Genomic DNA, 56112 nt, shown 5'->3' on the forward strand with positions numbered 1-56112 from the left:
GCCGGCTCCGGCCGGGGTGTGCTGGAGGCGTGCCGGCGCGGACTGGACGTGCTCGACGACCACCGGATGACGCTGGGCGCCTCGGAGCTGCGGGCCCGCGCCACCGCGCAGGGCGCGGAGCTGGCCGCCATGGCCCAGCAGGCGAGCCTCGACTCGGGCAGCCCGCGCCGGCTGCTGACCTGGAGCGAGCGGTGGCGGGCCACCGTCCTGACCGCGCCGCCGACGCGGCCGCCCGCCGACCCGGCGCTGCTCGGCGATCTGACCGCGTTCCGGGAGATCGCCGCCCGCGCGGAGGAAGGGCGCCAGGAGGGCCGCCCGATCCCGGCCCTGGAGCGTGAACAGCGGCGCCTGGAACGGGAGATCCGCTCACGGACCCTGCATCTGCGCGGGGACGCGCCCGGGGACGAGGACCGCTTCGATCCGCGCAGGCTGCTGGAGCGCCTCGGCGAGGTGCGGCTGGTGGAGCTCGCCGTGCTCGACGGGCGGGTGCAGGTGCTGCTGTGCGGGCAGGGGCGGGTGCGGCGGTTCGAGGCGGGGCTGCTCGCCGATGCCGAGGTCGAGGCCGAGCATGTGCAGGCCGGGCTGCGCCGGCTCGCGCACCCGGGGGCGGAGGCCCGGCTCGCGGTGGTCGAGGCCATGGGCCGCCGCCTGGAGGAGCTGCTGCTCGGCCCGGCCGCCGCGCACCTGGGCTCAGGGCCGGTCGTGGTCGTACCGCCGGGCCGCCTGCACAGCGTGCCGTGGGCGCTGCTGCCGTCGCTGCGCGAGCGGGTGCTGAGTGTGTCGCCGTCGGCGAGCAGCTGGCTGCGGGCCCGCGAGACCGAGCCGCCGCCGAGTGGCCGCCACGTCCTGGTCCGCGGCCCTGGGCTGGCCACCGGCGGAGCGGAGGTGCCCGAACTCGCCGACCGTTACGGCGCTCCGGTCGTGCTGGAGGACGATCACGCGCGCGTGCCGCGGGTCCTGCAGGAACTCGACGGTGCCGCGCTGGCGCATATCGCCGCGCACGGCACGTTCCGGGCCGACAGCCCGCTGTTCTCCTCGCTGCGGATGGCCGACGGTCCGCTCATCGTGCACGACTTCGAGCGCCTGGACCGCAGCCCGTACCGGATCATCCTGTCCTGCTGCGACACCGCACGGCTCGCCTCCGTCGGTGCGGACGAACTCCTCGGCCTGGTCACCGCGTTGCTGCCGCTCGGCACGGCCGGAGTGCTGGCGAGCAGCGCGCCGGTCAACGACGAGGCGGTGGTGTCCTTGATGCTCGCGCTGCACAAGGGGCTGAGCGCGGGCCTGTCGCTGGCGGAGGCGCTGCGGGACGCGCGGGCCGCGCAGCCGGGGGACGCGCTGCACCAGGCAACGGGATGGGCGTTCACAGCGTTCGGTGCGGCCTGAACTGGCGGGAACACAGGCGGCTCTCCCCAAGTTCCGGTGCGTGCGAGCTTTTTGAGGGGCGCGGGGAACTGCGCGACCAGCCACAGACAACCCGCACCCGCCGCCGAACCCGAACCCACCTCTGCAAACGGCCGGGACGACGCGGTGCGGCGGCCTGACCCCTCCCCCGAATACTGGGGGTCAGACCGCCGGCTCATGGGGTGCGGCTCAGGCCGGTTGCACCTCCGGCAGCTCGACCAGCCACGGCAGCGCTCCCCGGTCGCTCGCGCCGAGCCGGGCGTAGGCGCTGTAGAGGTGGTTGCCCACCGTGCGGATGGACAGGGTGAGCTGTTCCGCGATCTGGCGGTTGCTCAGGCCCGCGGCCGCGAGGGTGACGATCTGCCGCTGGCGGGCGGTCAGTTCGCCCAGGACCAGGCCGGACAGGGCCGGGGTGCGGGCGCCCTGGCAGCGGCGGGCCAGCGCGACGGCACGCGTGCGTGACGTACGCGCGGCGCGCGGGTCGCGGTGCGCCCGCGCGGCCTGTGCGTGCGCCTCGGCGGCGAACAGCAGGAACCCGCGCTCCTCCAGAGCCTCGGCCGCCCGGTCCAACGCCGCCCCGTCCTCGCGGGCCAGTGCGTCCGCGTGCCGCGCGAACACACCGTCGGCCGGGAGGAGTTCGGCGGCCTTCTCCGGAACACCGAGCCGTACGAGGTCGTAGAGCGCAAACGCGGGGTCGGCGCAGGGGGGTTCGGCCGCCGCAGCGGCACCCGTGCCGTCGGCCGGGAGCAGTTCGGCCGTCCTCTCCGCCGAGACGGTGAGTGTGCCCTCGACCGCTCCGTCGTCGCCTGTCGCCGCCACTTCCTGCCCGTACCGCTGCACCATCCCGTCGATGGCGGCGCCGATCGCCGCCAGGGCGCCGTCGGCGTCTCCGCGGGACGCGGCCAGCCAGGCGGACGGCTCGGGCAGGTCCGGGTAGCCGGCGAGGGCCTCCTGTGCGGTCGTCGCGTCGCCCGACTGCGCGGCGGCCAGGGCGAGTTCGCGGCGGCAGCGCGCGTCGTGCGGAGCGCCGCGCAGCCCCTCCCTCGCCCAGGCCGCCGCCTCTCGCAGCTCCCCTCTCAGCCGCGAGAACCGTGCGCGAACGGCGGCGTACCCGGCCGGTACCGCTGCGCCCTCCTGCGCGAGCCACTCCCCCACGGGCGTCGGCAGCGGCCGTACGTCCGCCCGCTCGATCCGCCCGGTCAGCGCGGCCGACTCGGCGGCGAGAGCCGTCTCGCACCGGTCCGGCGTACGGGCCAGTCGCGCCGCCCGCAGCCGGCCGGCCGCGGCGCGCAGCACCGGGCCGTGCAGGGGGTGGGCGAGGCGGACGGTGCCGTGGTCGTCGATGCGGATCAGGCCGTCGGACTCCAGGTCTTCCAGGAGCCGCAGGTCGAGGTCGTCCATGGGCAGGGGCAGGGGTTCCGCGAACGCGAGCCGTTCGAGCGTCTCCCGTGCCTCGCGGGGGGCTTCGAGGACTGGCGCTGCGTGCTCGCGGACGGTCGGCGTCACCGGGACCGGTCCGCGCCAGGCCCAGGTGTCCGTCTCGGCGAGGCAGGTGAGCAGGCCGTGCTCGCGCGCCGCGTCCACCAGGTCGCGCAGCAGCCTGAGATCGCCCCGGCACAGGTGCTGGAGGCGGTTCAGGGTGAGCGGCTCCAGGGTGCCGCCGACGCCTGCCGTGAGCAGTTGTTCGGTCTCCTCGCGGGGCAGCGGTTCCAGGACCAGGCGTGGGAGCAGTTCTCCGGTCCACAGCCGGGAGATCGCGCCGGGGCACGGGTCGCCGTCCGCGGCGACGACGATCAGGCGGGTGCGGCCGTGCACGGCGAGCTGGTGCACGAGGGCGGCCGAGGCGTCGTCGAGCAGATGGGCGTCGTCGACCACCAGCAGCCGTACCCCGGAGAGCAGCTGGACCGCCCGGTGCAGGGAGACCTGCTCGGGCAGCAGGTGGGCGAACGCGGCGAAGGAGAGGTGCCGGGTCTCGGGCGTCCCGGCGGCCCGGGCGCGGTCGCTGCCCCGCACGGCCTCAGTGACCAGCCGGGTCTTGCCGCTGCCCGTCGGGCCGGTCACCACGATGCCGTGGTGGCCCGCGGTCAGGGACCGGCGGATCAGTTCGAGCTCGTCCTCACGTCCGGTGAACCGCCAGGGCAGCTCAAGGGTCTTCACCTCGCGTCGCAATGTCGTCACGGGAGTATGAGTGCGAGTACTCAGCCCTGATACAGGGTGACTTGAGTAGCCCCCGACTCAGGCGTCCTGACCCCTGTCCACGGCAACCTGTGCGCATGACCGGACGCTACTGCTCGCTCGCGCAGCAGTCGGCCCCCGCTTTCGCACCGGGGCTGACCGCCGAGCGGCTCAGTGCGCTCATCGGTCAGCGCTCGATGTGGGTCAACGGCACCGTGCTGCACTACTACTTCTTCGACGGCGAGGACGACTCGGTCATCGCCGTGCCGGGCACGGGACAGTCGCGCCGGGTGTCCTGGGTCGGCGCCGAGGAGCAGCGGGACGTGGTGCGTGCCTGCTTCGGCGAGTGGCAGGAACTGGGCATCGGGGTGTCCTTCGTCGAGGTGGGCGACCGTACGGAGGCCGAGCTGCGCATAGGGTTCCAGCTCGGCGACGGCTCCTGGTCGACCGTGGGCAAGGACTGCCTGCAGGTCGGGCAGAACGATCGGACCATGAACTTCGGCTGGGACCTGACCGCGCCCGGGGAGCGCGGGACTGCGCTGCACGAGATCGGGCACGCGCTCGGCCTGCTGCACGAGCACCAGAGCCCGTTCGCCGGCATCCACTGGGACGACGAGGCCGTCTACGCCGAGTTGGCGGGCCCGCCGAACTTCTGGAGCCGGGACAAGACGTTCTTCAACATCCTGCGCAAGCTCGACCCGTCCGAGGTCAACGGCTCCGTCTGGGACCCGCAGTCGATCATGGAGTTTCCCTTCACGGGCGGACTGATCCTGGAGCCGGAGCAGTTCCGCGCGGGTCTGAACCCGCCCGGTACGCTCTCGTCGGCCGACAAGGAGTTCGTGCTGCGCTGGTATCCGCCGGCCGCGGACGTGCAGCCTCCCGCCCTTGAGCCCTTCCGGTCGGTGCCGCTGCGGCTGGCGCCCGGGGAGCAGGCCGACTTCGTGATCGACCCGCCGGAGACCCGCGAGTACACCGTGGGGACCTTCGGCGCCAACGACTCCGTCCTCGTCCTCTTCGAGGAGCGGGACGGCGAGCCCCGCTACGTCGCGGGCCGCGACGACGGAGGCGAGCCGCACAACGCCACGATGAAGGCCCGGCTGGTCAAGGGCCGCCGCTACTTCGTCCGTATACGTCTGTACTCCGCGTGGGGTCCGGGGGAGACAGCGGTCATGTGCTGGTGACAGCACACACCGCCTCCCACGCGGTCGGCCGGCCAACAGTCCGGCGCCGGGGGAGCGGTCGGGGGACGGTTACCTTCGGGGGAGGGAAACCGTCCCCCGACCCATGTCCGCCCCCCTGCATGCGAGGTGGTAGTGCACATGCCCCACACACCGTCACGGCGTACCGTCCTGCGCGGAGTCACGCTCACCGGTGCGGCGGTGATCGGCTTCGATCCCGGCGCCCGCAGCTGGGCCACGCCCGAAGCCGGGTCCGGGTCCGGATCCGAGCCCGGGTCCGCGTCCACGTCCGCGTCCGGCCGGAACCTGGTGGGGATCCCGCCGCTGGACGGCACGCTCGTCATGGACGACGCCTCGCTCTCGGCGGCTTCCGAGGACTACGGCCACATCGTGCACCGCCGCCCCGCCGCCGTCCTGCGCCCGGGTTCGGTCCGTGACGTCGTCGCCATGGTCCGGTTCTGCAACAGACACCGGCTGCCGGTCGCGCCGCGCGGCCAGGGGCATGCCACCAACGGCCAGGCACAGGTGGAGGGCGGACTGGTCGTCGAGACGGCGACCCTCGCGGACATCGGCCCCGTGCGGCCGCACAGCGCCACCGTCACGGTCGGCGCCGGTGCCCGCTGGAGCGAGGTGGCCAAGGCGGCGATCGCCCACGGTCTCACCCCGCCCGTCTTCACCGACTACCTCGAACTCTCCGTCGGCGGCACCCTGTCCGTGGGCGGCCTCGGCGGCCAGAGCCACCGGCACGGCGCCCAGGTCGACAACGTCGCCGAACTCCAGGTCGTCACCGGAGCGGGCGAGTTCGTACGCTGCTCCCCCACCCGGCACCCGGACCTCTTCCACGCCGTCCTGGCCGGCCTCGGCCAGTGCGCGATCGTCGTAGGCGCCACCCTGCGCCTGGTCACGGCCCCTCGGACCGTACGGCACTACCTGCTGCCGTACGACGACCTGCAGACCTTCCTGGACGACCAGCGGATCCTGGTCCAGGAGGGCCGGTTCGACTACGTCGAGGGCCAGGTCGCGCCGGACGCCGACGGCGCCTTCCGCGTCCTCACCCTGGAGGCCGCCGCCTACGGCCCGCCGGCCGGCGCCGCGCCGGACGACGCGGTCCTGCTGCGCGGCCTGCGCCACAACCCGTCCGGGGTCGAGCGCACCGACCGCCCCTACTACGACTTCATCGACCGGCTCGCCCCCGCCGTCGAGGCCCTCAAAGAGGCCGGCCTGTGGACGTACGCCCACCCCTGGCTCAACCTGCTCCTCCCGGGACGGTCCGCGGCCGCCGTCACGGGCGAGTTGCTGGACGGCCTCACCCCCGACGACGTCGGCCCCGGCGGCGTCGTCCTCGTCTACCCGCTCCTGCGCGAGCACCTCACCACGCCCCTGTTGCGCGCGCCCCACGACCCGGTGCCGTATCTCTTCGCCGTCCTGCGCACCACGCCACCGCAGGACACGGCCACCGTCGACCGCCTGCTGACCGCCAACCGCGCGGCCTACGAGGCGGCCGCGGCGGTCGGCGGGACGCAGTACCCGGTCGGCAGCATCCCCTTCACGCACGCGGACTGGCGCACCCACTTCGGTCCGGCCTGGCCGCAACTGGAGTCGGCGAGACGCACCTTCGACCCGCGCGGGATCATGGTGCCCGGTCAGGGCATCTTCTGAGGGCGCCGACGACGCGCTGAAGGGCCCGGTCAGTGGGCGGCGTGCCGGGCCCAGTCGAGTATCTGTACGGCGGATCCGGCGGCCTCCAGACCGCGGCAGCGGGCGTGGTGGCGGTGGGCGATGCCGGTGAGGTCGAGGTGGCGGCCGAAGGCCGGGTGGGCGGTCAGGCGGCGGGCGTAGGACCACAGGGCCCGATGGTCGGCGATCCGCTGCACCGCCGAGGCGTCGAGGTGGTGCCGGTGCACGGTGTCGAGCTGCACCAGCGCGACCCACAACTCGACGTCAGCGGCGGTGACTTCGTCGCGGATCATGTACGTTCGCCCGTCGAGCCACCGGTCCAGCGCGCCCAGGGTCTCCAGCAGCCTCGCCAGGGCCGCGTCGCGTTCTTCCTGCTCCCCGCCGGGAGTTCCGGCGCGCTGTGCCGAGTCCTCGATTCCGTCGGCGCACATCCGCTCGACGGCCTCGATCTCCGACTCCGCGCCGCACGGGTAGAGCGAGGGGCCGTCGGCGCCGAAGCGGTGGGCGAGGTCGCGCATGATGTCCGGGGCGTGCGTGCTGACGATCCGTCCGGACCAGTCGTCGCTGAGCACCGGGGCGGTGGTCGGGCCGGTGTAGCGGTGGGCGCTCGCCTCGTAGAGCGGGCGCAGGACCGAGTGGCCGCCGTCGGCAGTGTCGGGGAGCGCGGGCAGCAGGGAGGCGGGACAGACGGCGCCGAGGCCGAGCAGGCTGTGGGTGACGGCGATGCGCAGACCGTCGGGACAGGCGGTCGACAGGTGGAGGCGGTAGCGGCCCGGTACGGCGTAGTGGCCGCTGCGTGCGTCGCTGCCGATCCGGCCCCGGAAGACGGGCGTGGGCCGGGTCGGCGTGTGGGTGGTCAGCGGTATGACGGACATGGTTCTCCCCTGGAGTGGGCGCGGACGTACACGCGGCGGAAGCGACGTCGGGCGGCTCAGCCCTGGGGGCTGATCGCGCTGCAGGTGCGCTGCAGATCGATGTGACGGCGGGAGGTGAGAAGAGGCGAACGGCTCACTCGGACGGTGACCGGCTCCAGGCGCCTCATGCTTCCCTACCTGTTCACTAGGGTTCCTGTCCGGAGTGTCGGTCCGGCTCGGGTGCGCGTCAAGAGGACCGTCCCGCATCGCGGACAGGTCCGTGGAACGCGCCCCTTCCGTCACGGCCGCATTTTCCTTTCCCACTGCAACCATCCGGCCCGCACGCGTGTCTCCCGTGGTGGAACTCGCGTTCCCGCACAGTTAGTTCGTCCGCAACCGATGCTTCACCAGAGGACCCCCCACATGCTCCAGAGCTCTTCCGGACTCCGTCCGCTCCGCAAGACCGCCGGTGCGGTCGGTGCCATCGCCCTGATCGCATTGGGTGCCGCGCCGGCCGTCGCCGCCGACGACGACCCGTCGGCGGCCGTGACGCTGGGGAAGATCGCGCCCATCGACGGCGTGAAGCCCGGCAGCAGCGTCGACGTACCGGTCACGTTCACCAACACGGGCACCGCGGCGGCCGACAAGGTCTGGCTCACGTACACCGTCACCCGCGGCCTGAGCCACACCGAACTGCCCTCCAACTGCCTTCGCTACGAGATACCCGCCTACGACGAGGCGCCGAGCCGGTCCCAGGCGGTCTGCGAGTTCGACCAGACGGTCAAGGCCGGTGCCGTGTACGCGCCCGAGAAGGCCCTGACCCTGAAGGTCCTCGACCACGCGCTGTACGACCGGCTGCGGGTCACGGTGGAGACCACTGAGCCCGGCCCCGACGACAACGCGAGCGACCCCGTGCGCGGCACCGGCCCCGCGGTCAAGCTCGTCGAGCAGCCCGACGCCACCCCGGGCGGACCGCGCGACGACCACCCCGACTGGGACGCCGCCGATGTGAAGGTGACCGCCGACAACACGGCCGACTTCAAGGTGACGGGCGCCCGGCTGAAGGGTGCCGTCGGGGACACGGTCGCCCTGACGGCGAACTTCACCAACGCGGGCCCGGCCTGGGTGCTGCGGGACGGCGATGTCTCGGTGACGAAGGTCAGGATCAAGATGCCGGCCGGTACGACGGTGACCAAGGGTGACGGCTTCTGCGACAAGGTGGCGGCCGGCACCTACGAGTGCGGCACCAGCGAGTCCTGGGAGGACGAGGGCAAGGGCGAGATCTACACCTTCAAGCTGCGGATCGACAAGGCGGTGCAGGGGGCGAAGGGTTCCGTGGCGCTGACCGGCGAGCCCCGGCCGTTCGACACGAACAAGGCCGACGACACGGCCGCCATCACGCTCGACGTCGCCGGCAGCGGCGGTTCGACGGGCGGCTCGGGCTCGACCGGCGGCTCGGGCTCGACCGGCGGCTCGGGCTCGACGGGGGGCTCGACCTCGGGCACCGGGTCGACGCACGGTTCCACCGGCGGCGGCTCCTCCACCGGGGGCGACTCCACGACGGGCGGCGGCACCTCCGGCTCCACCACCACGGGCGGTGACCTGGCGAGCACCGGGTCCGGCGCGACCCTGCCCATCGCGGGAGCGTCCGCCGCGGCGCTCGCCGCCGGCGCGGCCGCCGTCCTGGTGGCGCGGCGCCGCCGGACCGCCGGGCGGTAGACGCACTGCCGCCTCTGAACTACGCGGGCCGGTCGGGGACTTGAGGGTTCTCGGCCGGCTTTTGCGGTACCGCGACCTTTTGCGGTACCGCGACCCGCACATGGCGGCGTCAGGCCGTCACCCCGTCCACTGCTCGGCGGGGGGCTCGTCACTGCCGTGGGCGTCCCGCCAGGAGACAACTGGGTTGCGCAGTACGCCGATCCGCTCGATCTCGGCCTCGACGACGTCGCCGGGCTTGAGGTAGTTGGCGAAGGGGTCCTCGGTGCTGGCGGCGACCCCGGCGATGGTGCCGGTGGTGATGATGTCGCCCGCGCTGTAGGTCTGCGGGGAGTGGTAGGCGATCAGTTGAGGGATCGACACCGACATGCGGGCGGTGTTGGACTTCTGGCGGATGTCGCCGTTGACGCGCAGTTCCATGTCCAGGTCGTGCGGGTCGCCGATCTCGTCGGCGGTGACGATGTACGGGCCGATCGGGCAGAACGTCTCGATGGCCTTCGAGAAGGAGAACACCCCGGACTCCATCTCGCGGCGCTGGATGTCGCGGGCGGTGATGTCGTTGAAGACGAGATAGCCCGCGATGTGCTCGGCCGCCTGCTCCGCGGAGAAGAAGCGGCCCGGTGTGCCGATGACGACGGCGAGTTCGAGTTCGTAGTCGAGTTCCCGGGTGAGGTTCGCGGGGTACACGATCGGCTCGTCGGGGCCGATGATCGCGTCGACGTTCTGGAAGAAGACGATGCCCTTGTTGACGGGGTGGGACCAGTCGACGCGGGCCAGGTCCTCGTGGTGTTCGCGGAAGTTCCCGGCCGTGTGGAAGAACTTCCTGGGCACGATGGGCGCGCGCAGCCGGACGTCGGCGAGCGCGAACGTCCGTCCCGTTTCGGCGACTTGACCCGCCCGCTCGAAGTACTCCCGCATCGAGGGCACGTCGAACTCCACGACCGTCCCGGAGTCGAGTCGCCCCACCAGTCCCCGTCCGGGCCCCGCGTCGAACGTCACCAGTTTCATCGGACCTCCCTGGCTGTCGGCACTCAGCCTGCCCGACATGGCCGCACTCGACGTCAGCAGGGGCAAACTGGCGAGCGTCATCCTCTGTACACCCGAACACCCCTGCACACCAAGAGACTTCACGAACGGAGCTGGTATGACCCCCATCCCCCGGCGTTTGACCGGCAAGACCGTCCTCGTCACCGGAGCGGGCACCGGATTCGGTGCCGAGATAGCCGTGCGGGCCGCGCAGGAGGGTGCGCGGGTCGCCGTCCACTACCGCAACTCGGCCGCCGGCGCCGAGAAGACCGTCGCCCGCGTCGAGGGCGTCGGCGGCGAGGCGTTCACCGTGCAGGGCGACATCTCCGTCCACGCCGATGTGATCCGTATGGCCGAGGAGGTCTTCGGCCGGTTCGGCGGCCTCGACGTGCTGGTCAACAACGTCGGGGACATGGCGGGCGACCAGATGTCCTGGCGGGAGCTGACCGAGGAGTCCATCGACCATGTGCTCGCCGTGGACGTCAAGGGAACCATGCTGTGCGTGCACGAGTTCGGGTCCCGGATGCTGGAGCAGGGACACGGCGCCATCGTCAACATCGGCTCCACCGTGATCGTGCGCGGGAGCGCGCGGGCCCCTCAGTACGCCGCCGCCAAGTACGGCATCCTCGGCATCACCAAGTCCTACGCCCAGGCGTTCGCACCGCACGTACGGGTCAACACGTTCGCCCCCGGTTTCATCGAGACCGAGACGCTGCTGCAGCGGGCGGACTGGAGGTCCGGGCGGCGGGAGGACATGATTGCCAAGACTCCGATGGGGCGGATTCCGGGACCGGCCGAAGTCGCGGGCACCGCCCTGTTCCTGGCGACGGATGATGCGGCGCACATGACCGGCGTGTATCTCAATGCCGATGGGGGCTTCAACATGCTCGGGGCGTAGGGCCGCGCGGAGTTCAGCGCACCGGCACCGCCAGGTACTGGTACTCCAGGAACTCCTCGATGCCGACCCGGCCGCCCTCGCGGCCCAGCCCGGACTGCTTGACGCCGCCGAACGGGGCGGCCGGGTTGGAGACGAGGCCCGTGTTGAGGCCGACCATGCCGACCTCCAGGCGCTCGCTGATGCGAAGGGCGCGGTCCAGGCCCTCGGTGAAGAGGTAGCCGACCAGGCCCCAGGGCGTGTCATTGGCGCGGCTCACCACCTCGTCCTCCTCGTCGAAGGTCAGGATCGCCGCCACGGGGCCGAAGATCTCCGTCTCCATCAGCCGGCTGCCGGGGTCCACGTCCGTGAGCACGGTCGGCGGGTAGAAGCAGCCCGGTCCCTCGGGGGTACGGCCGCCGACGAGCAGCCGGGCGCCGCGCTCCAGCGCGTCGGACACCAGCTCCTCGACCTTGGCCCGTCCGGCGGCGTCGATCAGGGGGCCGACGTCGACGCCGTCACGGGTGCCGGGGCCGACCACGAGGGCGCCCATCCGGTCGGCGAGGCGCCGGGCGAACTCCTCGACCACGGACCGGTGGACGAAGAAGCGGTTCGCCGCCGTGCAGGCCTCGCCCATGTTGCGCATCTTGGCGACCATCGCGCCGTCGAGGGCCGCATCGAGGTCGGCGTCGTCGAAGACGATGAACGGCGCGTTGCCGCCGAGCTCCATCGAGGTCCGTACGACGGTGTCGGCGCACTGCGCGAGCAGCAACCGGCCGACCGCCGTGGAACCGGTGAAGGAGAGCTTGCGGATCCTGCCGCCGCGCAGCAGGGGTTCGCACACCTCCCCGGCCCGGGAGGTGGTGACGACGTTCAGCACCCCGTCCGGCAGGCCCGCCTCCTTGAGGATCGCGGCGAGCGCCAGGCTGGAGAGGGGGGTCTGAGGGGCCGGCTTGAGCACCATGGTGCAGCCCGCCGCGATCGCCGGGCCGATCTTGCGTGTGCCCATGGCGAGGGGGAAGTTCCACGGGGTGATCAGCAAGCAGGGGCCCACCGGGCGGCGGGTGAGCACCATGCGGTTGCGGCCGTCCGGGAGGGTGCCGTAGCCGCCCTCGATACGGACCGCCTCCTCCGAGAACCAGCGGAAGAACTCGGCGGCGTAGGCGACTTCGCCGCGTGCCTCCGCCAGCGGCTTGCCCATCTCGGACGTCATCAGACGGGCGAGTTCGTCGGTGCGGTCGAGGATGATCTCGTGGGCGCGGCGCAGGATCTCGCTGCGCGCCCTCGGCGCCGTGCGCGCCCAATCCTGCTGAGCGTCGACGGCCGCGTCCTCCGCGAGCCGCGCGTCCTTGGGCCCCGCATCGGCGACCCGCGCGAGGATCTCGCCGGTCGCGGGGTCGTCTACGGCCATGGTGGCGCCGTCCCCGGCGTCCACCCAGGCTCCGCCGATGAACAGCTGCGTAGGGGTGGTGATCATGTGTTGCCTCCTGCTCGGTACGCGACGGGAACTGTCAGTTGAGCGGGCCGGTGCCTGCCACCGGAGGCAGTCCGACCACCTCTCCTCGGCCGGAGGCCCCAGCCGCCGCTCATCGGTCGACTCCCCCGGCCATCCCCGCTTCGGCAGGCCGCCCCGGCCGTTCCCCCCATCGGCCGGATCCTCCGACCCTCCCCCATCGGCCGGATCCCCCGACCGTCCCCCATCGGTCCCATGCCCCGACCTTCCCCAACCGACCGGACCCTCCGACCATCCCCCCGCCCCGACGTCCCCGACCGTCCGCCATCGGCCCGATACCCCGACCCTCCCCAACCAGCCGCACCCTCCGACCATCCCCCACCCCGACGTCCCCGACCGTCCCCCACCGGCCCGATACCCCGACCCTCCCCAACCAGCCAGACCCTCCGACCATCCCCCACCCCGACGTCCCCGACCGTCCCCCACCGGCCCGATACCCCGACCCTCCCCAACCAGCCAGACCCTCCGACCATCCCCCACCCCGACGTCCCCGACCGTCCCCCACCGGCCCGATACCCCGACCCTCCCCAACCAGCCAGACCCTCCGACCATCCCCCACCCCGACGTCCCCGACCACCCCTCACCGGCCCAAACGCCCGGCCAACCCCAATCGACCGGACCGCCCACCCATCCCCCACCAGTCGGCTTCCCCGACCTCCCTCCCCCATCGGACCGCCGCCCCACCCCCCACCGACCGGATCCCTCGATTCTCCCCACCGACCGCCCCCGGCCACCCCTCACCCATCGGATCCCCCGGGCAGTCACCACCGGTCGAATCCCCCAACACCCCTCATTGGCCGGGCCCCCCGGCCACCCCTCACCCATCGAATCCCCCGGACAGCCCCCACCGGTCGAATCCCCCAACACCCCTCATTGACCGGGCCCCCCGGCCACCCCGACCTCCACCGCCCTCCCCCAAGCCTCCAACCCCTCGTCCACCGCCGTCTCGTCGATCACCAGGGCCGGGATCATCCGTACGACCTGGTTCCAGGCGCCGCACAGCAGCAGGAGGAGGCCCTCGTTGACGGCGGCGCGCTGTACGCGGGCGGCGGTCTCCGGGTCGGGGCTGCCGTCCTCGGTGACGAACTCGCTGGCGAGCATGAGGCCGAGGCCGCGTACGTCGCCGATGGCGGGGGTGCGGTCGGCGACCTCGTGCAGGCCGGCGCGCAGGCGTGCGCCCATGGCCTCGGCGTTCTCGACGAGCTTCTCGTCGCGTACGACGTCCAGGGTGGCGCACGCGGCCGCGCAGGCCACGGCGTTGGCGCCGTAGGTGCCGCCCTGCGAGCCCGGCCACGCCCTGCTCATCAGCTCCTCGGGGGCGGCGATCCCGGACAGGGGGAAGCCACTGGCCAGTCCCTTGGCGGTGACGAGGATGTCGGGGGTGACGCCGAAGTGGTCGTGGCCCCAGAAGCGTCCGGTGCGGCCGACGCCGGTCTGCACCTCGTCGAGGATCAGCAAGAAGCCGTGCCGGTCGGCCCGTTCACGCAGGCCTTCGAGGAAGGCACGGTTGGCGGGCACGTAGCCGCCCTCGCCAAGTACCGGCTCCACGATGACGGCGGCGGTGTCGGCGGGCGAGGAGATGGTCTGCAGGGTGTAGTCGAGTTCCCGGAGGGCGAACCGGGTGGCGGTGTCCTCGTCCCAGCCGTACCGGAAGGCGTCGGGGAACGGGGTGACCACCACTCCGCTCATCAGTGGCGAGAACCCGGAGCGGAAGCGGACGCCGGAGGTGGTCATCGAGGCGGCGGCGACGGTACGGCCGTGGAAGCCGCCGTGGCAGACCAGGACGTTGGGCCGGCCGGTGGCCTGACGGGCCAGCCGCAGTGCGGCCTCGACGGCCTCGCTGCCGGAGTTGCTGAAGAACAGGCTGTCCAGGCCGGCCGGCAGCACCTCGCCGAGCTTGTCGACGAGCCGGCGCAGCGGCCGGTGCAGCACGGTCGTGTACTGCCCGTGCACGAGCGTGGCCACCTGCTCCTGCGCCGCCGCCACGACCCTGGGGTGGCAGTGGCCGGTGCTGGTGACACCGATGCCGGCGGTGAAGTCGAGATAGCGGCGGCCGTCCTCGTCGTAGAGGTGGACGCCCTCGCCCCGGGCGGCCAGCACGGGCGTGGCCTGGCGAAGGTGCGGCGACAGTGCGGTCATGGTGGCCTCCTGAGCCGTACGGGTTGCTTCGTACGGGTTGCTGCCTACGGCGTGCTTCGTCCCTTCGAGCGTCCCGGCCCCCGCGGCCGCCGACAACGCCTGGACTGTCCAGCCGGACGGCGCTGTTCGGACGTTGTGTCAGCCGCGCCGCGCGGGCAGGTACGCCCTATGCGCGAGAACCAGGTCCCCCTGCCCGAGACCCCCGACCCCCCGAGCCGTCCGCTGACCGTCGCCGACGTGCTGGCGCTGCCCGTCCTGGCCGCCGGGCAGCCGCAGGTCGTCGCCGGGGTGGGGCGGCTGGACCGGCAGGTCCGCTGGGTGCACATCACCGAGCTGACGGACCCGGCGTCCTTCCTCAAGGGCGGCGAACTCGTCCTGACCACAGGCATGCCGCTGCCGGACGAGCCGGCGGGCGTGCGCCGATACGTGGACGAGCTCGCCGACGTCGGAGCGGCGGCCCTGGTCATCGAGCTGGTACGGCGCTACCACCGCCCGCCCGCCGCGCTCGTGGACGCCTGCCGGGCGCGCGGTCTGCCGCTGGTGACGCTCGCCGCCGACGTCAACTTCCTGGAGGTCACCCAGGTCGTCCACGCGCTGCTGCTGGGCAATCAGGCGGACGCGATGCGTCGGACGCAGCGGATCCACGAGGCGTTCGGCGCGCTGACGCTGCGGGGTGCGGGGCCCGAGGAGGTGGTGCGGGCGGCGGCGCGGATGAGCGGCCGTACCGTCGTCCTGGAGAACCTGGTGCACCGGGCCCTGGTCTGCGAGCCCTCCGACTGCACGGTCGAGGAGGCGCTCACCGGCTGGGAGCGGCGCTCCAGGGCGGTGCCGTCCGGCGACCGCGCCGAGGTGCGCGGTCCCGAGGGCTGGCTCGTCGTGCCGGTGGAGTACCAGGGCGAGCGCTGGGGCCGCGCGGCCATGCTCCCGGCCTCGGCCCGCACCGGTGCCGAGGCCTTCGGGCCGGAGGACGTCACCGTCCTGGAGCGGACGGCGAACGCCCTGACCGTCGCCCGTCTCATCCACGCCATGCCCTGGGAACGCACCGCGCACCGGGGCGCCCTGCGCGATCTCGCCGAGCAGCGCCACCACTCCCCCGAGGACGCCCGCGCCCGGATCGCCGCGCTGGGCCTGCCCGTCGAGGACTGCTCCTTCGTCGCCGTACAAGTCGACGTACGAGCCGTACCTGTCGCCGTACGAGCCTCCGTACGCGTGGACACGCGGGCCGGGGACGGCGACGCGGAGGCGGAGACGCGGCTGTCCGAGGAGTTGCGGAGCGCCGGGGTCGCGGCCCTCGTCGGGGTGCTGGCCCCCGGTCGGCTCGGTGTCCTGCTCGCCCTGCGTGCCGGGCAGTCCTGGCGGCCCGCGGTGGAGCGGCTGAGCCGTGGTGCGCTCGCCCTCGACCCGGGGGCGGTGGTGAGCGTGGGCTCCGAGGTCACGGGCCTGTCCGACGCGGCCCGCTCCTTCCGCGAGGCGGGACGTGTGGCCGCGGCGGCGGTGCCCGGCGAACCGCCGCCCGGGGGCCGGTCCTTCCACGAGCTGTCCGACATCGGGCTGCGCCGGCTGCTGTACGCGCTGCGCGAGGACGTGCGCGTCCAGGAGTACGCCGAGCGGTTGCTGGGCCGGCTCGTCGAGCACGACCTGCGGCACGGCACGGATCTGCTCGCGACCCTGCGCCACTATCTCGACGCGGCGGGCAACAAGACGGTGGCGGCCCGTCGCGGCAATCTGTCCCGGGAGACGGTCTACCAGCGGCTGCGGACCATCGAGCGGCTGCTGGACCGGGACCTGGAGTCGGGCGGACAGCGCACCGAACTGCATGTGGCGCTGACCGTCCTCGACGTCCTGCGATCGCGCTGAAGCCGTACCGCGGCAGGGATCGCCGCCCGCGGCGAAGCGTGGCATTCAAGCCAACTGGCGGCCGAAGCAGGCAGGTTGGGGCTGGTGATCCGCACGTGTGGGGAGTTGAGGGAATAACGTGGGTGTGTACGACCGGTGTTCGACGGTTCAGTGTTCTCGCACCACGCAGACGCAGGGAGCGCCCATGTCCCAAGAGGCGGACAACTCCGCGCAGGAGGAACTCTCCAAGATCGACACCTCCGTGCCGCAGTCGGCCCGGATCTGGAACTACTGGCTGGGAGGGAAGGACAACTACGAGGTCGACCGGGTGGCCGGTGACGCCTTCCGCGCGATCTTCCCCGGCATCGAGACCGGAGCGCGCGCCGCCCGCTACTTCCTCGCCCGCGCCGTGCGCCATCTGGCCGCCGAGGAGGGCGTCCGCCAGTTCCTGGACATCGGCACCGGGCTGCCCAACGTGGACAACACCCATGAGATCGCCCAGCGGGTGGCTCCCGAGTGCCGCATCGTCTACGTCGACAACGACCCGCTGGTCCTGGCGCACGCCCGCGCCCTGCTCACCAGCACCCCGGAGGGCGTCACCAACTACGTCGACGCCGATCTGCGCGACCCGGACGCCATCGTGCGGGAGGCGAAGCGGACGCTGGACTTCGACCAGCCGATCGGCCTCATGCTGATGGGCATCCTGGGCCACATAGAGGACTTCGACGAGGCGCGCTCCATCGTGCGCCGGCTGGTGGCCGCGCTGCCGTCGGGCAGCTACCTCGTGCAGTACGACAGCACGGACACCAGCGAGGCCTACGTCGACGCCATCCGGCAGTACAACGAGGGCGGTTCGCTCCCCTACATCCTGCGCAGCCCCGAGCAGATCGCCCGGTTCTTCGACGGCCTGGAACTGCTCGAACCGGGCGTGGCCTCGTGCTCGCGCTGGCGTCCCGACGCCGAGGCGTGGGACCTGCCCGAGCAGGTGCACCAGTACGGCGGCGTCGCCCTCAAGCGCTGAAGCCCGCGGGCCCGGGTCAGGTCTCCTGAAGGATGCGGTGGAGGATCGTCGGCGTCTCCTCCGGCGATTCGGCCTCGACCACCAGACGGTTCATCACGTCCCAGTAGCGCTCGATCTCGGCGGGCCGGTCGGGATACAGGGCCGTGGTGAGCTGCTGGAGGCAGACGACGTCCGGCAGTTGCCCGCCGGGCAGCCGCAGGATGGTCATGGGCCCGCACTCCGCGGCATGGCCGCCGGCGGTGAACGGCAGGACCTGGACGGTGACTTGCGGGTGCCGGCACATGTCGATGAGGTGCCGCAGCTGGGCGCGCATGGTCGCCGCTCCGCCCACCGCACGGCGCAGCGCCGCCTCGTCGATCACGGCCCAGAGCTGGGCCGCGGGCCGCCGGTGCAAGATCCGCTGCCGGGTCGTCCGCAGCATCACGCGCCGCTCGATCTCCTGAGCGGACGCGCCCGTGTGGGCGAGCCGGAGGGCGGCGCGGGCGTAGTCGGGGGTCTGCAGCAGGTCGGGCACGCGCTGGACCTCGTAGCAGCGCACGACGCTCGCCGCCTGTTCGGCGCCGAGGAACATCTGCATCCAGCCGGGCACCACGTCGGTGTAGTACTGCCACCAGGCGGGAGCGTTGCCCTCTTCGGCGAGCGCCAGCAAGGTGGCCCGCTCGGCCTCGTCCGTGACGCCGTAGAGCGTGAGCAGATCCGACACGTCACGCTGTTTGAACCCGTGCCGGCCGGCCTCGAGCCGGCTGATCTTGAAGCGGGAGCCGCGGATGGCCTCACCGGCCGCCTCGCGGGAGATCTCCCGCTCCTCCCGCAGGGCGCGCAGCCGTGCGCCAAGCACGAGACGCGGCACCACGGGGCCCGCTCCGGTCCTGTCCAGGAGTTCGCCGCGAGTCGGCGTCCGTAACTCTTCTTCACTGCCCACAGGAATCTCCTTGCCGAGCCCAGGTCTGCACACAGACAGGCGCTGAAGGCAGCCATCGTAGGGGCTGTGCGGCGCCGGGCGGCACGAAAGGGGAAGCACGGAAAAGGGCCCCCGCGGGCGCTGCCCGCGAAGACCCTTCGCACCGTCGGGACGACAGGATTTGAACCTGCGACCCCTTGACCCCCAGTCAAGTGCGCTACCAAGCTGCGCCACGTCCCGGTGCGTCGTGCGCGGTGGACCGCGCGATCGCGCACATCGACCTTACCGCACGTGCAGCCGTGTTCTCGCCGGGCCCGGCGGGCACGCGGCGAGGGCCGGCCCGGGGTGGTCCGGGCCGGCCCCGTGGCTCAGCCGCGGCCCGCGGTCGTGACCGCCTCGGACTGGGTGCCCGCCGGGTCGTCGGCGGATTGCGCCGAGGGCGTCATACGTCCGGTGCGGGCGACCGGGACCAGCAGCGCCGCGAGCGCTGCGGCCAGGCACAGGACGGCCAGCAGGGCGAAGCCGTGCGTGTAGCCGGAGCCGTAGGGCAGGCCCGAGGGCTGGAGCCGGCCGGTGACCAGGACGCTGGTGACGGCGGCGCCGATGGAGCCGCCGATGGTGCGGATGTTGGCGTTCATGCCGGTCGCGGCGCCGGTCTGGGAGGCCGGGACGCTGCCGACGATCAGGTTGGCCATCGAGGCGAAGGCCAGCCCGATGCCGAGGCCGAACACCCCGGAGACCAGGGCGACCTGCCACTGCTGGTCGTGCCAGACGGCGAGCATGCCGAGGGCCACGGCGCCGAGCGCGGAGCCGGTCGTCAGCAGCCGCTTGGCGCCCACGACCGGTCCCAGCCGCCCGCTGAGGATGCCCGAGAAGAACATGGTCACCAGCATGGGCAGCATCAGCAGTCCGGAGGCCGTGACGCTGGCGCCGAAGCCGTAGCCCGCGGAGGTCGGCGTCTGCACGAAGCCGGGCAGGAAGGACCACAGGGCGTACATGCCCGCGCCGAACAGCAAGGCCACGGTGTTGGTGGTCCACACCGCGGGCAGCCGCATCACGCGCAGGTCGATCAGCGGGGTGCGGGAGCGGGCCTCGGCCAGCAGCCACGCGGCGAACAGGACGGCGGCAGCGGCGAACAGGCCGATCACCTTGATCGAGCCCCAGCCCCAGGCGCTTGCCTGGCTCAGCGGCAGCAGCAGCGCCACCAGCCAGGCCGACAGCAGACCGGCGCCGAGCCAACTGACGCTTCCCTCGGCCCGGTTGGGCGACTCGGGGACGTAGCGCAGGGCGATCAGCACATTGACCGCGACGACGCCGACGGGGATCCAGAACAGCCAGCGGTAGTCCAGCGCGGACACGATCGGACCGGCGGCGACGATGCCGACACCACCGCCCGCGGCGATCACCGCGGACAGGTTGCTGATGCTGCCGGGCACCTCGGAGGGGTCGAACTCGTCACGGATGATCCCGAAGGAGAGCGGGAAGAGCGCGCCGCCGACGCCCTGGACGACCCGGGCGACGATCAGGACGCCGATGCTCGGGGCGAGCGCGGCCAGCAGACAGCCGAGCAGCACCACCAGCAGTACGGCGACGAGGGTGCGCTTCTTGCCGATCAGGTCGCCGACGCGGCCGAGGATCGGGGTGAACACGGAGGCGGACAGAAGATAGGCCGTCATCACCCACGTCGCTGTGGACTGCGAGGTGTGCAGCGCGTGCTGCACGGTCGGCAGCGCGGGTGCTATCAGCGACTGCAGCATGGCGAACACACCGGCGCCGGTCGCGAGGACCGCGAAGGTGAGACGGGTGGACTTGCGGGGCATGAAGGTGCCTCTCCGAACGAACGGGGTGCGGCCGAGGTTCTCCGGCCACGGTCGTGCGGGCCCGGAGCGCTGGCTGAGCTGCGCCGGGGACGCCGACGGCCGGGGTGAGCGGTCGCGGAAAGGTGAGGGGCGTGATGCGTGCGGCCGCACGCATCCACGGCGATCGCACCCGCACTGGTAAAGTGGAGGTACCCCTCCACTGTAGCGGAGGTACCCCTCCGTTTCAACCTCGTCCCGCCCGGGAGGCAGCAGTGTCGGCCCAGCAGTACCCCGTCCAGGCGCTCGTGGCGTCCCGCCGCCCGCACCGCAAGGACGCCGCGCGCAACTACGACGCCCTGCTGGACGCCGCGCGCGAGGCGTTCGCCGAGCACGGCGCCGATGCCTCCCTGGAGGACATCGCCCGCCGCGCGGGGGTGGGCATCGGCACCCTGTACCGCAACTTCCCCTCCCGCCGCGAACTGTTCGAGAGCGTGTACGCGAACGACGTCAACGAACTCGTACGGGTCGCCGAGGAGGTCGCCGACCGGGAGCCGTGGGAGGCGCTGACCGCATGGTTCGCGCGTTTCGCGGGCTACATGGTGACCAAGCGGGCGGTGCGCGAGGCGCTCGACGAGGAGTCCGAGATCTTCGACGCCTGCCGGGAGTCGATGTACGCCGCCGGCGGTCCGCTGTTCGAGCGCGCGCAACAGGCGGGCGTGGCCCGCAAGGACATGGACTTCGGCGACCTCATCCGCATGGTCGCGGGCATCACCGCCACGGTCTTCACCGACGACGCCCAGCGGGACCGGGTGCTGTCCATCGCCCTGGACGGGGTCCGCACCCGCTGAGGGTCCGGCTCACGCGCCGAGGTAGCGCAGCACCGCCAGCACCCGCCGGTTGGCGTCCTCCGACGCCGGCAGGTTCAGCTTGCCGAAGACGGCGGCCACATGCTTCTCCACCGTGCCGGCCGACACCACCAGGGCCTGCGCGATCGCGGCGTTCGACCGGCCCTCCGCCATCAGCGCGAGGACCTGGCGCTCGCGTGCGGTCAGCGATTCGAGGTCCTCGGTGCGGCGTGCCGCGCCCGCGAGCTGGGTGACGACCTCGGGGTCGAGGGCCGTACCGCCGTCGGCGACGCGGTTCAGGGCCTCGGTGAACTCGGCGACGTTCGCGACCCGGTCCTTGAGCAGATAGCCGACGCCCGCCGAGCCCGCGGCCAGCAGTCTGCGCGCGTACTTCGTCTCGATGTACTGGGAGAACAGCAGCACCCCGGTGCCGGGACAGTCCTGCCGGATGTCGATGGCGGCGCGCAGGCCCTCGTCCGTGTGGGTGGGCGGCATCCGGATGTCGACGACGGCGACGTCCGGCCGGTGCTCGGTCACGGCCGCCCTGAGCGCGTCCGCGTCCCCGACGGCGGCGCACACCTCATGGCCGCGGTCGGTGAGCATCAGCGCCAGCAACTCCCGCAGGACCGCGGCATCTTCGGCGATCACGACGCGCATACCGGGCACTCTCTCACGACCTGGCCTCCCGACCGGTGCTCACGCGTGCGGCGGCAGTGACACCGTCACCGACGTCGGACCGCCCTGCGGGCTGGTGATGTCCAGGGTGCCGTCGACCGTGCGTACCCGCTGCACCAGCCCCGTCAGGCCGCTGCCCGCACCGACCGTCGCCCCGCCGCGGCCGTCGTCGGTGACCCGCAGCCGCAGCAGGCCCTCCTCCAGGGAAGCGCGCAGGACCACCCGGCGGGCACCGCTGTGCTTGATGACGTTGGTCAGCAGCTCGGCGGCGCAGAAGTAGGCGATCGTCTCGATCGCCGGGGTGGGCCGCTCGGGGATGTCCACGGCCAGCTCCACGGGCACGGTGCTGCGTGCCGCCAGGGTCGCGAGGGCATCGGGCAGGCCGTCGTCCAGCACGGGCGGATGGATGCCGCGGGACAGGTCGCGCAGCTCGGTGAGGGCCTCGGTGGCGTTGGTGTGGGCGGTCTCGATCAGCCGGCGCAGCCGGTCGGGGTCGGCGACGGGTTCGCCGTCGGCGCCCAGCCGCTCCCTGGCCATGTCGAGGCTCATCGCCAGCGCGACGAGCCGTACCTGCGCGCCGTCGTGCAGGTCCCGCTCCAGCCGGCGCAGCAGGGCCGCGGAGTCGTCGACGGCGAGGGCGCGGGTCTCCTCCAGGTTCCGTACGCGCTGGGCGAGTTCGCCCGGGCCCAGCAGCGCCCGGACCAGCCAGCGGTCCACCGCGACGATGCCGCGGGTGACCCACGGCGCCGCGAGCAGGGTGGCGGCGCCGATCGCGGCGGCCACGAACGTACCGGCGAAGGAGGTGCTGTGCGGGGCGCCGCCGCCGGCCGGGATCGGTGTGATGGTCGGCATGCCCTCCTGACCGGGGTGCGGACGCTGCGCGAAAACCGCCCAGCGCAGCGGCGCGGACAGATTGAGCAGGCCGGTGACCCACCAGGTCAGGGCGTACCACTGGACGGCCGCGACGGGCAGCTTGGCCAGGACGTACGCCACCGAGCGCCATCCCGCGGCGTCCCGCAGCCGTGCGTCGAGGCGTGCGAACACCCGTCCCGTGGGCCGCAGTTGAGGCGGCGGCGCCACCCGCTCCCCCAGCAGGTTCGCCGCCAGGCCGCGATGCGCCGCGGCCAGCGCCCGGGCCAGCCCCGTCGAGACGACCACGAACAGCAGCCCCAGCACGGCACCGACGAGCGACACGGTGAGCCCGGCACCGAGCGCGAGCAGCACGACGACGAGCACGAACCCCACGAGAGCGAGGGGAAAGCCGGCCAGGCAGTACGCGGCCTCCCACCAGGCCCGCCGGGTCAGCGGAGCCCGCAGCACGCCCGGCAGCCGCGCCGCCCCCGTATGTGTGTCACGCATGGTCCCAGTGTCCCGTTCCGGATCGTCGTGCGTGCTGGTCGGGCCGCGTGGTTCCTACGCGTCACGGCGTACGAGCAGCCGCCCGCCCGCGCCGAGCGCGACAGCCACGTAGAGACACAGCACCGCGAACCCCGTCCATGGGGACAGGCATCCCGCAACCGGCTTGCTCACGGCCAGTGAATTCGCCGCGATCATGGTCGGGAAGAACTTCGCGACGGTCATCCCGGTCAGTCCGGCGAGCACCGCGGGGACCACGTACAGCACGCCGACCAGCAGCCCGACGGCCAGGGCGGTGTGCCGCACCACCGCGCCCAGCGCGAGGCCGAGCAGGCCGACCATCGCGAGGTAGACGCCGGACAGGACGAGGGCCCGCAGCACCCCGGGATCGCCGAGCCCCGGCCGGGGCACCGCGTCGGTCAGCACCAGCCGCCCGGCCAGGAAGGTGACGAAGGTGACGGTCTCGCCGACCGCCAGTGTGAGCAGGCCGAGGACTGCGGCCTTGGCGGCGAGCAGCACCGGCCGGTTCGGGACCGCGGCGAGGGTGGACCTGATCGCGCCGGACGAGTACTCGCCGGTGATCACGAGCACACCCAGCACACCGACGATCACCTGGCCGAGTGCGGTCCCGGCCAGGACGTTGTTCACCGGGTCGAAGGTGTCGGCGTGGTCCGCGCTCGGCGCCTTGGTGTTGGCCATCGTGACCACACCGATGGCGATCATCCCGGCCACGGTGGCGAGCAGCGCCCACAACGTCGAGCGCAGGCTGCTCAGTTTGATCCACTCCATGCGTGCGGCATGTGTGAGCCGGTAGTGGCCCACGGGAAGCCTCGGCTGTACGGCGCTCACGGCTGCCTCCTGTGCTCGGCGGGGGCGACGCCCCGGTACTCGGCGCTGCTCCCGGTGATCGCGAAGAAGGCCTCCTCCAACGACCGCCCGCCGGCGGTCAGTTCGGCGACGCTGGTGTCGGCGAGCAGCCGCCCCTGCCCGATCACGATCAAGTGGTCGGCGGTGAGGGCCATTTCGCTGATGAGGTGGCTGGAGAGCAGGACGGTGCGCCCCTCGGCCGCCAGGGACTTCATCAGATCGCGGATCCAGCGCACGCCCTGCGGGTCGAGGCCGTTGACCGGCTCGTCGAAGAGCAGTACGCCCGGGTCGCCGAGCAACGCGGCGGCGATGCCGAGCCGTTGCGCCATGCCGAGCGAGAACCCGCCGGCCCGTTTGCGGGCCACCTCGGTGAGGCCGACGGTGTCCAGGACGGCACCCACCCGTGAGCGGGGGATGCCGTTGGCCGCGGCCAGTGCCGCCAGGTGCTTCTCGGCGCTGCGGCCGGGGTGGTGGGTGCGGGCCTCCAGCAGCGCGCCGACCTCGCGCAGCGGCCAGGGCAGCTGGTGGTAGGCCCGGCCGTCGATGCGGACGGTGCCCTCGTCGGGGCGGTCCAGGCCCATGATCAGGCGCATGGTGGTGGATTTCCCGGACCCGTTGGGGCCGAGGAATCCGGTGACGGCGCCCGGCCGGACGTCGAAGCCGAGGCCGTCCACGGCGAGGGTCGGGCCGTACCGCTTGCTGAGACCGCGCGCTTCGATCATCGCTGCTCCCTGGTGGCTGCGCTCATGCCACCGAAGCTATGCGCACGGCCCGGCCCCCGGAACGCGGCTGACCTCCATGTTCACCTGGGGGATTTCCCCCACCCGGCGAGCGTCGGTCAGTGTGCGGTGACCAGTTCCTGGCCGGTGCCGACGCGGGTGCCGGTCCTCGGGGTGCGCAGCGCCGCGACGCCGATGAAGACCATGGACGACAGGCCGGCCAGCGCGAAGGCGGTGAAGCCCCAGTCGCCGTGGCCCGCGGCGAGCAACTGGCCGCCGAGCCACGGGCCGAAGACGGCGCCGAAGCGGCCCATGCCGGAGGTCCAGCCGACGGCGGTGGCACGGTTGTCCGGGGTGGAGCGGATGGAGACGGTGGCGTAGATCATCGTCTGGGCGCTGTTGAGGAAGACACCGGTGAGGAAGACGACGAGGGTGGTGACGCCCATCGGCAGGTGGACGCTGAGGAGATAGACGCCGACGGCGGTCAGCGCGAACCAGATCGCCGAGATGCGCGGGGCGCCGAAGCGGTCGGACGCCCGGCCCGCGACCAGCATGCCCACGATGCCGCCGAGGTTGAAGACGACGACGAAGGTCAGCGCGCTGGCGAGTTCGTAGCCCTCGGTGCGCATCAGGGTGGGCAGCCAGGTGGCGACGCCGTAGACGAGGAGCAGGCCGCCGAAGGAGGCCAGCCAGTACAGCAGGGTCTGGATCCACTCGCGGCCGCGGAAGAGGCCGAGCAGCGCGTCCCAGCGGTCGGCGGCGGTCTTCTTGCCGGTGACGGCGGGCAGTTGGACCTCGTAGCGGGCGGCCAGGGCGTGCGCCTCGTCGGTGCGGCCCTTGGCGACGAGGAAGCTCAGCGACTCGGGCAGGAGCTTGATCAGCAGCGGGACGAAGGCGAGCGGGACGACGCAGACCCAGAAGGCGGCGCGCCAACCGACCGGGTCCACCAGCCACTTGGCCACGTACGCCGAGAGGATGCCGCCCGCGTGGTGCGCGGTCATCAGCAGGCCGATGACGAGGGCGCCGCGGCCGCGCGGCGCGTAGTCGGAGACCATGCTGATGGCGGTGGGCAGCAGCCCCCCGAGGCCGACGCCCGCCAGGGTGCGGCCGAGACCGAAGACGGCGACGCCGCCGGAGACCGCGCAGATCCCGGAGGCCAGCGAGAACAGCGTCACGCACCCGATCATCAGCCTCTTGCGGCCGATCCGGTCCGCGACGGTCCCCGCGGTCAGGGCGCCGACCAGCATGCCGAAGGTGGCGTAGCTGCCCAGGTCGCCCGCCTGGTCGGCGGTGATGCCGAAGGTCCTCGTCTCCAGCAGGTGCGGCAGCACCGAGCCGTAGATGAACATGTCGAGGCCGTCGAAGAGCACGGCCAGCCAGCACAGACCGACGACCAGAAGGGCCAGCCTGCTGCCGCGGGCGGATGGGGCGAGGGGGGACATCGTTGTTCTTCCTCTCGTGCGGGGTGGCTAGACGCTAAGGAGCCACGGCTCGACAGTCAACGTTTTTGTCAACAATCTCATCGACAATCAAGCCGTGGCTCCTGGGCGATCCGAGCCGCGTCCCGCTAGGCGACCGGCGGCGTCCCGTGTGTGTGGAAGGACTCGATGGTCTTCAGGCCCCAGGCCTGGCCCTTCTTGCGCTCCTGTTCGGTCCAGGTGATCAGGGGCCAGTCCGGGGCGAGGACGAGGCGGGTGAGGGGGTTGCACAGTTCGATGCGGTTGCCGCCCGGCTCGTAGACGTAGAGGAAGAACGTCTGCTGGATGGCGTGCTTGTGCGGGCCCGTCTCGATGAACACGCCGCTGTCGATGGCGAGATCGGCGGCGCGCAGGACGTCCTCGCGGGTGTCGGTCGCGAAGGCGATGTGATGCAGCCGGCCCTCGGAGCCGGTCCAGTCCTCCGTGTACACGACGTCGTACGACTTGTTCGTGTACGTCAGCCAACGCGCCGCGATCCGCCCGGAGTCGAGCCGGATCTGTTCCGTGGCCCGGGCGCCGAGCACCTGTTGCTGGAACTCGGCGTTGGCGAGCACGTCCGCGGCGAGGAAGTTGATGTGGTCCAGGCGGCGTACGCCCACGCCCCGGTTGGGCTTGGCCTGCGGCTGGTTCTTCAGGGCCGGGCGCAGTTCCGGCGGTGCCTGGTAGTGCTCGCTCTCCCAGTACAGCGCGTGCTCGTGGCCGTCGGGGTCGGTGGTCAGGTACAGCTTGCCCAGGCCCGGTTCGTCCTCGGCCCAGGTGCCGCTGCCGCCCGCCGCTTCGACCGCCCGGACGCGGCGCTGCAGTGCCTCCTCGCTGGAGGTGCGCAGGGCGAGCCGGCCGAGGCCGGGCTGCTCGCGCGCGGTGAGGACCAGGCTGTGGTGCTCGTAGTCGTCGAAGGTCCGCAGGTAGACCGTGTCGCCGTCCTGTCCGTTGACCGTGAGGCCGAGGAAGTCGGTGAAGAAGGCGACGCTGGCGTCCAGTTCGGGGGTGAACAGCTGGGCATGGCCGACGTGGGCGATGTCGCCGCGCGGCGGGGTCATCGCTGACCTCCTTGGTCCTGCGGGGTGTGCGGGGGCAGGGGTGCCGTGGCGGCGGACCGCGGGAAGACGGTGCCGTCGAAGATCTTGCGGGCGGTGCGCACCACGGCGGTGCGGCGCGCGGAGGGCAGTTCACCGCTCGGGGCGGTGAGGCTGCTCTCGATGTCCAGGAACCCCGTGGGGTGTTCGATACGGACCCGGTCCTCGTCCGGGTCGACCTGCGCGAGGTCCGCGCCCACGCTGCCCTCGATCCGCAGCCCGGCGGCCACACTGGCCGCGCCGAGCACGCCGATCGACGTGTGGCAGCGGACCGGGATGAAGGTGCGGGTGGTGACCGCGCCGCCGCCTTGGGGCGGGGCGAGCAGCGTCAGTTTGGGCACGGTGGTGCCGGAGACGTCGCCGAGACCCATCAGCCGTCCGGCCTCCAGCCGGATCTCGCGCAGCCGGTCGGCGAGCGCGGCGTCCTTCTCCAGTTCCGCGGGCGACTCGTAGCCGGTCACCTTCAAGGACGTGGCCGCCATGAGCACGGTCGGCATGCCGTTGTCGACGCAGGTCACGGGCACGCCCTGGATCTCGTCGCGGACATGGCCGGTGGGCAGCAGCGGGTTCGCGCCGGGCGGGAACTCGATCACCACGGCGGCGGCCGTCCCGGGCACGCCGGAGATCTCCGCGTCCCCGGTGTAGTCGACACGGCCGCCCTGGGTCGGGAAGGTCGCCGTCGCGTAGTCACCGGTGTTGACCATGCGGATGCGGACGGCAGTGTGCTCCTGCCCGGCCGGGACCAGTCCGCGCTCGACGGCGAAGGGGCCGACGCCGGCCAGGAGGTTCCCGCAGTTCTGACGGTCGCTCACCTCGGGCCGGTCGACCACGACTTGGAGGAAGAGATAGTCGACGTCGGCCCGCGGATCGGCCGAGGACGAGACCACGGCCACCTTGCTGGTGAGCGGGTGCGCACCGCCCAGGCCGTCGATCTGGCGCTCGTCGGGACTGCCCATCACGCGCAGCAACAGGTCGTCGCGCAGGGCCGGTTCGGCCGGCAGGTCACCGGCGAGGAAGTAGGCACCCTTGGAGGTGCCACCACGCATCAGCAGACAGGGCAGCTCCTCGGTCACGGCCGCTCCCCCTCGTACTCCTCGAACGTCCGGTACTCGACCCCGAGTTCCTTCAGCTTCTCGCGCAACCCGTAGCGGTCCAGTCCCAGTTGGCCGTCGAGGAACGCGGCGCGCGACTTGGCCTCCTTGACCTCGCGGGCCTCGGACTTCTCGACCGCCTCCCGGGCGCGTTCACGCGGTACGACGACCACGCCGTCGTCGTCGGCGAGGATCACGTCGCCGGGGCGGATCACCTGGCCGTCCACGGCGACGGGCACGTTGACGGAGCCCCCGGTGGCCTTGACGGTGCCCTGCGCGGAGACCGCGCGGGACCAGGCGGCGAAGCCCATCTCGCGCAGCTCCTGGGTGTCCCGGATACCGGCGTTGATGACCAGCCCGCGCACTCCCCGCCTGTGCAGCGCGGTCGCGAACAGCTCGCCGAACATGCCGTCGGTGGACGGGGAGGTGGTGGTGACGACGAGGAAGTCGCCCTCGCCGCACTGCTCGACGGCCGCGTGGATCATGAGGTTGTCGCCGGGCCAGCTCAGGACGGTCACCGCGGTGCCCGCGACGCGTACGCCCTGCTGGATGGGCCGGATCCCGGGGCCCAGCAGTCCCGTACGGCCCATCGCCTCGCTGACCGTGGCCACGCCGAAGCCGGCCAGCGCCTCGACGTCCTTGGCGTCGGCCTTCGGGGGGTTGGTGACGACGACGCCGCTCATGCCAGCTCCTTCGCGATCTGCGGGTAGGGACGCATGTACGCCTCGGCCATGGTCCGGTGGGCCAGACCGAGGTTCGGTCCGGCGTTGCGCCTGAGCTGCACACCCCGGCGCACGGCGAGGTCCGTGTAGTAGTCCCACAGGTGCTGCTGGGCGCCGAGGCACTCCATCGCCTTGCGCTTGGTGTCCCAGACCTCGGTGATGTCGAGCAGCACCTGGGGCGTGAAGCCGCACATCTCGGGCTGGTGCGGCTCGAAGTAGAAGACCGGCGGGGCGCCTATGATGTCGCCCTCGCCCGGGTAGCCGATCGCCTGGGCGAGGATGCGGGCCTGCAGCGCCATGCGGTGGGCGGCCGGGTGGTCGCCGTTGTAGGGGTCCGCGGCCGGGTGGGTGAGCACGACGTCGGGCTGGGTCTCGCGGTGGAGGGCCACCAGCCGGTCGGTCAACTCGGCGCTCTCCACCAGGGGATAGTCACCGGCGTCGAAGAAGCGGACCTCGGCGCCGAGGGTGGCCGCGGCGCGCTCGGCCTCGTCCCGGCGCAGCGCCTTGATCTCCTCCAGCTTCTTGCCCTCGCGCCACGCCTTGGCGGACTCGCCGCGCTCGCCGAAGGTCAGACAGGCGATGGTGACCTTCTCCCCGCGGGCGGCGGCCAGGGCGATGGCGCCGCCGGCCCGCCACACGAAGTCCCCGGCGTGCGCGGTGACGACCAGGGTGGAACGTGACGGGGACCGCCCCGCGCGAGCGCCGTCGGGTGGTGGGGAGGCGGGCGCGTTGGCCTGGGTCATGCTCGAATCTCCTTGATGGACGGGTGGGCGCCCGCCTCCCCCGCGTCCGGCGCGGTCGCGTCAGTCGCGCAGCGCCTCGATCACGCTGGTGAGGTGGGCGCGGACGGTCGTCTCGGCCGCCTGCGGATCCCTGGCCCTGATCGCCTCGATCATCGCCAGGTGCTCGTTCAGGGACTGCTGCGGACGGCCCGGCCGAAGCGCCAACTGGAAGCGGTGGCGCACCAGTTGGGCGTTGAGCCGCTCCAGCAGATCCACGGCCGTGCGCTGCCCCGACAGGTCCCGGACCTTGGCGTGCAGCTGCTGGTTGAGCTCGGAGTAGGTCACCGGCTCACCGTCGGCCACGGCCTTGGTCATCGCCGTGCCCAGTTCGGTCAGCTCGGCGAGCTGCTCGTCGCCGGCCAGGGTGGCCGCCTTCGCCGCGCACAGCCCTTCGAGGACCATGCGGCACTCGGTGATGGCGACCGCCTCCTCGACGGTCACCACCCGCACCCGCGAGCCGCGGTTGCGGATCCGCTCGACGAGGCCCTGGGCCTCCAGATCGATGAGTGCCGCCCGGATGCTGGCCCGTGTCACACCGAACTGCTCGGCGAGTTCGTTCTCCACCAGCCGCTGCGCCGGTGCCATCTCGCCGTGCAGGATCGCCTGCCGCAGCTGCGTGAACGCATGCTGTTTGGCCTGCTCTCCGGTGCTCGGACGGGCTTGGTTCGGCATCTGTGCCCTCCCTGAGTGAGTGCCTGTCGAACGTAAATCTAGCCAGACAAGATTGTCAACAATTTTGTCCGCTGTATTGCGGGCACACTGGCGGGCAAAGGGCAGGGGACAGTGGGCAGAGGGCAGAGAGCAGAGGGCAGAGAGCAGAGGGCAGGGGGCAGGGGGCAGGGGGCAGGCTGCCGGGAAGCGCGGGTCAGGCTGCCGGGAACTCCGGCGGGCCGCCCTCGTACGCCGCCCGCAGCACGGCGAGCGCGTCCGCCGCCGAGACCGCGCGCGGATTGGCGTACGCCTGGCCCGCCGTCTGTGCGGCGGCCTCCGTCAAGTCGGCTTCCTTCAGGCCCAGTTCGGCCAGGCTGCGCGGGGCACCGAGCCGTTCGGCCAGGTCCTTGAGGGCGCGCGGGGCGTCCGTCGTGTCCAGGGCGCGGGCCAGGGCGGCGGAGGCGTCCGGGACCGCTGGCGCGTTGTAGGCGAGGGAGTAGGGCAGGACCACCGTGTGCGTCTCGGCGTGCGGCAGACCGAAGGTGCCGCCCAGGACGTGGCACAGCTTGTGGTGCAGGCCCATGGTGGTGGCGCCGAGGCAGGAGCCGCACAGCCAGGCGCCGTACAGGGCGCGCCCGCGGGCCTCCTTCGACTCCGGGTCGGCGGCCACCGCGGGCAGGGCGCGCGCCATGGCCCGTACGCCCTCCTCGGCCATCAGCTCGATCAGGGGCGAGGTGTCGGGGGCGTACAGCCCCTCGACGGCGTGGGCGATCGCATTGATGCCGCTGGTGACGGAGAGCGGCACCGGCAGGGAAAGCGTGAGGTCGGGGTCGTAGACCACGCTGCGCGGCAGGACCACGGGGTCGCGGCCGGTGCGTTTGACGCCGTGCTCGGTCAGGCCCCAGACCGGGGTCATCTCCGAGCCGGCGTAGGTGGAGGGCACCGCCATCAGCGACAGGCCGGTGCGCAGGGCTACTGCCTTGCCGAGTCCGATCGAGGAGCCGCCGCCGACCGCCACGCAGCCGTCGGCGCCCGCCGCGCGGGCCACCTCGACGGCGCGGTCGACCGTCTCGACGGGGACGTGCATCCGGGCGCCGTCGTGCAGGCCCACGCAGGCGGGGCCGAGCGCGTCGGCGACCGCGCGTGCGGTGGCCGTGCCCCGGCTGCCGCAGACCACCAGCAGCCGGCGCAGTCCGAGCGCGGCGGCCTCGCCGGGGGTCGCGTTGGTGGCGGCGCCGGAGCGGAAGACGACCCGGACGGGCCGGGACTGGTAGGAGAAGTCGAGCACGTCCTTCACGACCGCTCCAGTACGAGGTCGAAGCGGGCGTGCCGGAACGGGTTCGCGACGCCGAACTCCTGCGCGAGTGCGGGATCGTCCGTCTCGGCGAACTCCTGCACCAGGCTCGGCTTGACCGCGAACACGGCGTCGGAGTCCAGGTAGTCACTGCCCGCGACGAAGATGTGCGTGGTCACCGGGGTGTGCCCGGCGGCCGTGGCGATGAAGTGGACGTGGGCCGGGCGGTAGGGGTGGCGGCCGGTCGCGCGCAGCAGTGCGCCCACCGGGCCGTCCGTCGGGATCGGGTACGGGCTCGGCACACAGGTGCGGAACCAGAAGCGGCCCTCGGCGTCCGCGGTGAACAGTCCGCGTCCGTTGCCCGGTGGCTGCACGTCCGGGCGCTGGACGTCGTAGAAGCCGTTGCCGTCGGCCTGCCAGACGTCGAGGAGCGCGCCCGGCAGCGGTGTTCCGTCGCGGGACAGCACCCGGCCGCTGACCACGCAGGGCTCGCCGCCGCCCACCAGGTCGATGTTCGCGCCGAGTTCGCGGGCCGGGGACTCGGTCATGTGGAAGGGGCCGAGGACCGTCGACTCGGTCGCGCCCGGCGCGCGGTCGCCGTTGATCGTCTCGACCAGCATGGACAGGCCCAGCACGTCGGACAGGAGGATGAACTCCTGCCGGGTGTCCGTGCAGGTCTGCCCGGTCGCGGTCAGGAAGGCGACGGCCCGCTCCCACTCCTCCTGCGTCAGCCGCGTCTCGCGCGCGAAGGCGTGCAGATGGCGGATGAGCCCGGAGAGCAGCTCGCGCAGGCGCGGGTCGGCGGCGCCGGCCAGGCTGTTCACCGCTTCGTCGGTGACGGTCGTGTCCCCGGCGTCGGTGGCGTCTGTGGCGTCGGTGGTCATGTCGGCTCCCTTCCCGGGTGCGCGGTTCAACCGAACCAGACGATGAGCCGTACGTGCTCGTCGCCCCGCTCGGCCGCGAGGTCCCGCATGGCGCTCCACACCTCCGCCCAGCATCCCTCGTCCGGCGGGGCGAGCATCCGGGCGGTCAGGACCACCGGCCGGTACACCGCGCCGTCCAGGTGCACCTCGGTGCCGGGCGGCCACTCCGGCGGCGCCAGGTGCAAGCCTCCCCCGTAGGCCGCGCCGGCGGCCTCGCGCAGGGTGGGCGTCACCCGTACCAGGTGCTCTCCCTCGGGATCGGACCGGTGCGTCCAGTACCAGGCGGGCCGCGAGGCGAGCGGCTCGTCCCAGTCGACCGCGCCGGCCTCGGCCCAGGTGACATGCGTGTGGTTGTGCTGGTGATCGCCGAGCGCATGTTCCCGTACCGGATCCGAGACGTCGTCCGGCAGTCCGCGGTCGGCGAACAGCGGGCGCTCCACGTCTCCCGTCCCGCGCACGCCGAACAGACACTCCCAGGCGACGTAGTCCCGGGGCGGCCGGAAGTCGAGCAGGTCGAACTCCATCTGCCAGCGTCCGTCGGCCGAGCGACTTTCGATGGCTCCATCCATGTCGGTCCCCACGCGGCAGACCTTATGGCAGGAAGGCGGGTCCGTGACGCCATCATGCGACGATCTCTTCGGCCCCGGCCACGATCACGGCGAGCGACGCGTCCATCACGCCGATGGGTACGGCCACCGGCCCGGGGCGGGTTCGCGGTGCTGTTCCGGGGCGTCGGTACGCGGCGGACGCGACGAAGTGTCCCGTCACCTGGGCCGATACCGCGCACAGTGTCCAGGCCCGCCCGGCGGGCGGTCTCGTTAGGGTCGCGCCATGACCGACAGCACCCACAGCTTCGCCGTACGCGTCGCGGACGCCGAACTCGAACCGGAACCCCTCGACCCCGGGCAGATCGTCTCCGGGACACCCGAGGTGACCGGCAAGGTCGTGTGGGAGTCGGCCGACGGCCGGCAGCTGCGCGGGATCTGGCAGATCACCCCGGGCGTCGTCACCGACACCGAGGCCGACGAGCTGTTCGTGGTGGTCAGCGGGTCGGCGACGATCGAGGTCGAGGGCGGACCGACGCTGACGGTGGGCCCCGGGGACATGGCGGTGCTGCGCGAGGGCGATCGCACGACGTGGACCGTGCACGAGACCCTTCGGAAGGTGTACGCCATCAATCTGTGAACGGGGTCGACCGTGCGGGGGACCCGGCCGTCAACGGGAGCGTGCTCATCCCTCCGGCGGCGGTGCCGTCGTCCCGCGGATCTCCAACGTCGGTGCGGTCAAGTGCAGTTGCCCCGCTCCCCCGGGCCGTTCGAAGCGATCCAGCAGACAGCGGGCGGCGCGCCGGCCGACCTCGTGCCCGGCGTTGTCGACGGTGGTCAGCCAGACGTGCCGCAGTCGGGAGATGCTCGTGTTGTCGTAGCCGACGACGGACACGTCCCGCGGGACACGCAGTCCCAGCTCCTCGGCGGCCGAGAGCGCGCCGACGGAGGCGATGTCGTTGACGGCGAACAGGGCGGTGGGCCGCTCGGGGCGGCTGAGCAGCCGGACGGTGGTGCGGTAGCCGCCCTCCTCGGTCATGTCGCTCGGCTCGACCAGGGCCAGGTCGGCGCGGCCGTGCGCCGCCATCGTCGCCTCGAAGCTGCGTCTGCGCAGGTCGCCGACGGCGCCGTAGCCCGCGATGTGCGCGATGCGCCGGTGGCCGAGCCCGATGAGGTGCTCGGTGACGAGCCGGGCGCCGCGCTCGTCGTCGCACGCCACGACGTCCACGCCGGGCGGGACCGGCTCACGGGCGCCCGCAACGACGACCGGGAGCCGTTCGGCGGCCGCGCCCAGGGCGGCCGGGTCGGGCAGGGTGCCGACGACGACCAGGCCGTCCACGCGCAGGTCCAGGAGCGGTTGGGCGGGGTCCTGGCCGGTGCGGCGGTTGAGCCGGGCGTCCGCGAGGAGCATCCGCAGGCCGCTGTCGTGCAGCAGCGGGTTGAGGCCGTCGAGCAGGTCGACGAACCAGGGGTTGCGCAGATCATTGAGGAGCACGCCGACGGTGCGCGTGCGCTGCTCGCTGAGGGCGCGCGCCGCTTCGTTGGGGCGGTAACCGAGTTCGCGCGCCGCCCGCAGCACGGCGTCCCGCTTCTCCGGCCGCACCTGGCCCGAGCCGCGCAGCACGAGCGAGACCAGCGACTTCGACACCCCGGCCCGTTCGGCCACGTCGCGGATCGTCGGCGATTTCATGGCCTGGACCGTTCCATGAGCCGGCCGGGCTTGTCAAAGGGTCCGGGGAGGGTTGACAGCTGCGGAATCGGGCCTTCAGGGTGGCGTGGACAGGTTGTGGACCGGTCCAAAGAGGGGCTGTCATGGTGGATTCGCTCGGTGTCGCCGTCGTCGGGTTCGGCTGGATGGGCCGGGTGCACACCCAGGCGTACGCCCGCCTCCTGCACCACTACCCGCGACTGGGGCTGCGCCCGCAGCTGGTGACCGTCGCCGAGGAGGTGCCGGGCCGGGCCGAGGAGGCCGCCGCGCAGTTCGGCTTCGCCTCCACCACTCGCGACTGGCGCGAGGTCGCGAAGGACCCGCGCGTGCAGGCGGTGTCCATCACGGCCCCGAACTTCCTGCACCGTGAGATCGGCGTCGCGATGGCCGAGGCGGGCAAGCACATCTGGATCGAGAAGCCGGTCGGGCTGAGCACGGCGGACGCGCGGGCGGTGGCCGACGCGGTCGCCGGGGCGGGCGTCCAGGGCGCCGTCGGCTTCAACTACCGCAACGCGCCCGCCGTCGAGACGGCCCGCGACCTCATCTCCTCGGGCGCGATCGGCCGGGTCACCCACATCCGCATCCGCCTGTTCAGCGACTACGCCGCCCACCCCGAGGGCGCCCTGACCTGGCGCTACGAGAAGCAGCGCGGCGGCAGCGGCGTACTGGGCGACCTCGCCTCGCACGGCGCGGACCTCGCCCGCTTCCTGCTCGGCGACATCGAGTCCCTGACGGCCGACACGGCCGTGTTCATCCCCGAGCGGGCCCGCCCCACCGGCGCCACGGCGGGCCACACCCGCGCCACCGGCGGCGAGCTGGGCCCGGTCGAGAACGAGGACTACGTGAACTGCCTGCTGCGCTTCGCCTCCGGCGCCCGCGGCGTCCTGGAGGCCTGCCGGGTCTCGGTCGGCGAGCAGAACAACTACGGCTTCGAGGTGCACGGCACCGAGGGCGCCGTCTTCTGGGACTTCCGCCGGATGAACGAACTCGGAGTCAGCCGCGGCACGGGCTACCAGGACCAGCCGGTCAGCACGGTGTACGTCGGCCCGGGCGCGGGCGAGTTCGGCGCGTTCCAGCCGGGCGCGGCGAACGCCATGGGCTACGACGACCTGAAGGTGATCGAGGCCGAGCGCTTCGTACGCTCGATCGCGGAGAGCACACCGTACGGCGCCACCCTGCGGGACGCCGTGCACAGTGCCGCCGCGGTGGAGGCGATGGTGCGATCGGCCGAGAGCGGCGCCTGGGTCAACGTCCCGGGGGCGTGACGCACTTGGCTGCCAGCAGCCGGCGGAGAGCACACCGTACGGCACCATCCTGCGGGATGCCGTGCGCAGTGCCGCCGCGGTGGAGGCGATGGTGCGGTCGGCCGCAAGCGGCGCCTGGGTCAACTTCCTGGGGGCGTAACGCACTTGGCTGCCAGCAGCCAGCGGAGAGCACACCGTACGGCGCCACCCTGTGGGACGCCGCGCCAAGTGCCGCCATAGTGCGAGCGGCGCCTGGGTCAACGTCCCGGGGGCGTGACGCACTTGGCGGCCAGCAGTCGGACGCCGGCGACGAGGGCATCGACGACCGGACGCGGCGGGTTGTCCGGGACCTCCGGATCCCAACCGGGCCTGCGGGTACGGGCCGACAACGGGAGCTCGACCTGAACGCCGCCGCGGCGGGGCAGGTTCACCGGGTTCCTGGCGTGCACGCCGCGCAGGGAGGCCGGGATCGCGGCGAGGTCGGTGACCGGGTCGAACTCGGGCCGCAGGGCGCTCAGGCCGGAGGCGAGCAGATGTGCCGCCGGGCGGTTGGCGCCGCCGAGGAAGATGGACCGCGGCGTCGCCCGTCGCCTGTGGCCGTGCAGCGAGACCGCGACCGTGACATGGGACAGGAACATCCGCAGCAGGTCGCAGTGATCGACCGCCATGCGCGCGGAGGGGATGTGCACCGGCTCCGGCACTCCCGGCTGGGTGAAGACCAGACTGGTGGCGCCGCAGCGCTCGGCCACGGACCGGGCCAGCTCGGCCGTGCCGCCCTCGTTGCTGCCGTGCAGCGCGAGCAGGCCCACCTCGCCGCCCGTGGTGAGCGTGGCGAGCAGCCGGACGCCCTCGATCTCCACGAGTTCCGTCCTCGTCATGAACCCTCTCCTCAACCCGTGGCCTCTCCTCAACCCCTGGCCCCCGGCTCAGCCCGCGGCCCCGACTCAACCCGCGGCCCGCGGCTCAACCCACAACTCTGGACTCACCCCGCGGCCCGCCGCTCATCCCGCGCCCATCTCCTCAGCACGCGTCCTCTCTTCAACCCACGCCCCCGGCTCAGCCCGCGACCCGCCGCTCACCCGCAACCCTGGGCTCACCCTGCGGCCCGCCGCTCACCCGCAACCCTGGGCTCACCCCGCGGCCCGCCGCTCATCCCGCGCCCATCTCCTCAGCACGCGTCCTCTCTTCAACCCACGCCCCCGGCTCAGCCCGCGACCCGCCGCTCACCCGCAACCCTGGGCTCACCCTGCGGCCCGCCGCTCACCCGCAACCCTGGGCTCACCCCGCGGCCCGCCGCTCATCCCGCGCCCATCTCCTCAGCACGCGTCCTCTCTTCAACCCACGCCCCCGGCTCAGCCCGCGACCCGCCGCTCACCCGCAACCCTGGGCTCACCCCGCGGCCCCGGCTCGACCCGCGGCCCGCCGCTCAATCCGCGCACAACTCCTCAGCCGACGTCCACTCCTCGGCCCGCATCCTCTCCTCAGCCACGACCCGGCTCAGCCCGCGACCCGCCGCTCAGCCCGTGCCCCCAGCTCAAACCGCGCCCATCTCCTCAACCCGCGTCCACTCCTCAACCCACAACCCCCGACTCACCCAGCGACCCGCCGCTCAACCCGCAACCCTGGGCTATCCCCGCGGCCCGCCGCTCAACCCGCGCCCACCTCCTCAACCCGCATCCCCTCCTCAACCACAACCCTCGGCTCACCCCGCAACCCCCGACTCACCCCGCACCCCCCAGCTCACCCCGCAACCCCCAGCTCACCCCGCAACCCCCAGCTCACCCCCCAACCTGCGGCGGCATGTTGTAAGGCGTCACCACCTGGATCGCCGAGGGAAGCGTAGGTCCCGCGGGTGGCAGGGCGCCGTGTGCGCGCATGACGGTGTGGCAGGCCTCGCGCATGTCCTGGCGTAGGTCGTGGTGGAGGACGGCGGAGATGCGGTCCGTGTGCAGCAGGCGGGTGTTGTCGTGGTCGAGGTCGTGCGCGACGAACACGGCGCACTCGCGGCCGAGGTCCTCGAAGGCGCGCAGGGTGGCGATGTTGCCGCCGCCGATGGAGTAGACGGCGCGGATGTCCGGGTCGCGTTCGAGGGCGGCGCGGACCAGGTCGTACTGGGTGGCGTCCAGGCCCTGTCCCTCGGCGATCTCGACCAGCGTGCGCTGCGGGTGGCGGGTGCGCATGACACTGCGGAAGCCCATCTCGCGCTCCTCCTCGTTGCGGAAGAAGCCGCTGCTGAGACTGGTGAGCACATTGCCGGGGCGCTCGCCCAGCCACTGGCCCATGAGGTAGGCGGCGGTCGCGCCGGCCGCGCGGTTGTCGATGCCGACGTAGGCGAGGCGTGCGGTGGCGGGCAGGTCCGTGAACAGGGTGACGACGGGGATGCCCGCCTCGGCGAGCCGGCCCACGGCGGCCGTGATCTCGGGGACGTCCGGCGCCTTGAGGATCACGCCCTGCGAGCCGCGCCGGGCGATCCGGTCCAGGGCGGCGGTCAGCTCCGCCACCGGGCCCGTCTCACGGAAGTGGAAGCGCGAGCGCACCACGGCTGGGTGCAGCCCGGGCAGCTCCGCCTCCAGGGCGGCGCGTACGGCGGTGGAGAACCGCTCCGGCGCCTGCATCACGATGTCGATCATGAAGGTGCGGCCGACGAGCCGGACCTGGGTGCGCTGCCGGTCGAGGTCGGCGATGGCCTGCTGGACCTCCCGCGCGGTGCTCTCGCGCACTCCGCCCCTGCCGTTGAGGACCCGGTCCACGGTCGCCTCGCTCAGGCCCGCCTGACGTGCGATCTCCCGGATCGGGAAGGGGTGGCCCATCCGTCGCTCCTTGCCTCGGCTCTTGAGGGGTTTTTGATGGCACCGTGCTGGTTGTTCGACAGGTTTGTCATGACAAGAATGGCAGGGCGCGTCAGGACTGTCACCGAGCAGTGCGCGGCACCTCCGACCGAAGGAACGACGATGTCCCCCACCTCCGTGGAACTCCGTGCCTGGCTGTCCGAGCAGGACTGCGACCTGGCCGAGCTGCGCCGGCTGGTCGAGCGCACCACCGATGTCGCCGACTACGCGCATGCCTCCGCGGTGGAGCAGGGCGTCCTGATCTACGACAGCGAGCGGCTGCGCGCGGCCGAGCCGCGCCCCGTGCGGGCCGAGCTGGTCCGGGCGCTCACGCAGGGGCCGGGCATCGTGGTGTTCCGGGGCGCGTTCCCCGAGCCGTCCGTTGTCGACCGGCTCAGCGCGGTGTTCGACGCGCTGATCGCCGAGCAGCGCGCCTCGGGCGCGGCCGCCGGGGACCACTTCGCCAAGCCGGGCGCCAACGACCGGGTGTGGAACGCGCTGGAGAAGGCGGCCCTCCACGACCCCGAGGCGTTCGCCGACTACTACGCCAACGACATCCTGGCGCTGGTCTCGGCGGCCTGGCTCGGTCCCGGCTACCAGGTCACCTCACAGGTCAACGTGGTCAATCCGGGCGGCGCGGCGCAGACCGTGCACCGGGACTACCACCTGGGATTCCTGTCGAACGAGGCGGCGGCCGCCTACCCGGCCCACGTGCACGCCCTCTCCCCCGTGCTCACCCTCCAGGGCGCGGTCGCGCACTGCGACATGCCGGTGGAGTCCGGGCCGACGCTGTATCTGCCGTACTCGCAGCAGTACGAGCCCGGCTATCTGGCCTGGCGGCTGCCCGAGTTCCAGGCGTACTTCGACGAGCACCACGTCCAGCTCCCGCTCGCCAAGGGCGACGCGGCCTTCTTCAACCCGGCGGTGTTCCACGCGGCCGGCACCAACCGCTCCGCGGACATCCGGCGCACGGCCAATCTGCTGCAGGTGTCCTCGGCGTTCGGGCGGGCCATGGAGACGGTGGACCGCGAGGCCGTGGCGGGCGCGGTCTTCCCCGTGCTGCTCGCGCGCAGGGCCGAGGGCGCGGGCGAGGACTGGCTGGAGAACGTGATCGCCGCGAGCGCCGAGGGCTACCCCTTCCCGACCAACCTCGACAGCGATCCGCCGGCCGACGGCCTCGCCCCGCCCTCGCAGGCGGACGTCGTACGGCGCGCACTGCGCGAGACATGGACTCCCGAGGCGCTACGGCGCGAGCTGCGGGCCGGCGCCGGTCGCCGGGAAAGCTGAGAGGACAGGGACGCATGGGACTTCTGGACGACAAGGTCGTGCTCGTCAACGGCGGCAGTCAGGGCGTGGGCGCCGCCGTGGCGCGGGCGGCGGTCCGCGAGGGCGCGGTCGTGGCGCTGACCGGGCGCCGCCCGGCACCGGGCGAGGCGCTGGTCTCCGAGCTGACGGCCGAGGGCGGCAAGGCGATGTTCATCCGCGCCGACCTCGCGGACGCCGGGCAGGCGGGCACCGCCGTGGGCGACGTGGTCGCGGCGTACGGACGGATCGACTGCCTGGTCAACTCCGCGGGCCTGACGTCCAGGGGCACGCTCCTGGACACCACGCCCGAGCTGTTCGACCAGCACGTCGCGATCAACCTCAAGGCGCCGTTCTTCGCGATGCAGGCCGCCGTCGCCGACATGGTCTCCCGCAAGGCGCCCGGCACGATCGTCAACATCATCACGTCGTCGGCGCACGGCGGGCAGCCGTTCCTGGCGCCGTACGTCGCCGCGAAGGCGGGTCTGATCGGCCTGACCCGCAACGCGGCGCACGCGCACCGCTGGGACCGCATCCGGATCAACGGGCTCAACATCGGCTGGACCGAGACCGAGGGCGAGGACGCGACCCAGAAGAAGTTCCACGGCGCCGACGACGAGTGGCGGGAGCAGGCCGCGGCGAAGCTGCCGATGGGCAAGCTCGGCCAGCCGGACGAGATCGCCGACTTCGTGGTCCTCCTGCTGTCCGACCGCTCCGGCGTGGTCACCGGATCGGTGATCGACTGGGACCAGAACGTGCTCGGCGGCCTCGACTGAGAACCGGTCACGACAACCGCACCCTCTCTAGGAGCAACACCCTCATGCGTATCGGAATCCTCGGCCTCGGCCGTATCGGCGCCTTCCACGCCGAGACCCTGTCCGGACTCGACGCGGTCGAGTCGCTCGTCCTCACCGACCCGTTCGCGGACGCCGCCAAGACGGCCGCGGAGCGGTTCGGCGGCGAGGTCGTGGACTCGCCGGAGGCGCTGCTGGCCGCCGGTGTGGACGGCATCGTGGTCGCCGCCGCGACGGATGCCCACCCCGCGCTGATCCTGGCCGGGGTGCAGGCCGGCATCCCCGTCTTCTGCGAGAAGCCGGTCGCGAGGACCATGGCCGAGGGCGTGCAGGTGCTCAAGGCCGTCGAGGGCACGGACGTGCCGATCCAGATCGGCTACAACCGCCGCTTCGACGCCGGCTTCGTCGCCGCCCGCGCCGCCGTGCAGAGCGGTGAGCTGGGCAAGCTGCACACCGTACGGTCGACGACGCTGGACCCGGCGCCCCCGCCGGCCGCGTACATCGCCGCCTCCGGCGGCATCTTCCGCGACTGCTCGGTGCACGACTTCGACATCATCCGCTGGGTGACCGGCCGCGAGGTCGTCGAGGTGTACGCCGTCGGCGGCAACCGCGGCGCCGAGTACATCAAGGAGGCGGGCGACGCCGACACCACCGGCGCGATCCTCACCCTCGACGACGGCACGATCGCGGTGGTCTCCAACTCCCGCCACAACGCCCGGGGTCACGACGTCCGCATGGAGCTGCACGGCTTCGCCGACTCCATCGCGGTCGGTCTGGAGGACAGGCTGCCGCTGCGCTCCGTCGAGCCCGGCGTGACCTTCCCGGCCGGCACGCCGTACGACTTCTTCATGGACCGCTTCTCGGCGGCCTACCGCGCCGAACTCACCGCGTTCACCGAGGTCGTCGCCGGAAAGCGCCCGTCTCCCTGCACGGTCGCCGACGCCCTGGAGGCCGGCTGGATCGCGGACGCCTGCACGCTGTCGCTGCACGAGCACCGGCCGGTGACGATCGCCGAGGTCCGCACCGCCTGACGGTGCCTCAGTCCCTCGTGCTCCGGGCGCTGGGCGGCCTCCGGCGCCCGGAGCACGAGAGTGTGTGAACCACCACGTTGCCCCTGACGGCCGGGAGCGCGGGATCTCCTCGTACCACCATGAGATCCACTCATGCCCCGACCGACCGAGGAGTGACGAGAATGAACAGCGCCGTGACGGCCCGGCCAGGACCCCGCAGTGTGATCGTCGTGGGCGCCGGACCAAGCGGGCTCTCGGCGGCACGCGAACTGGAGCGTGCCGGGCACCGGGTGACGGTCCTGGAGGAGCAGGACGCGGTCGCCGGGAAGTGCCAGAGCGTGACCGTCGACGGCCTCGCCCACGACCTGGGCGGCCACATATGCACCAACCGCTATGAGCGTACGGCGCAGTTGATGACGGAGCTGGACGTGGCGACGGAGCGCACCACCCGCTACCGCGTCCTCGACGTCGAGGGCGGCACCGCGTCCCGGCAGGCCATGTCATTCCTGCGGGACGAGGCCTTCGCACGCTACCGGGCCCTGCGTGAGCGGGAGTTCCCACGCATCGCCGAGTCCGGGCTCGCCCACTCGGCGCGTGCGCTCGCCGCACCCGTCGCCGAGTGGATCGCCGAACACGGCATGGAGGCCATGGCCGAGTCGTTCGGCACCGGCTACACGGCGGCCGGGTACGGCTATCTCGACGACGACGTGCCCGCGCTGTACTTCGTCAAGTACGCGGAGATGACCGGGCTGTTGGCCGGCGGTCCCGAACTGCTCGGCCACACGGGCGCGTTCACCGTCACGGGCGGGTTCGCCACGCTCTGGCGCCGGGTCGCCGCCGAGCTGAAGGACGTGCGCTGCTCGATGCGCCTACGGTCGGTCGAACGGCGCGCGGAGGGGGTGCGGGTGCACACGGACTCAGGCACCCTGGAGGCGGACGACCTGCTGCTCGCCGTCACCCTGGACCGCATCCTGCCGGTCCTGGACGCCACCCCCGAGGAGCAGGACCTCGCCGGGCGGATCCGCAGCAACGCCTACCACACCACCGTCGCCACCGCCTCCGGCCTGCCCGGTGACGCCTTCTACTTCCTCGACCGGCACACCGCGCGCCGCGAGGAGCGGGGCCACTGCGTCTCGTACCACCACCGCTACCCGGACAGCGAGGTGCGGACCTTCTACTCCTACGGCCGCCCCCGCGACGTCGCGGCGCTGCTGCGCGAGGATGTGGCACGCCTCGGCGGGCGGCTCGGGGACGTGCATCTGCACCAACCCTGGGCGTTCATGCCGCACTTCGGCAGTGCCGACCTCGAAGACGGCGCCCTGGACCGGCTGGAGGCGCTGCAGGGCCGCGGCCACACGTACTACGCCGGCGGGCTGCCCGCCTTCGAGCTGGTCGAGTGTGCCGTCGCCCACGCCCAGGACCTCGTCCGCCGCCACTTCCCGCCCGCGGACGGCACACTGACCCTGCAGGAACGGACCAAGGAGGAACGCACGTCATGAGCGAACCGGTCGGCGCACCCTTGCGCATCGGCGTCCTCGGCGCCGCACGGATCACCGAGCGCGCCCTGATCGACCCGGCCCGCGCGGGCGGCCACCGAGTGGTCGCGGTGGCCGCCCGCGACCGCTCCCGCGCCGAGGCCTTCGCCGCCGAGCACGGCGTGGAACGGGGCGTGGACTCGTACGCCGATCTGCTCGCCGACCCCGAGGTCGAGGTCGTCTACAACCCGCTCGCCAACGGTCTGCACGGCCCGTGGAACCTCGCCGCCCTCGCGGCCGGCAAGCACGTCCTGAGCGAGAAGCCGTCGGCGAGCAACACCGAGGAGGCCGCCGAGGTGCGCGAGGCGGCGGCGAAGGCCGGCACGGCGTTCATGGAGGGGTTCCACTACCTCTTCCACCCGCTCACCCGCCGGCTGCACGAACTCCTCGCGAGCGGTGAACTGGGCGAGCTGCGGCGGGTGGAGACCATGGTCGCGATCCCGGCGCCCGCGGACTCCGACCCACGCTGGTCCCTGCCGCTGGCCGGTGGCGCCATGATGGACCTCGGCTGCTACGGCCTGCACGCGGCGCGGATGCTGGCGCCCTGGGCGGGCGGCGCCCCGCGGCTCGTCTCCGCGCGCGGCGGGGAGCGGGCGGGCGCTCCCGGCGTCGACGAGTGGCTGGACGCCGATCTGGAGTTCCCGAACGGGGCCACCGCGAGCGCGCGCTGCCACATGGCGTACGACGAGCTGGAGATGAGCTGCCGGATCGTCGGCAGCCTCGGTGAGGCGCTGGCCCCGAACTACGTCCTGCCCCAGCTGGACGACCGGATCGTGGTGCGCACGACGGCGGGCGAGCGGACGGAGCGGCTGGGCACCAGGTCGTCGTACACGTACCAGCTGGAGGCGTTCGCCGCGCATGTGCGGCAGGGCTCCGCGCTGCCGCTGGGCGCGGACGACGCGCTGGCGTCGATGACCCTGATCGACGCGTGCTATCGGTCGGCCGGGTTCGAACCTCGGCCGCGCACCCGGCTGTAGCGCCGGACGCAGGGCGCGGCCATGGCTCTGAGAGGATCGGAGCCATGGCCGTACGCATCACCCCCGCCACCGTCACCGACATCCGTCAGGTCGTCGCCGACCACTCCCGCTACTGGGGGGAGCGCGACCTGCGGAGCCTCCATCTGCTCGCGCTGGTGCAGGAGTTCGGTGAGACGTGCCTGGTCGCCCGTTCCGCGGACGAGGGCGATGACGGTGATGACGGCGGCGTCCTCGGCTATCTGATCGGCTTCGTCACCCCCGACCGCACCGGCTATGTGCATCTGGTCGCGACGCGGGACGACGCCCGCGGCACGGGCCTGGGGCGCGAGCTGTACGCCGCCTTCACCGAGGCGGCGCGGCGGCAGGGAGCGGTCCGGCTGAAGGCGATCACGAGCACCGGCAACGCGGGCTCCGTGGCCTTCCACCGCAGTCTCGGTTTCGAGGTGCGCACGGAGGAGGACTACAACGGCCCCGGCGAGACCCGGGTCGTGTTCCGGCGGGCGCTCAGCTGACCGCGTACAGCGCGGGCCGCTGCACCAGCTCCACCTCGGCCCGGCCGCCGTCCCGCAGCGACCGCACGCCCGCCTCGCACACCGCCGCCACCGCGTAGCCGTCCCAGACGCTGGGGCCGACGACCTCGCCGCGGCGGGTGGCGTCGACCCAGGCCTGGACCTCGTGGTCGTAGGCGTCGGCGAAGCGTTCGACGAAGTCCTGGGCGATGGTGCCGCCCCAGCGGCCTGCCATGTTGGTGACCATGGCGTGGCCTTCGCCGATGCGGGCGGTGCCGCGTTCGCAGACCACCTCGGCCTGGACCTGGTAGCCGAAGCCGCAGTTGACGAAGATCTCGGTGTCGACGATCGCGCCGCCGTCGGTCTCGAACAGCACGAACTGCGGGTCCTGCACGGCCTCGGGCGCGTTCGCGGACGGTGTCGGGCGCAGCACCGTGACGCCGGTGATCTCCTGTCCGAGCAGCCAGCGCGTCACGTCCATCTCATGCACGACGGAGTCGTTGATGAGCATCTCACTCGTCCAGCCGGGCGGGGAGGCGAGGTTGCGGTGCCGGTTGTGCAGCAGCAGCGGGCGGCCCAACTGGCCGGTGTCCAGAAGGGACTTGAGCTTCAGGTACTCGGCGTCGTAGCGCCGCATGAAGCCGACCTGGACCCGGCGCCTGCCGAGTCGCAGCTCCGCCTCCAGCACGCGCAGCGCGGAGGCCGCGTCCGGGGTGAGCGGCTTCTCGCACAGCACGGGAAGGTCGCGGGCGAACGCCGCCAGCAGGGCCGCCTCGTGGGCGGGGCCAGGGGAGGCGATCAGGACGGCGTCCACGTCGGCGTCCGCGATGGCCGCGGCCGGGTCGGTGTGGGCGGTGCAGCCGTCGACGCGGGCCGCCACGGCCTTCGCGCGTTCGGCGTCGACGTCCACGACCGCGGTCACCCGGGCGCCGCTGATGACCTGCTGGATACGGCGGACATGGTCGGCGCCCATCTTGCCGGCGCCGACGACGGCGACTTTCAGCGTTCCGAGCGAAGCCATGCTGGTCCCCCTTCGGGTGGTCGGGCGCCGGGTGGGTCCGGCGCCGCAGGACCTCGGAACCGGACGCCCCAGGAGCCGGCCGCCGAGCCGGCCCTGACGCGTTCCAGGGCGCCCGTCACGTCATGCCTTTCCTTCCGGACCGCCCGCCGCGAGGGGTGCGGTGAGGTCTTCCCGCTCCGGGAGCCCCTTCACGTCGACGCCGCTGACCTGTGACAACTCGTGCTTGAGCGCGGCCAGTTCGGCGCCGCCGGCCATGTGGTTGGTGAGTTCCTCCAGGCTGACCTGGGCGCGGGAGGCGGACAGTTCCATGGTGCCCAGGCGCAGCACGCTGAAGTGGTCGCCGACCATGTAGGCGTGGTGCGGGTTGTGGGTGATGAAGATGACGCCCAGACCGCGGTCGCGGGCGGCGGCGATGTACTTCAGCACCACTCCGGACTGCTTGACGCCGAGGGCGGCGGTGGGCTCGTCCAGGATGAGGACGCGGGCGCCGAAGTAGACGGCGCGGGCGATGGCCACGCACTGGCGCTGGCCGCCCGACAGGGTGCCGATGGGCTGCTCCAGGTCGTTGAGGACGATGCCCATCTCGCGCAGCTCGTGGTCGGCGGTCCGCTTCATCCGCTCGATGTCCAGGCGGCGTACCGGCCATGGCCCCTTGGTCATCTCGGAGCCGAGGAAGAAGTTGCGCCACACCGGCATCAGCGGGACGGTCGCCAGGTCCTGGTAGACGGTGGCGATGCCCTTGTCGAGGGCGTCGCGCGGGCTGGAGAAGCGCACCGGGGCGCCGTCGACGAGGAACTCGCCCTCGGTGTGCTGATGCAGCCCGGAGATGATCTTGATCAGGGTGGACTTGCCGGCGCCGTTGTCGCCGAGCACGCAGGTGACCTGGCTGGGGCGGACCTGGAGGTCGACGCCGTGCAGGGCACGGATGTTGCCGTAGGACTTGCCCGCGTTGCGCAGCTCGACGAGCACGCCGTCCTCGCCCTGGGGCCCGCTGTCCGGGATGATCTCGCCGTGGGTTTCGGGGTTCTTTTCTTTCACCGGGTCACCTCCGGGTCATGGTGCGCTGGACCCACAGATTGATCAGGACGGCGCCGAGCAGCATCACGCCGAGGAAGGCCTTGAACCAGTCGGGGTTCCAGCCGGCGTAGACGATGCCCTGCTGCACCATGCCGAACATGAAGGCGCCGAAGACCGGGCCGATCGCGGTGCCGAAGCCACCGGTCAGCAGACAGCCGCCGATCACCGCGCCGGAGATGTAGATGAGCTCCTGGCCCACCCCTTCGCCGGACTGCACGGTGTTGAACGAGAACAGCTGGTGCATGCCCACGAACCAGGCGCCGAAGCCGACAAGCATGAACAGCGAGATCTTGGTGAACGCCACCGGCACACCGACGGCGCGCGCGCTGTCCTGGTTGCCGCCGACCGCGAAGGTCCAGTTGCCGTACTTGGTGCGCATCAGCACCCACGTGGCGATGATCGCGAACAGCAGCCACCAGAACACGGTGATCTTGACCTGGACGCCGCCGATGTCGAAGGACGACGCGAAGACCTTTCTGGCCTGGTCGAAGCCGTCCATGTCGCTGATGTCGTCGGTGGCGACGTTTCCGGTGACCAGCTTGGTCACCGCGAGGTTGACGCCCTGGAGGATCAGGAAGGTGCCCAGGGTGACCAGGAAGCTGGGCAGTCCGGTCTTGACGACCATCCAGCCGTTGAAGAAGCCGATCGCCAGCGAGACGACCAGCGCGGCGATGACGCCGACCCACACGTTGAGCGTCAGCTGGTAGGCGAGCATGCTCGCGGTCAGCGCCGAGGTGATCACCCCGACACCGGCGGACAGGTCGAACTCGCCGCCGATCATCAGCAGCGCCACCGGGATGGTCACGATGCCGAGGGTCGACGACTGGTACAGGATGTTCGCCATCGAACTGCCGTCACGGACCGGCGGCGCGGCGATCAGGAAGAACACGTACACCGCGACGGCACCGAGGAAGACGCCCACCTCGGGCCGGGCCAGGATCTTGACGAGCAGCGATCGTTGGCCCGTGCGGCCGTCGGCCTGCCGGGGGCCGGAGGCCGGCGGTGTCTTCACCGCCGGCTCAGCGTGTTGGGTCATACTCGTCACCGGGTGCCCTTCGCGGCGAACTTGGCGACGGCCTCGACATTGCTCTTGTCGACGAAGGCCGGTCCGGTCAGCACGGGCTGCTCACCGCCGCCCATGTAGTTGCCGTTGTTCTTGTAGAGCCACAGCGAGTCGATCGCGAGGTAGCCCTGCAGATACGGCTGCTGGTCCACCGCGAACTGGATCGTGCCCTTGCTGATGGCGCTGGTGAGGTTCTTGTTGAGGTCGAAGGTGGCGATCTTCGCCTTGCTGCCCGCGTCGGACACCGACTGCACGGCGGTCAGCGCGAAGGGCGCGCCGAGCGTGGCGACGTAGTCGATGGAGGAGTCCTGCTTGAGCTTGGCGGTGATCGTCGACTTCACGGACGGCATGTCGGTGCCGTTGACGTTGAGCACCTCGCTCTTGCCGGAGAAGGTCTTCTTCAGGCCGTCGCAGCGCTGCGTCAGACCGACGTTGCCCTGCTCCTGCACGACACAGATGACGTGCTTGGCGCCGACCTCGTTGAGCTTCTTGCCGAACGCCTCGCCGGCCACGGACTCGTCCTGGCCGAAGAACTCCATCAGGCCGAGCTTCTTCCAGTCGCTCACGCCGGAGTTGAGGCCCACGACGGGTATGTTGGCCGACTTCGCCTTGCCGATGGCGCCCTTGAGGGCGTCGGGCTTGGCGAGGGTGACCGCGATGCCGTCGACCTTCTGGTCGACCGCGTTCTGCACCAGGTTGGACTGGTTGCCGGCGTTCGGGTCGGCCGAGTAGACGAGCTTGATGTTGTCCTTGGCCGCGGCGGCCTCGGCGCCCTTGCGGACGATGTCCCAGAAGGTGTCGCCGGGCGACTGGTGCGTGACCAGGGCGACGGTCATCCGGGGCGTGGTGGCCTTGCCCGCGGAGGCGTTGCCGCCGCCCTCCTCGGACTTCTTGCCCCCAGAGCTGCTGGAGCAGCCGGCGAGGGTCAGGGCGGCTGCCGCGGCCACCGCGACAACGGGAAGGAGTCTGCGGGAGCGGGAATGAGAAACGCGGTCCATCTTTCCTGGCACCTCACTGTGCGTTGCGGGGAAAGGAGAAGGGGATCACGAAGATCCGAACCCGGGATCTTGGCATGCCCCGGTCGTGCGCCGCAAACGCGGCTGTCGGCCTGGGACGGGATCAAACCCCTGGCCGGGTCCGCTGTCAATACTTTGTTAAGACATCATTTCACCGTCAGGTCCGAATGTAAGTACAAACTATTGACAGCGCCACCCTTCGAGAACTACACCTGGGATGCGGCAGCTTCTACTCGCAGCCTAAGGCGCCTGACCTGTAGGTACCCACCGGGGAGCTGGACTTCTTCGCCATCGGCCCGTGTCGCCTGCCGTGCCACCCCCTGAACGGAGCTCGTCTTGACCATCAGCATCCCCGATCTCGTCTCGGTCAGGGTCCGGCACCCCGAGGCCGTGGCCGAGGCGGCAGCCCGCCGTACCCGCAGACCGCTGATGGGCGCATCCGGCCGGCTGATGATCGTGGCCGCCGACCACCCGGCCCGCGGCGCCCTCGGCGTCGCGGGCCACCGGCTCGCCATGGCCAACCGCGCCGAGCTCCTGGAGCGGGTGTGCATCGCGCTGTCCCGGCCGGGCGTGGACGGGGTGCTGGCCGGCGCCGACATCCTCGACGACCTGCTCCTGCTCGGCGCTCTGGAGAACAAGGTCGTCGTGGGCTCGCTCAACCGCGGCGGCCTGCAGGGCGCCCGCTTCGAACTCGACGACCGCTTCACCGGCCACCGCCCCGAGGACGTCGAGCGGCTGCGTTTCGACGCGGGCAAACTGCTGCTGCGCATCGACTACGACGACCCCGGCTCGCTGACCACGCTGGAGTCCGCCGCCCGCGCGGTCGACGACATGGCCGCCCGCCGCCTCCCCCTGTTCATCGAGCCGTTCATCTCCCGCCGGATCGACGGGAAGGTCAAAAACGACCTGTCCGCCGAGGCGGTCACCCGGTCCGTCGCCATCGCCTCGGGCCTGGGCGGCACCTCCGCCTACACCTGGCTCAAGCTCCCCGTCACCGAGAATCCGGACGACATGGCCGAAATGATGGAGACCTCGACCCTGCCGGCCGTCCTGCTCGGCGGTGAGGTGGGCGAGGACCAGGACGGCGCGTACGAGCGCTGGCGCAAGGCGCTCGGCCTGCCCACCGTGCAGGGTCTGGTGGTGGGCCGGTCGCTGCTCTACCCGGCCGAGGGCAGCGTGGAGAGCGCGGTGGACACGGCCGTCGGCCTGTTGTGACCCGGTGTTGTGACACGGAGGAACGCAATGACGTATCACCTGCCCGCAGGCAAGGCCCTCGGCGGCCCCTACGTCGTGGACGTCTCGCCCGAGAAGGCCGGCTGGGGCTACTCCAGCCTGCGCGTCCTGGAGCTGCCGCCGGGCGGCACGCACAGCTTCGACACCGGCGACAGCGAGTGGATCGTGCTCCCGCTCAGCGGAAGCTGCACGGTGTCGAGCGCCGACGACTTCGGCCATGAGACCTTCGAACTCACCGGCCGCGACAGCGTGTTCAGCGGCGTGAGCGACTTCGCCTACGTACCGAGGGACGCCCGTACGACGGTCTCGTCCACCGTCGGCGGACGGTTCGCGCTCACCGGGGCGCGCTGCACCCGCAGGCTGCCCGCCCGCTACGGTCCGGCCTCGTCCGTGCCGGTGGAGCTGCGCGGCACCGGGAACTCCTCGCGGCAGGTCAACAACTTCGGTGCGGCGGGCGTCTTCGAGTGCGACAAGCTCATCGCGGTCGAGGTGATCACCCCGGGCGGCAACTGGTCGTCCTTCCCGCCGCACAAGCACGACGAGCACCGGCCCGGCGAGGAGTCCGTGCTCGAAGAGATCTACTACTTCGAGTTCGCCGCCCACGAGGGCATCCCCGGCCTCGGCTACCAGCGCGTCTCCCCCTCCGGCAACGGCCGGGGCACCGACGTCCTGGCCGAGGTGCGCGGCGGGGACGTCGTCCTGATCCCCGACGGATGGCACGGGCCGTCCATGGCGGTGCCCGGCCACCACATGTACTACCTCAACGTCATGGCGGGCCCCGAGCCCGAGCGCACCTGGCTGATCTGCGACCACCCGGACCACGCCTGGGTCCGCGACACCTGGCCCGAGCAGCCGGTCGACCCCCGACTCCCCCTCTACACGGCACCGGAGACGTCCCTATGAGCGCACCCACCCGCCGCCTGACCGTCGCGCAGGCCCTGGTGCGGTTCCTGTCGGTCCAGTACACCGAGCGCGACGGCGTACGCCACCGGCTGATCGCGGGCACCTGGGGCATCTTCGGCCACGGCAACGTCGCCGGGATCGGCCAGGCATTGCTGGAGGCCGGCGAGGACACGATGCCGTACCATCAGGGCCGCAACGAACAGGCCATGGTGCACGCGGCCGTCGGCCACGCCCGCCAGCTCGACCGGCTGTCCGCACAGGCGGTCACCACGTCCATCGGCCCCGGCGCCACCAACCTGGTCACCGGCGCCGCCCTGGCGACGATCAACCGCATCCCGGTCCTGCTGCTGCCCGGCGACTACTTCGCCACCCGGCCGGCCGACCCGCTGCTGCAGCAGCTGGAACACCCGACCGAGGCGGACGTGTCGGTCAACGACACCCTGCGGCCGGTCTCCCGCTACTTCGACCGCGTCACCCGCCCCGAGGCCCTGATCCCCTCGGCCCTGAACGCGATGCGGGTCCTAGCCGACCCGGCCGGGACCGGCGCGGTCACCCTGGCCCTCCCCCAGGACGTGCAGGCCGAGGCGTACGACTGGCCCGAGGAGTTCTTCGCCGAGCGCGTGTGGCACGTACGGCGTCCCGCGCCCGACGCGGCCGAGCTGGCCGAGGCGCTGCGCGCGATCCGGGCCGCCCGGCGCCCGCTGATCGTGGCGGGCGGCGGAGTCCACCACAGCCGGGCCGAGGAGGCGCTGAAGGCCCTGGTGGACGCCACCGGCATCCCGGTCGCCTCCACCCAGGCGGGCAAGGGCTCGCTGCGCCACGACCACCCGGCCGACCTCGGCGGCATCGGCCACACCGGCACGGCGGTCAGCGACGACATCGCGCGCACCGCCGACCTGGTGATCGGCGTCGGCACCCGCTACAGCGACTTCACCACCGCCTCGGGCACCCTCTTCCAGCACCCGGACGTACGGTTCGTGAACCTCAACATCGCCGCGTTCGACGCGCACAAGCTCGCGGCGCGCACGCTCGTCTGCGACGCGCGCACCGGCCTGCGGGCGCTCCTCGAAGGGCTCGCGGACCACCGTGTCGACAGCGCGTACGAGGCCGAGTACCGCGCGGGCAAGGGGCGTTGGGAGCAGGTCGTCGAGGCGGCCTACGCGGCCGACGACGAGCATGCCGTGCCGACCCAGACGCAGGTGCTGGGTGCGCTGGACGCGGTCGTCGGCGACGACGACGTGGTGATCAACGCGGCAGGATCGCTCCCGGGCGACCTGCACAAGCTCTGGCGGGCGCGCAGCCCGCGCCAGTACCACCTGGAGTACGGCTACTCCTGCATGGGCTACGAGATCCCGGCCGCGATCGGCGTGCAGCAGGCCACGCCCGACACCCCGGTGTGGGCGCTGGTCGGCGACGGCACGTATCTGATGATGCCGACGGAGATCGTCACGGCCGTCCAGGAGGGCCTGCCGGTCAACCTCGTCCTCCTGCAGAACCACGGCTACGCCTCCATCGGCGGCCTGTCCGAGTCGGTCGGCGGCGAGCGCTTCGGCACCGCCTACCGCTATCGCGCGGCCGACGGCAGCTTCACCGGCGCCCCGCTGCCCGTCGACCTCGCGGCCAACGCGGGCAGCCTCGGCATGGAGGTGCTGCGCGCCAAGACGGTCCGAGAACTGCGCGAGGCGCTCGCCGCGGCCCGCGCCTCGGACCGCCCCACCTGCGTCTACGTCGAGACCGGCACCGCGGGCCCGGCCGCTCCCCCGGCCGAGGCCTGGTGGGACGTGCCGGTCGCCGAGACCGCCTCCCGCGAGGCCGCCGTACGGGCCCGCGAGGAGTACGACCGGCACTCCGCGGACCGACGACGCCACCTCTGAACTCCCCGTACGCGAAAGGCACTTGCACCATGAAGACCCTCACCCACTGGATCGGCGGCAAGCCCGTCGAGTCCGCCTCCGGCCGGTACGGCGCCGTCTACGACCCGGCGACCGGCGCGCAGGAGAAGCAGGTCGGATTCGCCACCGCCGACGAGGTGGACGCCGCCGTCGCCTCAGCGAAGGCCGCGTTCGAGAGCTGGGGTGCCACCTCGCTCGCCCGGCGCACCGCGATCCTGTTCAAGTACCGCGAGCTGCTGGACGCGCACCGCGACGAGATCGCCGCGCTGATCACCGCCGAGCACGGCAAGGTGCACTCAGACGCCCTCGGCGAGGTCGCGCGCGGCCTGGAGATCGTCGAGCTGGCGTGCGGGATCAGCGTGCAGCTCAAGGGCGAGCTGTCGACACAGGTGTCCACCCGGGTCGACGTGGCCTCGATCCGCCAGCCGCTGGGCGTGGTCGCGGGCATCACGCCGTTCAACTTCCCGGCCATGGTGCCGATGTGGATGTTCCCGATCGCCATCGCGTGCGGCAACACCTTCGTCCTCAAGCCGAGCGAGAAGGACCCCTCCGCCTCCCTCCGGCTGGCCGAACTGGCCTGTGAGGCGGGCCTGCCCGACGGCGTCCTGAACGTCGTGCAGGGCGACAAGGTGGCCGTGGACCGCCTGTTGGAGCACCCGGACGTGGCGGCCGTCTCCTTCGTCGGCTCGACGCCGATCGCAAAGTACATCCAGCTCAAGGCGGTTGAGCACGGCAAGCGGGTGCAGGCGCTCGGCGGTGCCAAGAACCACATGCTCGTCCTGCCCGACGCCGACCTGGACTTCGCCGCCGACCAGGCGATCAACGCCGCCTATGGCTCCGCGGGCGAGCGCTGCATGGCCGTGTCCGTGGTGGTCGCGGTCGGCGACACCGGGGACGCGCTGGTCGCGAAGATCGCCGAGCGGGCCGAGCGGCTGCGGATCGGCCCCGGCAACGACCCGGCGTCCGAGATGGGCCCGCTGATCACCCGCGAACACCGCGACAAGGTGGCCTCCTACGTGTCCTCGGCCGCCGAGCAGGGCGCCGAGGTCGTCGTCGACGGCACCGGCCACGCCGTGGAAGGCCACGAGGACGGCTTCTTCCTCGGCGTGTCGCTGCTGGACCGGGTGCCGGTGACGGCGGACGCGTACCGGGACGAGATCTTCGGCCCCGTCCTGGCCGTGGTGCGTGCCGAGTCGTACGACGAGGCCATCAAGCTGATCAACGACTCCCGCTGGGGCAACGGCACCGCGATCTTCACCCGCGACGGCGGTGCCGCCCGCCGCTTCCAGTTGGAGGTCAAGGCGGGCATGGTCGGCGTCAACGTGCCGATCCCGGTGCCCGTCGGCTACCACTCCTTCGGCGGCTGGAAGGACTCCCTCTTCGGCGACCACCACATCTACGGAGGCGACGGGGTCGCCTTCTACACGCAGGGCAAGGTGATCACGACGCGCTGGCCGGACCCGGCCGACGCGGGCATCAACCTCGGCTTCCCCAGCCACTCCTGAGGTTTCATCAGTTCTATGCAGGGAGGTACGCCCATGGCGAGGACCGGCGCCGGCGCACGTACCGCGACGGCCGCTGCCGACTCGATGGACTTCGCCCTGGACCGGGCCAGTCCGGTGCCGCTGTACTACCAGCTCGCCCAGCAACTGGAGGCGGCGATCGAGCACGGCGTCCTCGCCCCGGGCAACCTCCTGGGCAACGAGATCGATCTCTCCACCCGCCTCGGCCTGTCCAGACCGACCGTGCGCCAGGCCATCCAGTCCCTGGTCGACAAGGGGCTGCTGGTGCGCCGCCGCGGCGTCGGCACGCAGGTGGTGCACAGCCAGGTCAGGCGACCGCTCGAACTCAGCAGCCTCTACGACGACCTGGAGGCCGCGGGCCAGGGGCCCAGCACCCGGGTGGTGCGCAACGAGCGCCGGCCGGCCGGCCCCGACGTCGCGGCCGCGCTCGGCATCGCGGAGGGCAGCGAGGTGGTCGTCCTGGAGCGGCTGCGGCTGACCCACGGCCAGCCGGTCGCCCTCCTGGTCAACTATCTGCCCGCGACCCTGCTCGACCTCGACACCGCGCGGCTGGAGGCGACGGGCCTGTACCGGATGATGCGCGCCGCCGGCATCACCCTGCACAGCGCCCGCCAGACCGTCGGCGCCCGCTCCGCCACCGCCGAGGAGGCCGAGCGCCTCGAAGAGGACGAGGGCGCCGCGCTGCTGACCATGCAACGCACCGCGTACGACGACACGGGACGCCCGGTGGAGTACGGCTCGCACATCTACCGTGCCTCGCGCTACGCCTTCGACTTCCAGCTGCTGGTCAGCCGGTGACGCGGCGGCCCGGGGCGCCTGCCCAACTGCCCTTCCGCGTCGGTCACTCCGCCGTCCAGGGCCGCAGCTTCTCCGGGTTGCGCACGGCCCAGATGTGACTGATCCGGTCGCCCGCGAGGTCGAAGGCCATCACCGCCACGGTCACCCCGTCCTGCTCGGCCACCAGCCCGGGCTGTCCGTTGACATGGCGCTCCAGGAGGGTCATGTCCGGTGCCAGGTCGCGGAGTTCGACCAGGTAGCGGGCGATCGGCTCGGCGCCCTCGACCGGGTGGAGCGCGGCGCTGACCACGCCGCCACCGTCGCCGACCGCCGTGGCGCCGGGATCGAGGACGCCGATGAGGGCGTCGATGTCCTTGGCCTCCCACGCCTGTTTGAAGGCCCTGACGACATCGGCACGCCGGACAGCAGGAGTCGCGGGCGTCTGTGAGGCGCGGATACGGCGCCGGGCCGACGAGGCCAGCTGACGGCAGGCAGCGGGGGTCCGCCCAACGATCTCGGCGACGTCGGCGAAGGGGTAGCGGAAGACGTCGTGCAGCACGAAC

General features: G+C 72.2%; 49 protein-coding genes, 1 tRNA gene and 1 pseudogene (1 of these 51 only partly in view). 21 read left to right on the forward strand and 30 right to left on the reverse strand.

The genetic code is table 11. From position 1 onward, the window contains the following. A partial coding sequence (locus tag JYK17_RS22585; RefSeq protein WP_222811065.1) for a CHAT domain-containing protein occupies nt 1-1386 on the forward strand: 1386 nt, incomplete at its 5' end. A gap of 207 nt (nt 1387-1593) precedes the next feature. Here JYK17_RS22585 and JYK17_RS22590 read toward each other — a convergent pair. Beyond that, nucleotides 1594-3582, reverse strand: a complete 1989-nt coding sequence (locus JYK17_RS22590) for a LuxR family transcriptional regulator (protein ID WP_222811066.1) — start codon at nt 3580-3582, stop codon at nt 1594-1596. Between the two features lie 95 nt (nt 3583-3677). Between JYK17_RS22590 and absR1 the strand changes: the two genes are divergently transcribed. Both absR1 and JYK17_RS22600 read left to right on the forward strand, forming a co-directional pair. Next, nucleotides 3678-4760: a beta-glucuronidase AbsR1 gene (absR1, locus tag JYK17_RS22595; protein WP_128801264.1), complete on the forward strand. Its 1083-nt coding sequence runs from the start codon at nt 3678-3680 to the stop codon at nt 4758-4760. A 138-nt stretch (nt 4761-4898) separates the two neighbouring features. Beyond that, a complete protein-coding gene (locus JYK17_RS22600) occupies nt 4899-6416 on the forward strand; it encodes an FAD-binding protein (protein ID WP_222811067.1) in 1518 nt (505 codons plus the stop codon). Nucleotides 6417-6445: 29 nt separating this feature from the next. Here JYK17_RS22600 and JYK17_RS22605 read toward each other — a convergent pair whose 3' ends face one another. Next, complete coding sequence (locus JYK17_RS22605; RefSeq protein WP_128801266.1) at nt 6446-7309, reverse strand: glutathione S-transferase C-terminal domain-containing protein; 864 nt, start codon at nt 7307-7309, stop codon at nt 6446-6448. Between the two features lie 56 nt (nt 7310-7365). Continuing rightward, nucleotides 7366-7476 (reverse strand): putative leader peptide, encoded by a 111-nt coding sequence (locus JYK17_RS41225; RefSeq protein ID WP_324604363.1) that lies wholly within the window; start codon nt 7474-7476, stop codon nt 7366-7368. 235 nt (nt 7477-7711) lie between these two features. Here JYK17_RS41225 and JYK17_RS22610 point away from each other — a divergent pair, with 235 nt between their 5' ends. Continuing rightward, on the forward strand, nt 7712-9007 hold the full coding sequence (locus JYK17_RS22610) for a hypothetical protein (RefSeq protein WP_222811068.1): 1296 nt from the start codon (nt 7712-7714) through the stop codon (nt 9005-9007). 117 nt (nt 9008-9124) lie between these two features. Here the strand turns inward: JYK17_RS22610 and JYK17_RS22615 are convergent, their stop codons facing one another. Next, on the reverse strand, nt 9125-10012 hold the full coding sequence (locus JYK17_RS22615) for a fumarylacetoacetate hydrolase family protein (RefSeq protein ID WP_222811069.1): 888 nt from the start codon (nt 10010-10012) through the stop codon (nt 9125-9127). Between the two features lie 136 nt (nt 10013-10148). On the opposite strand from JYK17_RS22615, the gene JYK17_RS22620 reads away from it, so the two are divergent. Further along, nucleotides 10149-10928, forward strand: a complete 780-nt coding sequence (locus JYK17_RS22620; protein WP_128801269.1) for an SDR family NAD(P)-dependent oxidoreductase — start codon at nt 10149-10151, stop codon at nt 10926-10928. Between the two features lie 13 nt (nt 10929-10941). Here JYK17_RS22620 and JYK17_RS22625 read toward each other — a convergent pair whose 3' ends face one another. Beyond that, complete coding sequence (locus JYK17_RS22625; RefSeq protein ID WP_222811070.1) at nt 10942-12381, reverse strand: NAD-dependent succinate-semialdehyde dehydrogenase; 1440 nt, start codon at nt 12379-12381, stop codon at nt 10942-10944. A 906-nt stretch (nt 12382-13287) separates the two neighbouring features. After that, on the reverse strand, nt 13288-14556 hold the full coding sequence (locus tag JYK17_RS22630) for an aspartate aminotransferase family protein (protein ID WP_222811071.1): 1269 nt from the start codon (nt 14554-14556) through the stop codon (nt 13288-13290). Nucleotides 14557-14724: 168 nt separating this feature from the next. Between JYK17_RS22630 and JYK17_RS22635 the strand changes: the two genes are divergently transcribed. Together JYK17_RS22635 and JYK17_RS22640 are read left to right on the forward strand one after the other, a co-directional pair. Next, entirely contained in the window at nt 14725-16413 is a 1689-nt protein-coding gene (locus JYK17_RS22635) for a PucR family transcriptional regulator (protein WP_222811072.1), read from the forward strand. A 184-nt stretch (nt 16414-16597) separates the two neighbouring features. Next, nucleotides 16598-17413, forward strand: coding sequence for an SAM-dependent methyltransferase (locus JYK17_RS22640; RefSeq protein ID WP_222811073.1), 816 nt, complete (start codon nt 16598-16600; stop codon nt 17411-17413). A 16-nt stretch (nt 17414-17429) separates the two neighbouring features. On the opposite strand, the gene JYK17_RS22645 is transcribed toward JYK17_RS22640, so the two are convergent. The 3 genes from JYK17_RS22645 to JYK17_RS22655 all read right to left on the reverse strand — a co-directional run bounded on the left by JYK17_RS22645 (nt 17430) and on the right by JYK17_RS22655 (nt 20134). Continuing rightward, nucleotides 17430-18335, reverse strand: coding sequence for a Sco1979 family transcriptional regulator (locus JYK17_RS22645; RefSeq protein ID WP_181362457.1), 906 nt, complete (start codon nt 18333-18335; stop codon nt 17430-17432). Nucleotides 18336-18480: 145 nt separating this feature from the next. Continuing rightward, nucleotides 18481-18554 (reverse strand) — tRNA-Pro (locus JYK17_RS22650). 128 nt (nt 18555-18682) lie between these two features. Beyond that, nucleotides 18683-20134, reverse strand: a complete 1452-nt coding sequence (locus tag JYK17_RS22655; protein ID WP_108012199.1) for an MFS transporter — start codon at nt 20132-20134, stop codon at nt 18683-18685. 251 nt (nt 20135-20385) lie between these two features. On the opposite strand from JYK17_RS22655, the gene JYK17_RS22660 reads away from it, so the two are divergent. Further along, entirely contained in the window at nt 20386-20961 is a 576-nt protein-coding gene (locus JYK17_RS22660; RefSeq protein ID WP_222811074.1) for a TetR/AcrR family transcriptional regulator, read from the forward strand. Nucleotides 20962-20970: 9 nt separating this feature from the next. Here the strand turns inward: JYK17_RS22660 and JYK17_RS22665 are convergent, their stop codons facing one another. The 13 genes and pseudogenes from JYK17_RS22665 to JYK17_RS22725 form a co-directional block, all read right to left on the reverse strand. Further along, on the reverse strand, nt 20971-21615 hold the full coding sequence (locus JYK17_RS22665) for a LuxR C-terminal-related transcriptional regulator (protein ID WP_108012197.1): 645 nt from the start codon (nt 21613-21615) through the stop codon (nt 20971-20973). A gap of 39 nt (nt 21616-21654) precedes the next feature. After that, nucleotides 21655-22992 carry a sensor histidine kinase gene (locus tag JYK17_RS22670; protein ID WP_222811075.1) on the reverse strand — a complete coding sequence of 446 codons (1338 nt, stop codon included), beginning with the start codon at nt 22990-22992 and terminating at the stop codon, nt 21655-21657. Between the two features lie 54 nt (nt 22993-23046). Continuing rightward, entirely contained in the window at nt 23047-23838 is a 792-nt protein-coding gene (locus JYK17_RS22675; protein ID WP_108012195.1) for an ABC transporter permease, read from the reverse strand. A 101-nt stretch (nt 23839-23939) separates the two neighbouring features. Further along, nucleotides 23940-24578, reverse strand: a pseudogene (locus tag JYK17_RS22680) (ABC transporter ATP-binding protein); the annotation flags it as partial. Between the two features lie 116 nt (nt 24579-24694). Next, nucleotides 24695-26017 carry an MFS transporter gene (locus tag JYK17_RS22685; protein ID WP_108012193.1) on the reverse strand — a complete coding sequence of 441 codons (1323 nt, stop codon included), beginning with the start codon at nt 26015-26017 and terminating at the stop codon, nt 24695-24697. A gap of 125 nt (nt 26018-26142) precedes the next feature. Beyond that, nucleotides 26143-27093 (reverse strand): catechol 2,3-dioxygenase, encoded by a 951-nt coding sequence (locus tag JYK17_RS22690; RefSeq protein WP_222811076.1) that lies wholly within the window; start codon nt 27091-27093, stop codon nt 26143-26145. Continuing rightward, nucleotides 27090-28175 (reverse strand): 4-oxalomesaconate tautomerase, encoded by a 1086-nt coding sequence (locus JYK17_RS22695; RefSeq protein ID WP_222811118.1) that lies wholly within the window; start codon nt 28173-28175, stop codon nt 27090-27092. The genes JYK17_RS22690 and JYK17_RS22695 overlap by 4 nt, the downstream gene beginning before the upstream one ends. 23 nt (nt 28176-28198) lie before the next feature. Beyond that, nucleotides 28199-28903, reverse strand: a complete 705-nt coding sequence (locus JYK17_RS22700) for a 4-carboxy-4-hydroxy-2-oxoadipate aldolase/oxaloacetate decarboxylase (RefSeq protein ID WP_108012191.1) — start codon at nt 28901-28903, stop codon at nt 28199-28201. Beyond that, complete coding sequence (locus JYK17_RS22705) at nt 28900-29685, reverse strand: PIG-L deacetylase family protein (RefSeq protein WP_222811077.1); 786 nt, start codon at nt 29683-29685, stop codon at nt 28900-28902. The genes JYK17_RS22700 and JYK17_RS22705 overlap by 4 nt, the downstream gene beginning before the upstream one ends. Before the next feature lie 60 nt (nt 29686-29745). Beyond that, a complete protein-coding gene (locus JYK17_RS22710) occupies nt 29746-30396 on the reverse strand; it encodes a GntR family transcriptional regulator (protein ID WP_108012190.1) in 651 nt (216 codons plus the stop codon). 193 nt (nt 30397-30589) lie between these two features. Then, entirely contained in the window at nt 30590-31672 is a 1083-nt protein-coding gene (locus JYK17_RS22715) for a maleylacetate reductase (RefSeq protein ID WP_108012189.1), read from the reverse strand. Beyond that, nucleotides 31669-32553: an intradiol ring-cleavage dioxygenase gene (locus JYK17_RS22720; RefSeq protein WP_222811078.1), complete on the reverse strand. Its 885-nt coding sequence runs from the start codon at nt 32551-32553 to the stop codon at nt 31669-31671. The genes JYK17_RS22715 and JYK17_RS22720 overlap by 4 nt, the downstream gene beginning before the upstream one ends. Before the next feature lie 26 nt (nt 32554-32579). After that, nucleotides 32580-33173 carry a hypothetical protein gene (locus JYK17_RS22725; RefSeq protein ID WP_108012187.1) on the reverse strand — a complete coding sequence of 198 codons (594 nt, stop codon included), beginning with the start codon at nt 33171-33173 and terminating at the stop codon, nt 32580-32582. A 250-nt stretch (nt 33174-33423) separates the two neighbouring features. On the opposite strand from JYK17_RS22725, the gene JYK17_RS22730 reads away from it, so the two are divergent. Continuing rightward, nucleotides 33424-33777, forward strand: a complete 354-nt coding sequence (locus tag JYK17_RS22730; RefSeq protein ID WP_108012186.1) for a cupin domain-containing protein — start codon at nt 33424-33426, stop codon at nt 33775-33777. Between the two features lie 45 nt (nt 33778-33822). Here the strand turns inward: JYK17_RS22730 and JYK17_RS22735 are convergent, their stop codons facing one another. Beyond that, the gene (locus JYK17_RS22735; RefSeq protein WP_222811079.1) at nt 33823-34827 is read right to left on the reverse strand and encodes a LacI family DNA-binding transcriptional regulator; all 1005 of its coding nucleotides are present in this window, start codon (nt 34825-34827) and stop codon (nt 33823-33825) included. Between the two features lie 122 nt (nt 34828-34949). On the opposite strand from JYK17_RS22735, the gene JYK17_RS22740 reads away from it, so the two are divergent. Next, nucleotides 34950-36110: a Gfo/Idh/MocA family protein gene (locus JYK17_RS22740; protein ID WP_108012184.1), complete on the forward strand. Its 1161-nt coding sequence runs from the start codon at nt 34950-34952 to the stop codon at nt 36108-36110. 236 nt (nt 36111-36346) lie between these two features. Here JYK17_RS22740 and JYK17_RS22745 read toward each other — a convergent pair whose 3' ends face one another. Both JYK17_RS22745 and JYK17_RS22750 read right to left on the reverse strand, forming a co-directional pair. Further along, nucleotides 36347-36967, reverse strand: a complete 621-nt coding sequence (locus tag JYK17_RS22745; protein ID WP_222811080.1) for a poly-gamma-glutamate hydrolase family protein — start codon at nt 36965-36967, stop codon at nt 36347-36349. 900 nt (nt 36968-37867) lie between these two features. After that, the gene (locus tag JYK17_RS22750) at nt 37868-38899 is read right to left on the reverse strand and encodes a LacI family DNA-binding transcriptional regulator (protein ID WP_108012182.1); all 1032 of its coding nucleotides are present in this window, start codon (nt 38897-38899) and stop codon (nt 37868-37870) included. A gap of 141 nt (nt 38900-39040) precedes the next feature. Between JYK17_RS22750 and JYK17_RS22755 the strand changes: the two genes are divergently transcribed. The 6 genes from JYK17_RS22755 (at nt 39041) to JYK17_RS22780 (ending at nt 45047) form a co-directional block, all read left to right on the forward strand. Then, entirely contained in the window at nt 39041-40204 is a 1164-nt protein-coding gene (locus JYK17_RS22755; RefSeq protein WP_108012181.1) for a phytanoyl-CoA dioxygenase family protein, read from the forward strand. A 14-nt stretch (nt 40205-40218) separates the two neighbouring features. Continuing rightward, nucleotides 40219-40995 (forward strand): SDR family oxidoreductase, encoded by a 777-nt coding sequence (locus tag JYK17_RS22760; RefSeq protein ID WP_108012180.1) that lies wholly within the window; start codon nt 40219-40221, stop codon nt 40993-40995. A gap of 44 nt (nt 40996-41039) precedes the next feature. Further along, on the forward strand, nt 41040-42044 hold the full coding sequence (locus tag JYK17_RS22765) for a Gfo/Idh/MocA family protein (RefSeq protein ID WP_108012179.1): 1005 nt from the start codon (nt 41040-41042) through the stop codon (nt 42042-42044). A gap of 161 nt (nt 42045-42205) precedes the next feature. After that, entirely contained in the window at nt 42206-43522 is a 1317-nt protein-coding gene (locus JYK17_RS22770) for a protoporphyrinogen/coproporphyrinogen oxidase (RefSeq protein WP_222811081.1), read from the forward strand. Then, nucleotides 43519-44535: a Gfo/Idh/MocA family protein gene (locus JYK17_RS22775; protein WP_108012177.1), complete on the forward strand. Its 1017-nt coding sequence runs from the start codon at nt 43519-43521 to the stop codon at nt 44533-44535. The genes JYK17_RS22770 and JYK17_RS22775 overlap by 4 nt, the downstream gene beginning before the upstream one ends. 44 nt (nt 44536-44579) lie before the next feature. Beyond that, nucleotides 44580-45047, forward strand: a complete 468-nt coding sequence (locus tag JYK17_RS22780) for a GNAT family N-acetyltransferase (protein WP_108012176.1) — start codon at nt 44580-44582, stop codon at nt 45045-45047. Here the strand turns inward: JYK17_RS22780 and JYK17_RS22785 are convergent. The 4 genes from JYK17_RS22785 to JYK17_RS22800 all read right to left on the reverse strand — a co-directional run bounded on the left by JYK17_RS22785 (nt 45040) and on the right by JYK17_RS22800 (nt 49203). Then, nucleotides 45040-46065: a Gfo/Idh/MocA family protein gene (locus tag JYK17_RS22785; protein ID WP_108012175.1), complete on the reverse strand. Its 1026-nt coding sequence runs from the start codon at nt 46063-46065 to the stop codon at nt 45040-45042. The genes JYK17_RS22780 and JYK17_RS22785 overlap by 8 nt on opposite strands. Before the next feature lie 120 nt (nt 46066-46185). After that, nucleotides 46186-47103 carry an ATP-binding cassette domain-containing protein gene (locus JYK17_RS22790; RefSeq protein WP_181362455.1) on the reverse strand — a complete coding sequence of 306 codons (918 nt, stop codon included), beginning with the start codon at nt 47101-47103 and terminating at the stop codon, nt 46186-46188. 4 nt (nt 47104-47107) lie between these two features. Next, the gene (locus tag JYK17_RS22795; protein ID WP_164932122.1) at nt 47108-48178 is read right to left on the reverse strand and encodes an ABC transporter permease; all 1071 of its coding nucleotides are present in this window, start codon (nt 48176-48178) and stop codon (nt 47108-47110) included. Between the two features lie 5 nt (nt 48179-48183). Further along, on the reverse strand, nt 48184-49203 hold the full coding sequence (locus tag JYK17_RS22800; protein WP_222811082.1) for a sugar ABC transporter substrate-binding protein: 1020 nt from the start codon (nt 49201-49203) through the stop codon (nt 48184-48186). 354 nt (nt 49204-49557) lie between these two features. On the opposite strand from JYK17_RS22800, the gene JYK17_RS22805 reads away from it, so the two are divergent. From JYK17_RS22805 to JYK17_RS22825, 5 genes are read left to right on the forward strand one after another with little or no spacing between them, the layout of a single operon-like run. Further along, nucleotides 49558-50436, forward strand: a complete 879-nt coding sequence (locus JYK17_RS22805) for a Cgl0159 family (beta/alpha)8-fold protein (protein ID WP_108012172.1) — start codon at nt 49558-49560, stop codon at nt 50434-50436. 27 nt (nt 50437-50463) lie between these two features. Continuing rightward, nucleotides 50464-51357, forward strand: a complete 894-nt coding sequence (gene iolB / locus JYK17_RS22810; protein WP_108012171.1) for a 5-deoxy-glucuronate isomerase — start codon at nt 50464-50466, stop codon at nt 51355-51357. After that, the gene (gene iolD, locus JYK17_RS22815; protein ID WP_222811083.1) at nt 51354-53231 is read left to right on the forward strand and encodes a 3D-(3,5/4)-trihydroxycyclohexane-1,2-dione acylhydrolase (decyclizing); all 1878 of its coding nucleotides are present in this window, start codon (nt 51354-51356) and stop codon (nt 53229-53231) included. Before iolB ends, iolD begins: the two co-directional genes overlap by 4 nt. Nucleotides 53232-53260: 29 nt before the next feature. Continuing rightward, a complete protein-coding gene (locus JYK17_RS22820; protein ID WP_222811084.1) occupies nt 53261-54754 on the forward strand; it encodes a CoA-acylating methylmalonate-semialdehyde dehydrogenase in 1494 nt (497 codons plus the stop codon). A 33-nt stretch (nt 54755-54787) separates the two neighbouring features. Beyond that, nucleotides 54788-55570: a GntR family transcriptional regulator gene (locus tag JYK17_RS22825; protein ID WP_128801292.1), complete on the forward strand. Its 783-nt coding sequence runs from the start codon at nt 54788-54790 to the stop codon at nt 55568-55570. A 43-nt stretch (nt 55571-55613) separates the two neighbouring features. Here JYK17_RS22825 and sigJ read toward each other — a convergent pair whose 3' ends face one another. Further along, nucleotides 55614-56112, reverse strand: the 3' portion of a protein-coding gene (gene sigJ / locus JYK17_RS22830; RefSeq protein ID WP_222811085.1) for an RNA polymerase sigma factor SigJ. 437 nt of this gene lie beyond the right edge of the window; 499 of the gene's 936 nt are visible here — the last part of the coding sequence; its start codon lies beyond the right edge, outside the window; it ends in the stop codon at nt 55614-55616.

The sequence above is a fragment of the Streptomyces plumbidurans genome, assembly GCF_019857225.1.
In the GTDB taxonomy this organism is placed as follows: Bacteria; Actinomycetota; Actinomycetes; order Streptomycetales; family Streptomycetaceae; genus Streptomyces; species Streptomyces plumbidurans.

What these genes read in the sequence shown, in the direction of transcription:
- absR1 (WP_128801264.1), top strand. Translation starts at nt 3,678, where the DNA reads ATGACCGGACGCTACTGCTCGCTCGCGCAGCAGTCGGCCCCCGCTTTC.
- JYK17_RS22600 (WP_222811067.1), top strand. Translation starts at nt 4,899, where the DNA reads ATGCCCCACACACCGTCACGGCGTACCGTCCTGCGCGGAGTCACGCTC.
- JYK17_RS22605 (WP_128801266.1), bottom strand. Translation starts at nt 7,309, where the DNA reads ATGTCCGTCATACCGCTGACCACCCACACGCCGACCCGGCCCACGCCC.
- JYK17_RS41225 (WP_324604363.1), bottom strand. Translation starts at nt 7,476, where the DNA reads ATGAGGCGCCTGGAGCCGGTCACCGTCCGAGTGAGCCGTTCGCCTCTT.
- JYK17_RS22610 (WP_222811068.1), top strand. Translation starts at nt 7,712, where the DNA reads ATGCTCCAGAGCTCTTCCGGACTCCGTCCGCTCCGCAAGACCGCCGGT.
- JYK17_RS22615 (WP_222811069.1), bottom strand. Translation starts at nt 10,012, where the DNA reads ATGAAACTGGTGACGTTCGACGCGGGGCCCGGACGGGGACTGGTGGGG.
- JYK17_RS22620 (WP_128801269.1), top strand. Translation starts at nt 10,149, where the DNA reads ATGACCCCCATCCCCCGGCGTTTGACCGGCAAGACCGTCCTCGTCACC.
- JYK17_RS22625 (WP_222811070.1), bottom strand. Translation starts at nt 12,381, where the DNA reads ATGATCACCACCCCTACGCAGCTGTTCATCGGCGGAGCCTGGGTGGAC.
- JYK17_RS22630 (WP_222811071.1), bottom strand. Translation starts at nt 14,556, where the DNA reads ATGACCGCACTGTCGCCGCACCTTCGCCAGGCCACGCCCGTGCTGGCC.
- JYK17_RS22635 (WP_222811072.1), top strand. Translation starts at nt 14,725, where the DNA reads ATGCGCGAGAACCAGGTCCCCCTGCCCGAGACCCCCGACCCCCCGAGC.
- JYK17_RS22640 (WP_222811073.1), top strand. Translation starts at nt 16,598, where the DNA reads ATGTCCCAAGAGGCGGACAACTCCGCGCAGGAGGAACTCTCCAAGATC.
- JYK17_RS22655 (WP_108012199.1), bottom strand. Translation starts at nt 20,134, where the DNA reads ATGCCCCGCAAGTCCACCCGTCTCACCTTCGCGGTCCTCGCGACCGGC.
- JYK17_RS22665 (WP_108012197.1), bottom strand. Translation starts at nt 21,615, where the DNA reads ATGCGCGTCGTGATCGCCGAAGATGCCGCGGTCCTGCGGGAGTTGCTG.
- JYK17_RS22670 (WP_222811075.1), bottom strand. Translation starts at nt 22,992, where the DNA reads ATGCGTGACACACATACGGGGGCGGCGCGGCTGCCGGGCGTGCTGCGG.
- JYK17_RS22685 (WP_108012193.1), bottom strand. Translation starts at nt 26,017, where the DNA reads ATGTCCCCCCTCGCCCCATCCGCCCGCGGCAGCAGGCTGGCCCTTCTG.
- JYK17_RS22690 (WP_222811076.1), bottom strand. Translation starts at nt 27,093, where the DNA reads ATGACCCCGCCGCGCGGCGACATCGCCCACGTCGGCCATGCCCAGCTG.
- JYK17_RS22695 (WP_222811118.1), bottom strand. Translation starts at nt 28,175, where the DNA reads ATGCGTGGTGGCACCTCCAAGGGTGCCTACTTCCTCGCCGGTGACCTG.
- JYK17_RS22700 (WP_108012191.1), bottom strand. Translation starts at nt 28,903, where the DNA reads ATGAGCGGCGTCGTCGTCACCAACCCCCCGAAGGCCGACGCCAAGGAC.
- JYK17_RS22705 (WP_222811077.1), bottom strand. Translation starts at nt 29,685, where the DNA reads ATGACCCAGGCCAACGCGCCCGCCTCCCCACCACCCGACGGCGCTCGC.
- JYK17_RS22710 (WP_108012190.1), bottom strand. Translation starts at nt 30,396, where the DNA reads ATGCCGAACCAAGCCCGTCCGAGCACCGGAGAGCAGGCCAAACAGCAT.
- JYK17_RS22720 (WP_222811078.1), bottom strand. Translation starts at nt 32,553, where the DNA reads ATGACCACCGACGCCACAGACGCCACCGACGCCGGGGACACGACCGTC.
- JYK17_RS22730 (WP_108012186.1), top strand. Translation starts at nt 33,424, where the DNA reads ATGACCGACAGCACCCACAGCTTCGCCGTACGCGTCGCGGACGCCGAA.
- JYK17_RS22735 (WP_222811079.1), bottom strand. Translation starts at nt 34,827, where the DNA reads ATGAAATCGCCGACGATCCGCGACGTGGCCGAACGGGCCGGGGTGTCG.
- JYK17_RS22740 (WP_108012184.1), top strand. Translation starts at nt 34,950, where the DNA reads ATGGTGGATTCGCTCGGTGTCGCCGTCGTCGGGTTCGGCTGGATGGGC.
- JYK17_RS22745 (WP_222811080.1), bottom strand. Translation starts at nt 36,967, where the DNA reads ATGACGAGGACGGAACTCGTGGAGATCGAGGGCGTCCGGCTGCTCGCC.
- JYK17_RS22750 (WP_108012182.1), bottom strand. Translation starts at nt 38,899, where the DNA reads ATGGGCCACCCCTTCCCGATCCGGGAGATCGCACGTCAGGCGGGCCTG.
- JYK17_RS22755 (WP_108012181.1), top strand. Translation starts at nt 39,041, where the DNA reads ATGTCCCCCACCTCCGTGGAACTCCGTGCCTGGCTGTCCGAGCAGGAC.
- JYK17_RS22760 (WP_108012180.1), top strand. Translation starts at nt 40,219, where the DNA reads ATGGGACTTCTGGACGACAAGGTCGTGCTCGTCAACGGCGGCAGTCAG.
- JYK17_RS22765 (WP_108012179.1), top strand. Translation starts at nt 41,040, where the DNA reads ATGCGTATCGGAATCCTCGGCCTCGGCCGTATCGGCGCCTTCCACGCC.
- JYK17_RS22770 (WP_222811081.1), top strand. Translation starts at nt 42,206, where the DNA reads ATGAACAGCGCCGTGACGGCCCGGCCAGGACCCCGCAGTGTGATCGTC.
- JYK17_RS22775 (WP_108012177.1), top strand. Translation starts at nt 43,519, where the DNA reads ATGAGCGAACCGGTCGGCGCACCCTTGCGCATCGGCGTCCTCGGCGCC.
- JYK17_RS22780 (WP_108012176.1), top strand. Translation starts at nt 44,580, where the DNA reads ATGGCCGTACGCATCACCCCCGCCACCGTCACCGACATCCGTCAGGTC.
- JYK17_RS22785 (WP_108012175.1), bottom strand. Translation starts at nt 46,065, where the DNA reads ATGGCTTCGCTCGGAACGCTGAAAGTCGCCGTCGTCGGCGCCGGCAAG.
- JYK17_RS22795 (WP_164932122.1), bottom strand. Translation starts at nt 48,178, where the DNA reads ATGACCCAACACGCTGAGCCGGCGGTGAAGACACCGCCGGCCTCCGGC.
- JYK17_RS22800 (WP_222811082.1), bottom strand. Translation starts at nt 49,203, where the DNA reads ATGGACCGCGTTTCTCATTCCCGCTCCCGCAGACTCCTTCCCGTTGTC.
- iolB (WP_108012171.1), top strand. Translation starts at nt 50,464, where the DNA reads ATGACGTATCACCTGCCCGCAGGCAAGGCCCTCGGCGGCCCCTACGTC.
- iolD (WP_222811083.1), top strand. Translation starts at nt 51,354, where the DNA reads ATGAGCGCACCCACCCGCCGCCTGACCGTCGCGCAGGCCCTGGTGCGG.
- JYK17_RS22820 (WP_222811084.1), top strand. Translation starts at nt 53,261, where the DNA reads ATGAAGACCCTCACCCACTGGATCGGCGGCAAGCCCGTCGAGTCCGCC.
- JYK17_RS22825 (WP_128801292.1), top strand. Translation starts at nt 54,788, where the DNA reads ATGGCGAGGACCGGCGCCGGCGCACGTACCGCGACGGCCGCTGCCGAC.